The organism is Paenibacillus sp. GCM10023252 (assembly GCF_042653305.1).
Classification (GTDB): Bacteria; Bacillota; Bacilli; order Paenibacillales; family Paenibacillaceae; genus Pristimantibacillus.
Genome location: NZ_JBHSHW010000009.1, coordinates 172,393 through 230,063, shown reverse-complemented (window position 1 = coordinate 230,063; position 57,671 = coordinate 172,393). Strand labels below are relative to the sequence as shown.

Below are 57,671 nucleotides of genomic sequence, written 5' to 3'. Positions count from 1 at the left end.
CTTCGAATGATGTAGCCGCGTCCTTCATTGGAAGGCATAACACCATCGCCTACAGCGAATGCAACCGTACGAATATGGTCAGCAATCACCTTGAGAGCGATATCCTGCTCTTCATTGTGCTTGTAAGTAACCCCCGCAATGCCGCAAGTGCGGTCAATGATCGGACGGAACAGATCGGTGTCGAAGTTCGAATCTACATCTTGAATAATGGAAGTCAGGCGCTCTAGGCCTGCACCCGTATCAATGTTCTTGTTCGGAAGCGGTGTATAGCTGCCGTCCTTGTTGTGATTGAACTGAGAGAACACCAGGTTCCATACTTCCAGGAATCGTTCATTCTCCCCGCCAGGCCAGCACTCCGGATCGGACAAGTCGCCATACTTCTCACCGCGGTCGTAGAAGATCTCCGTACAAGGCCCGCAAGGCCCCTCGCCGATATCCCAGAAGTTCTCATCCAGCTTGTAGATTCGCGCCTCAGGAATGCCGATCTTGTCTCTCCAGTAGGTATAAGCTTCTTCATCCTCCGGGTAGACCGTCACGGATAACCGCTCCGGATCGAAGGCGAGCCACTGCGGTCCCGTCAGGAACTCCCATGCCCATGTAATCGTCTCTTCCTTGAAGTAATCTCCGATGGAGAAGTTGCCGAGCATCTCGAACATCGTATGATGGCGGCGCGTCTTGCCCACGTTCTCTATGTCATTCGTACGAATACACTTCTGCGAGTTCGTAATTCTAGGATTGTCCGGCTTCACGCGCCCGTCGAAGTAGGACTTCAGCGGCGCCATCCCGGCATTAATCCACAGCAGAGAAGGGTCATTATGGGGAACGAGTGAAGCGCTTGGCTCCACCTTATGCCCCTTGCTCTCGAAGAACGCGAGCCACTTGGAACGAATATCACTGGCCTTCATCATTAATTAACACCCTCCAATATCGATTCTACAGGTTAGGAAAAAAAAACAAAAATCGCCCCTGTCTGAGACAGGGACGAATGAAATCGCGGTACCACCCTGGTTATCTCCTGCGCTGTAAACCAGCATAAAAAAAGGAAATCGCCTTAAGAGGACGTTAACGGGTCCAGAGCCGGTGAAGGTCATTCACACTCCGAGATTAGCCTTCGGCATACTCTTCACCTTAAGAACTCTCTCAGCCGACGCATAGATCTATGCGAAGAAGTTCTCTCTCTAGCAAGGGGGCTGCAGCCTACTCCATCTCATCAACGATGTTACTTATTAATTCTCAGTATATAAGCAGCCCCGTCCTCTGTCAAATGGTCTTCCTTCTCACATAATAAGCGAAGATATGCTGTACGATTACCTTAAGCGCTGCGAAGATGGGAACAGCCAGTATCATCCCTACAATGCCTGCAACCTCGCTTCCAACCAGCAAGGCGAAGATGATGGACAAGGGATGCATATGCAGCGTCCTCCCGACCACCTGAGGGGAGACCACATTGCCCTCAAGGATCTGACAAGCCATATTGACTGCGATGACGAGAACAGCCAGCTTCAGCGAGATGGTCGAAGCAACGATGAGTGCCGGCGCTGCTCCGAAGAACGGACCGACATAAGGGATAATATTCGTAACGGCGACTATAGCAGCGAGCAAGAGCGCATAAGGCATCCCGATCAGCAGATAGCCGATATAGGCTAGCATGCCTACAATGATACACACCAGGAACTGTCCTCGGATGTAGCTGCCCAGTGCATGATCGATATCCTTGAACAGCCTCACCGTGCTTTTGCGATGCGACTTAGGGACATAAGTAATGACGGTTCTCTCGAACACGTCGAAGTCCTTCAATATATAGAAGGCTAGGAACGGGATGATGAAGGCAACGAACACCGCGTTCAGCATCGACCCCATATTGTTCACGAAGGAGAATAAGGACGCAGATACCCGCTTCTCCAGCTGATACAGGGAATTGTTAATGCCGGAACGGATGCTCTCAGGCAGCATGGATGTATTATTGAGATCGGTCACCAAGCTCTGGGCCCTCATAGTCAGCTCCGGCACATGTTGATTAAGCTCCTGCACTTGATTGATGAACATCGGAATGACATTCACGAGGACTACCGCAAGAGCTGCGCAGAACACCATATAGATGAGCAGCACCGCAATCGTACGAGGCACCTTCCGGTCATGCAGCAGCGTGACAATCGGATTGAGCACATATGAGATAATCATCGCAATGAGGAACGGAGCGAGGACAGCCTTCAGGAAGCCGTATATATGGATAATGATGGGCTTGATTAGAATTAGCATATATAAGGACACAAGAGCTAGGATGAAGTAGATAAGCCCGACGAACAGCCGGCTGCTTGTGAAGCGTTCCACCTGCTGCCACCTCCCTTCCCTCTTCGAACTAGAGCACCATTAGAGCGCCAGAGGACTTATACAGTATATGTACAAGCAGGAACAATCATCCCCAGGGCGTGCAGCTTGTAGGCAAAAAAAAAAAGACGCAAGTCGTATGCACGGCATACGTCTCCACGTCTTCGCTTCATTCCGCTATGGATTAGTTGGCATGAATCTGGGGCATCTCTTCTTCGAAGAACAAGTCATCGAGCGAGCTTAGGGTGCCGTCTTCTTCAACCTGATAGACAGACATCTTCTCTCCGTTGACTGTAAGTTCTATGAAGCAGCCCCAGCAGTAGAACTGATGGGAACCAATCTTGCCTATATCCTTGGAATTGCAGTTGGGACATCTCATATACATTCATTCTCCCTATTCATTCGAATTGGAAGCTGCGACGGGCTCCAATTCCGCTTCGCTGACAGCAGGAACAATAATCGCGTCTTCCCCGAGCAGTACGGCGCTTGCTTCGGCAGGCGCCCTTAACCACTTGCGCCCTTCCATCAGGTCCGAGACAAATCCGTCCGTAAGTTCATAGCCTATTATCTGTGTACCCTGATATGGGTGGAAATAAACATCGGATAAAAATCCCAGCTGTGAGCCTTGAACAGTCAGTACAGGCAAATCCTTCAGCTTAAGCAGTCCTGTAACGAAAGATCGGGTAATCCGATGCGCTTCTATCTTCACTGCGGCATCCTCGCCGGATATGAGGATGGCGTCTTCACCACAGGTCAGCACATCCTTCCAGTGTACAACGGTGACCTTCCTTACGAACCAGCCTCTAGCTTCAAGAATTAGCCCTCTTAACTGCCAATGCTCATCGAACCAAGCGTCCTTGATCTTGCCCACACACTTGCCTGAGTGAATTACGACAACGGGCAATCCGATTATATGTTGAAGTCTAATCACAGCGCAGAGGAAGCCTCCTAGGAATTATTACGAATACGCTGCACAATCGTTGCAACAATCTGCGCAGCCTCATCCAGCTGTTCCCTAGTATTCCCCAATCCGAAGCTGAATCTAATCGCCGTATTCAGATGCTCATCCGGAAGCTTCATCGCACGGAGCACGTGAGAGCGCTCCAGCGACCCTGATGTGCAAGCTGATCCGCTCGATGCTGCGATACCTGAGAGATCCAGATTCATGAGCATCGTCTCGGTATCCACTCCTAAGAAGCTGAGGTTAGCGATATGCGGCAGCCGCTCTTCCCCATGACCGTTAACCATTATAGCATCCTTGTCAAGTCTAGCAGTCAATTGCTCTATCCAGACCTCTCGAAGCACGTCCAGCTCCTGCCGCCTGCTCGATCGATTGCTCACACAGAGATCAAGTGCTCTGGCGAAGCCAGCTATACCGGCAACGTTCTCCGTACCTGCACGCCGCTTCCGCTCTTGCGAGCCGCCGAGTGCGAGCGGTTCTATTGGCGTTCCTTGCTTGATATATAGGAGACCTACACCTGCGGGACCATTGATCTTGTGCGCAGAGAAGCTTACGAGGTCCACAGGGAGATCATGAAGGTCATAGGGGAAGGAGCCAAGAGATTGAACAGCATCCACGTGGAAAGTAATACCGTGAGCACGAGCAATCTCACCTAGCTCTTGAATGGGCTGCATCGTGCCAACTTCGTTGTTGCCGTGCATAATCGTCATCAAGCCTGTTCTTGACGTGATGGCATTCCGTACATCTTCGGGACTTACTCGGCCAGTGGCGTCTACAGGAAGGACAGTCACTTCATAGCCCTGCTTAGAGAGCCATTCGCAAGTATGCAATACGGCATGGTGTTCAGCTGCCGAAGTTATGATATGGTTCTTGCCTTCGTGCCGGAGCGCTCTTGCCGCTCCGATAATAGCCAGGTTGTCACTCTCGGTTCCGCCGCTGGTGAACACGAGCTCATTAGGCCGGCAATGCAGGGCGGCCGCCATTCCATCGCGGGAACGGCTCAGCAGCTGCTTCGCCGCTCTGCCGAACGCGTGCATGCTCGAAGGATTGCCGCCTGGCCCCTGCATCACTTCCAGCATGACAGCCGCAACCTCCGGATGCATTGGGGTCGTTGCGGCATGGTCAAGATAATACATATCGGGACACACTCCTTAGATGTAGAACATGTAGCTGTCCTTATGCTCTTCATCCTGATAGTTAACTAGATCGTATAAGGTCGTTGAATCAAGCACTTCGGCAATGCCGTCTCTTATTCTCAGCCACAGGTTGCGCTTAGCCGGATCATCTTCCTCGGTGAAGTCCACTGGAGAGATTGGACCCTCAAGAATTCGGATGACATCTCCCGAAGTAATCTGCTCAGGATCCTTAGACAGAATATATCCGCCGTACGCGCCGCGAATACTTTTCACCAGACCGGCATTCCGAAGCGGAGCAACGAGCTGCTCCAGGTAATGCTCGGACAAGCTGTTGCGTTCAGCTATACTTTTCAGCGAGATCGGACCTTCTCCGAACTTCGCTGCAAGCTCCATCATAATCGTTAGCCCGTAACGGCCTTTGGTTGATATTTTCATAGGGCACCTCTTCCTTAATCGAGTGGTATGTAGGATGGAATAACGTATCGTGTACACATGAATGGTCTATTATATCATGGTATTCCCATAATAGTTCTATGTTAACATATCCCATCGGATCAGTGTGTAACAAATTCGCTTCATTCAAGGGTTAGAAGGGCTCTGTTGTGAAAAAAATTGACGTCTATGATACAATAATAAAGATTTATTCTCAACTAGAAGGCGGTGTGAACGAGCATGAGCAAATTAAAGTCAGAGACTCGCGTAGTTGTTGGCATGTCTGGCGGCGTGGATTCCTCCGTAACCGCATGGCTGCTTAAGCAGGAAGGCTACGACGTAGTAGGCATCTTCATGAAAAACTGGGATGACACGGATGAATTCGGACATTGTACGGCGGAAGAAGATGCAGAAGATGTTCGAAGAGTATGTGATCAGATCGGCATCCCTTACTATACAGTTAATTTCGAAGAGCAATATTATAACAAAGTATTCTCCTACTTCCTAGAGGAGTACAAGAGGGGACGCACCCCGAACCCCGACGTCATGTGCAACCGGGAGATTAAGTTCGGAGACTTCTTGAACAAGGCGCTGGAGCTTGGCGCTGACTATCTCGCCACTGGTCACTATGCCCAGGTGGAGCGGACGAACACTGGGGAGACGAAGCTCATGCGCGGTGTTGACCGCAACAAGGACCAGACTTACTTCCTGAGCGCCTTAAGTCAGCGCCAGCTGGAGAAGGCGATGTTCCCGATCGGCCATCTCCCTAAGCCTGAGGTTCGCCGCATCGCCGAGGAGGCTGGGCTTGCGACAGCGAAGAAGAAGGATTCTACCGGAGTATGCTTCATCGGGGAACGCGACTTCAAGTCCTTCCTCAGCAACTATCTCCCTGCCAAGTCTGGTGACATGATTGACATCCGTACAGGGGATAAGAAGGGCCGCCACGACGGACTCATGTATTATACGCTCGGTCAGCGCCAGGGACTTGGTATAGGAGGCTCGGGCACCGGTGAGCCTTGGTTCGTCGCTGAGAAGGACTTAAGCTCGAATATTCTGTATGTCGTACAAGGCGAGCAGCATCCCAGCCTCTATTCGACTGGACTTACGGCAGAAGGAGTGAACTGGATCTCTCCGGATAAGCCAGCGGGCCCTCTGCGGTGCACCGCTAAGTTCCGCTATCGCCAGCCAGATCAGGGAGTTACGGTAACCCTCCATGACGATGGCAGCGCCGATGTCGTATTCGACAAGGAGCAGAAGGCGGTCACGCCGGGTCAAGCGGTCGTGTTCTATGACGGAGAGATCTGTCTCGGCGGCGGTACGATTGATGTCGTCCATGGGGTAGATGCAGCTCTATTCGCTTCCGCACAAGCACAGAGTTAATGCGCCGTTATTACAGTAAAAAAAGGCTATCGACTTCCCGAGCATAATGCGCGGGAAGTCGATAGCCTTAAATTGTTGCGGTGCCAGTATGCAGTGCTGATCCGTTATCCAAGCTTCTGGGTTAGAGGATCAATGAGTGGTTCGTGTTCCGGATCTGATACGACATGTCCATGAGTCATGTCGAGCTTACGAACAATCAGTCTGGATATACGAAGGTGATCTGTCTCCTCCACCGTGAACTCGTATTCTCCGTTGTAATCGACCTTCTGATTATGCTTGGGAGGTATCTCTATCTTCGAGTAGATCCAGCCGCCAATCGTATCATAATCATCACTCTCAATATCGAGGCCGAAGTAGCTGTTCACTTCTTCGATGAGCACCAAGCCGCTAATGGAGTGAGAGTCATCGTCCCGCTTCTCGATATCCGCGCGCTCCTCATCGAACTCATCCTGAATCTCTCCAACGATCTCTTCCATAATATCTTCGAGAGTGACGAGGCCGGACGTTCCGCCGTACTCGTCAATGAGTATGGCGATTTGTGTTTTTTTCTTCTGCATCAGCTTAAGGAGCATGCTAATCTGCATGGATTCCGGCACGGTCGTAACCGGCCTAGTAATCTGACGAATATCCTTCAAGCTGTGCGTCGTATCCTTCAGCAGATCCTTAATATGAACGAAGCCGATGATATTGTCCTTGTCATTCTCGCAGACAGGATATCTCGTTCTCATCTCGTCAAGCGCTATCTGCTTGTTCTCCTCCAGAGAGAGTGTCGTGTTCAAGCAGATCATCTCGGTTCGCGGGATCATAATCTCACGAGCGTTCGTCTCCGCGAACTCGAATATGTTGTCAACGAGTGTTAATTCTGTATTGTCAATGAGTCCGCTCTTATGGCTTTCCTTCATTAAGACGCGAATTTCCTCTTCGGTGTGCGCGGCATCCTTCTCCGACGCAGGCTCGACTCCGAATCGCTTAAGGAGCCAGTTGGCTGTGCCGTTAAGCACCCAGATGAAGGGATACATGATTCTGTAGAAGTAGACAAGCGGCCTTGCGGTTAGCAGCGTAATCGTCTCCGACTTGCGGATAGCAATCGTCTTCGGAGCTAGTTCACCCAGCACAATATGAAGCACAGTAATGAATGTGAAGGCGATGATGAAGGAAGCAGAGTGAATGAACACTTTGTTCTCTACACCAAGCTGCAGGAACCACGGTTCGATCACACTTGCGATCGCCGGCTCTCCAATCCAGCCGAGACCAAGGGAAGCAAGTGTAATACCTAGCTGGCAGGCGGATAGATACGCATCCAGATTATTCGTCAGATGTGAGGCAACCTTCGCTCTGGCATGGCCGCCTGACGCAAGCAGATCAATTCGGCTTGCTCTGACCTTCACCATCGCGAACTCCGCTGCGACAAAGAAGCCGTTCATGAACACCAACAAAAAAATGAGTACCAGATTCACCATAATGGGTAAAGGGTCCAACGATTCCCTGTCTATCGTACGCAAAAAGCTCCATGCTGTACAACGACAGGTGCACCTCCTTCTATTCAATAAAATTAATAGTTAGACTTCAATACGTTAACATTAGACGATACCAAGCCCCGGCGTCAAACGGCCGAACTGCTCCTGAAGACGATCCTGAGGTTCTACTGATGTTTATTCGCCGTAGGGTGCGCCTTATGCATGAATTCCTTGCATTTACTTACGATTCTATAGTCATCCTGTTGTTTACCTTTGATAAATGTTCATAAAGACGTTAAGATTTACTCAGCTTCCCTTAAGCCCAGCCCGCATTCGGCTTGCTATAATGGTACACATTACTTATTCATAGAGAGGGGTTACCCATACCTTATGAGAAAAGTCGTTCTCACCCTAATGATTGCCTTGTGGATCATGCCTGGACTATCTCTGGCTCATTCCGTCGTTGAAGAGGCTGTTCCTGGCAAGGACGCTGTGTTAACTGAATCACCCGCTTCCATCGCTCTAACCTTCAATACCGATATAGAGAAGATCAGCACCTTGAAGCTGCTGCGCTCTAACGGAGAGGAAGCGAAGCTGCAGCCATCGGCGGTGAAGGATGCAACGTTAAGCGCTGAGGTCGCCGATACTCTGGACAATGGCAAGTATACGGTTAAGTACGCGATTATCGGAGCGGACGGACATACGGTAGATGGTGAGTATACCTTCACGGTCAATGCCCCAGCCGCACCGGCTAGCCCGAGCCCAAGCCCAAGTCCAAGCGCAGAACCTCAGGGCAGCATCCAGCCATCTCCGACGATTGCCCCTGAGCAGGATAATCAGCAGCCGGATTCAGAGCCTGCTGAATCGTCTACTTCGAATAAGACAGCTCTCCTCGTCATTGGCGGCCTAATCGCAGCAGCGGTAGTCGTGTTATTCATTCTGCGCGGCAGGAGGAAGAACGGATGATCTATGTAAGCGAGGCTCTGTTGTATGTATGCTTCGCCTTACTAATGGGGAACTTCGTGCTTCGGCTCGTTCCTGAAGCGAGCCGAATCGCGTATCATGTCCCTAACGGCCTGCTCATTGCTTGTGCCGTTGCGATCCCCATTCTATCCTTCGTGCCTCTGCATCAATCTGCACTCCTGTTCGCGAAGGACTTCGATGTGCCTTATCTATCCATGCTTCAGGATATGCTGCGAGATATTGATGCAGGCAAGGCCTGGCTGTGGACGCTCATCGCATCCTCCTCCCTTGCCGTATTGCTCGGCCTCAAGTCATTCCGCGAGGATAAGCATATGCCCAAGGTGGCGCTGTTCATCCTGCTGCTGCTAATTGTGTGGCTTGGGTATGCAAGCCACGCCGCCTCCCTCTACTCTTGGAAGGGAATACTGGCGCATTCCGCACACTTCCTGGCCGTCACGGTGTGGGTCGGCGTCATGCTCGTGGCCAGCTGGTTCTCGACAAGTGATGACAACTGGCTTGCATTCGTCCGCCTCTTCTCGCCAATAGCTATCGTATGCTTGCTGATTGCCATTCTAGCCGGCCTGACATTAATGAGCTTCACTACCCCGCAGTACTTGAATGCGATGATGCTGCCTTACGGCCAATTGCTGTTGATTAAGCATCTGCTGCTGCTTCCCCTCTTGCTGTTCGCCTATACGAACGGCTTCGGCTACAAGAGAAGGATGGCGCAGAACGTCTCCTTCCGCCCGCAGCCATGGCTTCGTGCAGAGAGCGTCACCGCACTGCTGCTGTTCATCGTGTCGGGCATACTAGGACAGCAGACACCGCCGCATGACGTGAAGGAGACGCTGCAGAGCAGCTCTCCCTCCCCCTTATTCACTGGATTGTATAAGGGCAGCTACTCACCGGACTTGCAGCTAACGCTCTCCCTATCAGTGGACAGTATTCTGCTTGCGGCTGCCGCTGTCGTACTGGCAGCTGGGTTCGCACGGATGGCTAAGGACGGCAGACTGTGGATGTCAGCCCTAATGGCTTGCTTGCTCGCTATCTGCAGTTACTATGCCTTCATGTTCGCTATCATCTAATTCCTCCATGAACAACGAACGGCTGCCTTGAAGGTCATATGACCTTCTAGGGCAGCCGTCTCTATTATGCAGGCATGGAATACTACTTCACTTCGTAGATCGTATGCAATTCATCTAGTACAAGGTTAGCGGCTAGAATGCCGCCGGATGTGTTCCAGATCGCATCATCGACCTGATACACCTTGCCAGCCTTCACGGCGCCAAGACCCTTCCACAGCGGATCCTTGATCCATTCCTGCTCCGTCTCGGTTCCCTTGCCGTCACCATCTTCATAGGTGAAGTAGAACAGTCTGTCCGCCTCTACCTCCGGCAGGCGTTCCTTCGTAATCTCATCGATGAACTGGTCCTTCGCATTCAAGGTCATCTCATTGCGCGTAATACCAATCTGGCTGAAAATAATGCCCGAGAACGAGTTCGTATGATACACTCTCGTCTTGCCAGCCATGAAGCGAACAACCGACACCGTCTCCTTCAGCTTATCGCCTGCCTTGCCCTTGAACTCTTCAACGCGCCCGTCGAACTTGGCGATCAGCTCTTCACCCTTGGCCGTCTGGTTCACTGCATCAGCATACAGCTTGAAGTTGTTCTTCCATTCGCCGCGAAGCGTCTCGGATACGACAGTTGGGGCAATCCCCTTCAACTGCTCAACGATCTTCTCGTGTCTCATCTTATTCGCGATGATGAGGTCCGGCTGAAGACCAGCAATCAGCTCCAGATTCGGCTGACCTTCTTCACCGAGCTCCGTTACACCTGCCATGTCGGCCTCAATATGCTTATACCATGGATTTCCTGTCCAAGACTTGACCGCACCTGCTGGCTTAATACCAAGTGCTAGCAGCGCTTCTGTGCCTTCGTTCGTCAGGACGACAATCTTTTTCGGAGTACCCTTAATGTCTGTTTCGCCCATAGCATGCTTAATTGTACGCACTTCACTTGTATTTTCTTGTACCGCACCAGCCTCGCCATTGCTTCCGCTGTCTGCTGTGTTGTTGTTAGCTGTGTCTTTATTCCCTCCGCATGCCGTTACAACGAGCATAACGGCCAGTATGCATAGGATGAAGCCCATCATTTTACTTCTGTTGCCACTTGCTGCCATTGCTTAATCCGTCCCCTCAATTGAAAATTATTCTCACTTCAAAACACTCTTCAAACACTATAAAAGACAGACCTCTCGATGTCAACAAAAAATATGAGAACGATTATCATGTTCATTGACACCTCCCTCTTGCATGGACTAAAATGCTATAGGGCATCCCTACTCTAGGGAGCATTGCTTATTAGACTGATACTAACAATGAAAGAGGCCTCTCCAGCATGCGATTGTTCGGACTTATCCTATCTATCCTTGTATTATTCACGGCTATGCTGTGCAGTGTTCTGTTCGGCGTAACAGATATAGCTCCTGCGGCTGTCTGGCAATCCTTCACTCAATATAATGGGTCAGGCGACCATCTCGTTATACGTACGGCTCGTGTCCCGCGGGCGCTCATCGCTGCAGCCGCAGGAGCTTGCCTCGCTGTCGCAGGGGCAATCATGCAGGTCATTACACGCAATCCGATTGCTTCGCCCAGCTTATTCGGCGTCAATTCAGGCGCTTCATTCTTCATCGTCATTGCATCCGGATGGCTGGGTGTAACCGGTATGCAATCGTTGACCTTAGCTGCTCTGCTAGGTGCAGCCATAAGCGGATTCATTGTATTCCTCCTAGGCAGCGTAGGACGTGACGGCATGACACCTGTTAAGATTACGCTGGCAGGTGCTTCTATCGCAGCCTTCTTCCATTCCTTGACTCAAGGCTTCATGCTGACCGATGGCAAGATGTTCGACCAAGTGCTCGTATGGCTCGTAGGTTCCGTTGCAGGTAGAGATCTGCCGATGCTAACCGCAGTTGTCCCTTATATGGCGATAGGACTGCTCCTCTCGCTACTGCTCAGCCGCCATCTGAACGTTCTCCTCATGGGAGATGACGTTGCACAGAGCTTGGGGCAGAAGACCGCTGCTGTGAAGTGGCTGTCGTCGGCTGCTGTTATTCTGCTCGCGGGCGCATCGGTTGCTGTTGCCGGACCTATTGCCTTCGTAGGCATTATTATTCCGCATCTAGTCCGTTATGCCATTAGCGGTGATTACAGATGGGTTATCCCCTATAGCGCGGTGTGGGGCGGCATACTGCTCGTTACGGCTGATATTGGCTCTCGATACATTGCAATGCCGGAGGAAGTGCCTGTAGGTGTCATGACAGCGATCATTGGCGTCCCGTTCTTCGTCTATATCGCCAGGAAGGAGAAGTTGATTCGATGAGCAGATACACTCCCGTTCGATCCGAGCGGTTCCGCTTCTCTTACCTAATCGAGAGGAGAACGATATGGCTTACCGGCCTCTTAGTCGTCCTATGTGCGCTAGTAGCCATTATTAGCACCGGAATAGGAAGCCAATCCATCTCCCCTCTTGATGTCATTCGCACCTTATTCGGGCAAGGGAATGCCACGCAGGAAGTCATTATTATGAACTTAAGGCTTCCTCGGATTGTAACGGCCATACTAGTAGGAGCTTCACTCGCTGTAGCAGGAGCAATCCTACAAGGACTTATCCGCAACCCGCTAGCTTCACCTGATGTGACTGGCATAACAGAAGGAGCCTCCCTTGGCACGGTGTTGTTCCTGTTCCTCCTGTCAGACCAGCTTCCCATCGGATGGCTGCCTGTCTCTGCCATTGCCGGGGCCTTCCTTGTTACCGGGCTCCTCTACGTGCTTGCTTGGAAGAACGGAATCACTCCGGTAAGACTCGTTCTGATAGGTATCGGGTTGTCTGCTGCCTTCAAGTCGATCTCCTATATGTTCGTCATCTCCGGATCTTACCTGCTGGCGAATAAGGCGCTCACCTTCATGACAGGAAGCATATACGGTGTCTCTTGGAACCAGGATGTGAAGAACTTGCTGCCATGGGTGGTCATCCTGCTTCCTCTTACTTGGCTGCAAGCCAGACACGTCAATGTGCTGGCGCTGGGCGATGATGTTGCGGGAAGCGCTGGCTCGAGTGTCCAGAGACATCGACTAGTTCTGCTGTTGCTCAGTGTGGCTCTCGCCGGCGCTGCTGTAGCCATTGGAGGAACCATCGCATTCATCGGGCTGATGGCACCGCATATCGCGCGTAAGCTGGTCGGTTCCTCCTTCGGTGGACTGCTGCCGGTAAGTGCTCTAATGGGCGCCTTAATTCTACTGACAGCTGACCTGGCAGCCCGTACCTTATTCTACCCATCAGACATTCCAGCAGGGGTATTCACCGCCGCGATTGGCGCTCCCTTCTTCCTATACTTGCTATACCGCTACCGCAATGTCTAATTACTCGATACAGTTAGGAGTATGAACATGAGTCTATTGATGGCTGACAAGCTTACGGTCTCTTACGGAGACAGCCCCGTCCTTCACAACCTCAGCCTCGCGATCCCTAAGGGGGAGATTACGGTGCTCATCGGGAGCAATGGCTGCGGCAAGTCTACGCTGCTTCGCTCCTTGGCTAGACTTATCAAGCCGCAGAGCGGATCCGTTCTGTTAGACGGCAGCGATATGGCGAGATTGTCTACGAAGAGTATCGCTAAGCGGCTCGCCATCCTGCCTCAAGGACCAACCGCCCCTGAAGGGCTAACGGTGCTCCAACTAGTCAAGCAGGGCCGCTATCCTTATCAGAGCTGGCTGCAGCAGTGGTCTCGCGACGATGAAGAGGCTGTGAAGAGTGCTCTTCAGGCAACAGGAATGGAGAGTCTGGCTGAGCGTTCCGTTGCTGCACTATCCGGCGGTCAGCGTCAGCGAGCTTGGATTGCCATGACCTTAGCCCAGCAGACTGAGATTATATTGCTGGATGAGCCGACTACCTATCTCGATCTTGCCCACGGAATTGATGTACTCGATCTGCTGTACGAGCTGAACAAGACGGAGCTGCGGACGATTGTCATGGTCCTTCACGATATTAATCTTGCTTGCCGTTATGCTGATCATATTATTGCGATGAAGGACGGGCAGATTGAGGCCCAAGGTCGTCCGAATGCAGTCATTACCCCAGCCATGATTGAATCGGTATTCCACCTGCCTTGCCAGGTGGTCAGTGATCCCCTGTACGGCACACCCATGATTGTTCCTCAAGGGAAGCGAAGAGTGTATAAGATTGGTTAAGCCCTGCCTTCATAGAACCGTACGAGGCCTCGTCTATGCCTTGTACGGTTCTTTTGCCTATGCAATTGTCGAATAGATAACTTGTAGTGTAAGATAGTTGTAAAACAATACCTATAATTGTCGAATATAGTCGTACTGCTCAACATAACTCATCTTAGCTCACTACGCCTGGAGGAATTAGCCGCTCATGAAGCTTCTTCGATTACAAAAACGAATCCGTCTGGTCTATCTCATCATCGCTCTCGTGTTCATGTCAACGGTTGGAACGAGTCTCATACAGACCTACATCGGTTACCGTTCGGAGATCCGATCCCTCTCCAAGCAGACATTGAATCTTAACTATGAGAACTCGAACAATATGTCTCGCACGATGACTGCAATCTTCTCATCGATGGAGAATGGACTGAAGGCTACGGCTGATTACTTCGCTAACGGGGAATTGCTTGATTCGGAGAGGCAGCAGGCACTAGACCTGTTCATACATAACGGAGGCTACTTCAACTCGGTCATCTATGTGGATGAGCAGGAAGTCATTCGTACGAGATCACCCCAGCTGTCCGGCAGCGGGCTAACCAAGATTACCTCACCTCAAGCTAAGGAGGCATTCCGTTCACAGAAGCCCTCCTTATCCGATCCTTATATATCACCGACCAACAAGCTGCTTGTCCTCGTCACCTATCCAATCTGGGATGAGGCTGGACTGTTCAGAGGCTACATTGGGGGAACCATCTACCTTCATGAGCTGAACGTGCTGAGCAAGATCTTCGGCGGGCAAGTTGCAGGAGAGACCGGCTCTTATGCGTATGTACTGGACCGTCATGGGAACATTCTGTTCCATCCGGACAGCAGCCGGTTAGGCAGCAACGATGGGCAGAATAAGATAGTGAAGCAAGTGATACTGGGCAAGCAGGGCAGCGATATCGTGACGAGCTCCGACGGCAAGATCTTCCTGGCCGGCTATACCCAAGTTATTCAGAACGGCTGGGGAATTATCGTTCAGACTCCGCAGACTGAGATAATTACATCAGCCTACACGCTCGTGAAGAGCCAGATGTTCTCGTCTCTGCCGCTCATTCTGGTGTTCCTCCTAGTCACGATGTGGGTAGCACGGAAGCTGACCAGCCCCTTCGTCGTCCTGGCAGAGACGGCACGACAGATCTCAGCCGGCCAGTCCATTCATGTGCCGTATGCTTCCCACTGGAACCATGAGGCACATCTGCTCACCCAATCGATGAGAATGGCCGTCGAAGGCCTTCAGCAGAAGGCGGAGCAATACTCGCTGCAGGCGAATACAGATGCATTGACCGGTCTATTGAACCGACGAACGATGAATCAATATACAGAGAGCTGGAAGACGAGCGGTACGCCCTTCTCCCTATTGACCCTTGATATCGACCACTTCAAGGCTGTTAACGACACCTTCGGTCATCAATCAGGCGACGAGGTGCTGCAGTATCTCGCTAGTACGATTCTAGCGGAAGCTGGACGATCCGATATATGCTGCCGATTCGGTGGAGAGGAATTCGTCGTCCTGACGTTAGCAGGGCCGCACGAAGCCTTCGCTCTAGCCGAGCGGATGCGCCGCAAGATTGAATCTTCACCAAGCCCGATAGGACCCAGCATTACGGTATCCATCGGCGTGGCAAGCTTCCCGTCTGACACTGCTGATCTGAAGGAGCTGTTCAGCTATGCCGATCAGGCTCTCTATCAAGCGAAGAACGGAGGCCGCAACCGCACCATCCGTTATCTTCCTTGATGCTTGTTCCTTCGCTGGCGCTGATTATGCTTAATCTTCTCCTCCATCCCCTGTTCCGTTGCTTGATAGATCTGTGCTCCATGGGCGGCATTCGGCATATAGGGCTGCTCGACGTAATGACCAGGATAATCATGGGGATACAAGTACCCTTCATGTCCAAGCTGAGCAGCTCCCCGGTAGTGGGTATCCTTCAAGTGCATCGGCACCTCGGCGCTTCCGATCTGCTCGATGATAGATGTTGCCTTGCCAATAGCTACAGCTGTCGCATTAGACTTAGGACTCTCGACTGCGAATAAGATCGCTTGTGCAATATTGTACTTCGCTTCGGGCCAGCCAATCTTGTGATAGGCATCCATTGCGGTTACGGCTTGTACCATCGCCTGCGGATTCGCAAGTCCAATATCTTCACTGCAGGCGACAATAAGCCTCCGAATGAACGTCATAGGGTCCATTCCCAGCTTCTCCACCGCGTATAGGAACCAGAATAGCGCCGCATCGCTAGATCCCCTCACACTCTTGTGGAAGGCGGACAGCACATCATACTGGGTGGACTCATCGGCACGAATATTCCGCTTGCGGATGGACTCCTGAGCAACCTCCATGGTGAGATGAACGGATCCATCTGGCTCGGAAGGGGTCGTAACCGCTGCCAGCTCCAGCGCATTCAGCGCTCTCCGAATATCCCCTCCCGCCATCGCGGCAATATGATCAAGCGCCTCGCTGTCCGCTCTCAGATCCATGAATCCCAGTCCTCGCTCCCGATCGTTAAGCGCGCGATTCATCGCGCTTAATGCATGCACCTTCGTCAGCGGCTCCAGCTGGAACAGGGTTGATCTGGACAGCAGCGCCCCGTTCACATGATGGAATGGGTTCTCTGTCGTTGCCCCGATGAAGATAATGATTCCTTGCTCTACAGCTGGAAGCAGCGCGTCCTGCCGGGCCGTATTGAAGCGGTGAACCTCGTCCAGGAACAGAATCGTCTTCTTCCCATACATGTTCTTGTTCACTCTAGCTCCTTCAATGACCTCTCGCACATCCTTCACCGATGCGTCAACCGCATTCAGCTTCACGAACTCCCCTTGCGTCTGCTTCGAGATGATATGGGCTAGAGTCGTCTTGCCGCATCCAGGCGGACCATAGAGCAGGATCGATGACACCTGATCTCCTTCAATTGCGCGTCTGAGCAGCTTGCCAGGTCCTATTATATGCTCCTGCCCGATATATTCTTCGAGGGTCTGCGGTCTCATTCGATCAGCCAGCAGCCGTGCCCCGGGTCTCTCTTGTTCCTGATAGGAGAATAAGTCCATTGTTCAACCTCTTCCTCTCGAGCTAGTCATACCATGAAGGTCATAATATCATATTAGTCTGAAAGTTTGCCACGATGTGCTTAATCACGCATTTGTTATAAGCATAGGTATTCAAATCATGTCGCTTAATGTCGATAAAGTAACTAGGAATAATTTACCTCTCTCCACACGGGACGGTTTCTTTTGTAGGTACAATGAACCAATTATTCTGTTTTAAATTGTTATATCGCTATATCTTTGGTAATGTGCCATTATTGAGGGGAACTAATAGACATATACAACCAATAAATTAAAGAGAGAGAGGACAAAGGGAGAGAATCATCTTGTTTAAACGTGTGGAGAATGAATGGGAATTAAGTATGTTCAATACGATCTGGACTACGGTATGGCAGGAAAAAGGGTATGAGCTCGAGTACGCCGACCACGCATTAGCAAGATTTGTCGTCATTACTACTGACGGCCAGTATGTTGGCACATCTGAGATCAAGCCCTATTCGCTGTGCAGTACGATTCATACAGCCGCTCCCTTCCATAGTCATACTAGAGTGGCTATGGACCCTGAACGCGTTGCCGAGATTGATAAAATCGCTCTTTTGCCGGAACATCGAGGCAAACACATTTCTACTCTTTTATCCTCCGCTGTACATGTGGCAGAGGAGCTTGGCCTGACTACCTTTATATCCCTGCTGGAGCCTGTCTTCTACCGTGCTCTTCGCATTACTTTCCACGTGCCTATGGAGCGTATCGGCGAGAAGGTCTTCTACAAGGGGGATTACGTCATTCCTGTGCTGTTCCATATGGATGAGATGTACCACAACAAGGATAAGTATGATTGGCTTGTCCTTCCGCAAGATCACGCGGTAGCGCTATAGACAACTAGGAGAATCAAATTATAGATCAAGAGGTTGACTGGTGATGATGAACTCTGTACTAACTGAGCTGGACAAGCGTAATCGACTGTTCGTCAAAATCTTATGGGGCATGCTAGCGCTCGGAATTGTGGCTGATCTAGGAGCCGGACTGGGCATGGAAGTCATTCTGACTCTCCTTATCGTCGGAGGCATTCTATGCGGAGCCGCCACCTTCATGACCTATAAGCGCATATTCGTATCAGCTATTATGTATATCGTTCCTTGCATTCTAACCCTGCTGACGGTGCTGCTCTTCGTGCAGGATCCGAATCCGATCTTCAGCACTTACTTCCTTGTGTATGTGAATCTAGCTCTCATGACGCTGTACGCGAACTACAAGCCGATTCTATTCACTGGCATGCTTGGCCTTGGAGTAAGCACATATCTCTTCCTTACTCCGAAGTATGAAGCCTTATTCTCGCCTAATGAATCTCTTCTGTATCTGTATCTGTACCTTATATTCGCAACCGGGGGACTGGCCTTCTCTGCCTCCTTCAGCCAGAAGCTGCAGCAGCAGGTGCTAAGCGAGCAGCAAGCTGCCCTCGCCTCTAAGATAGTAGCAGAGGAGCTTGTCGATAAGCTTAAGTCCTCCATTCTCGTGCTGAACGAGTTCAGCACAGAACAGAAGGACAATGTGCAGGCTACAGGCAACATCTCGCGTGATGTGACGAGCACCTTCACCGAGATGATGGGGTCCATCGAGAATCAGACGAGCATGGTGCTCACAGTCAGTGAATCGGTTCAGACTGTTGAAGCTTCGGTTCGTGAGCTCGCACACGGCTCGTCCAAGCTTCAGCAGTACTCCTCTGACACCGCCTCGCTAACATTGGACGGCAGCGGACAGATCTTGACCTTGGCCTCTGAGGTTGAGAGTGTGCGGACGATTATTAACGAGACCGTCAATATGATGCAGCAGCTTAGCGAGCAGAATAACCAGGTAAGTGACATCGTCACGGTCATCAGCGACATATCTGAGCAGACGAATCTCCTGGCCCTTAATGCAGCGATTGAGGCTGCACGTGCCGGGGAGCAGGGACGCGGCTTCGCCGTCGTGTCTGGTGAGGTGAGGAAGCTCGCGGACCATTCCAGGCAAGCCGCTGATGAGATAGCGGCCATCCTTGGCAACATTCGCAGGCAGATTGAAGCGGTCAGCAGCCAAGTCCACCTCGGTGAAGCTGCTGTAGCCGCCAGCTATAGCGCTTCGAAGGAAGTCGAGCAGATCATTGGCAAGATCAGTGCCAACACAGAGCTCGTGAAGCAGCAATCTGATGCAGTCGGAGGATCGGCAGATCACCTCTACGACCGTTATGCAGCCATCTCCAGTGAGATGGTCTCCATAGCCGCAACGACCGAGCAGAATATGGCTTCCGTTGAAGAAGTATGTGCCAGCATGGAGAATCAGGATGACAAGATCAAGCACATCGTCGACAGCTATACGAATCTGGACGGCTTAATCACTGAGCTGAAGCAGCTCACTGAACGGCGCGGCCTGGGCACATAATGAACTTTTAATAAAAAAGAGCTGAAGCAGGAATGAAAGCACCCTGCTTCAGCTCTTTTGGTTATAGTTGGGCATCAACCCTACTCAAGCCAATCTCTTAGCCCCGCTCGTATGGGGTCTTGTTCCCCTTAGCCAGCTTCTCGATCGTCTCAGCGACCCGACCTCTCCGAGTCTCTTCATGCTTCGCTCCTGTGACCCACACGAGGTAGGCCTGCTTGCGAGAGGCAGTCAAGCTCTCGAAGAATGCCGCAGCTTGAGGAGACTTCGCGAGCGCAGCAGCCAAGTCTTCTGGCACAGCAGAAGCCTCTTGTGAAGCCGGCTTCACGGCTTCCTGCTTACGCGGCTTGCTCTGCTTGGCTTCCTTAGCGGTGGAGCGGAATTGCATCGCTGACCAGCTGTCGCCTATTGGAACTAGGGCAACCGCTTCGAAGCCCTCATCGGTAATGGTCCTCCACCCGCGTTCACGAGTGAGATCCGTTCTGACCATCGTCGTCGCCTTCGGATAGCAGATCCAGAGCAGACCGTCCCGCTTCACCGCTTGAACGGCCTCATCCCCCTTATCCTTCAGGTCAGCAATCGACTCGGCGAACAGGATGACGAAGTCGTACGAGCCGGCCGCAGCCTCGTCATAGACCTCCGCTGCTCCTTGTATACCCAGCTCGTCCTTCAGCTCCTGGGATGGTACAGAGAGCAGCAAGGCTCTCATCTCGGAGCTGTAACGCAGCTTATTCAGTAATGATCCATTCATCCTTCTATCCCTGCCTTTGCCAGCAGCTCTCGAACGACCACACTTACCATAATCAACCCCGCAACTGGGGGGACGAAGGCGTTGCTGGACGGCGGCTGCTGAGCTTTTCGTATTTCGGGCGCATTGTCTGGTACGATGCGCTGTGTAACATCTTCACGCGGCTTCTTCGGGAGCTCGTCGGAGAATACGACAGTTACTCCCTTGCGAATACCGTCCTTGCGCAGCTTCGTTCTCACTACCCGTGCAATCGGATCCGTATGTGTCTTCGAGATATCCGCCACCTGGAATCGAGTCGGGTCCATCTTATTGGCGGCTCCCATGCTGGAGATGATAGGAATCCCCCTCTCCAAGCACTGCTTGATCAGATGAATCTTATAAGAGATCGTATCCGAAGCATCCACCACATAATCGAGCGGATAGGCGAACAGCTGCTCATAAGTCTCCTCCGTATAGAACATCCGCAGGGAGATGACGTCGCATTCCGGATTAATGAGCTTAATCCGGTCGCGCATCAGATCTGCCTTCGGCTGACCGACAGTCGTCGTCAGCGCATGAATCTGGCGGTTCACATTCGTTATATCCACGACATCCTTGTCGATGAGAATGATACGTCCAACCCCTGTGCGAGCGAGCGCCTCAGCCGCGATGGACCCGACCCCTCCGATGCCGAGCACCGCAATGGTGCTTCCTCTCATCAGGTCGAGCCCTTCAGGACCAATCGCAAGCTCCGTTCGGGAAAATTGATGCAGCATGGGCATGACTCTCCTTCATTCTGCTTGATGCAATCGAGATAGCGGCTTGTAAGCCGTACTATGCCTTCGTCTGCTCAGCCTTGGCAGCCTCTGCTGCTGCATCGGAGGCAGAGCCTTCCACAGCAGGCTTGGCTGCCTTCGGCTTCAGCACCGTACGAATATGCAGCTGCTCAAGCTGCGAGAGCTCTACTGGTGATGGAGCATCGCATAGAAGATCGGTCGCGCTTGCCGTCTTAGGGAAGGCGATCGTCTCACGCAGGTTCGTGCGGCCGGTAAGCAGCATCACGAGACGGTCGAAGCCGAATGCAATCCCGCCGTGCGGAGGCGTTCCATATTCGAAGGCATCGAGCAGGAAGCCGAACTTCTCATGTGCCTCTTCCAGGGAGAAGCCGAGCGCCTTGAACATCTGCTCCTGTACTTCACGCTTGTAGATACGCATGGAGCCGCCGCCTACTTCATAACCGTTCAGGACAAGGTCATACGCCTGAGCACGAATCTGTCCCGGATCCGTATCGAATAGATGCAGATCCTCTTCCTTCGGACGGGTGAACGGATGATGCTCTGCTACATAGCGCTTCGCATCTTCATCCCAGCCGAGCAGCGGGAAGTCAACGACCCATGCGAACTTGAACTCGGACTCGTTAATGAGCCCCAGCTCACGGCCAACCTTCAGACGAAGATTGCCTAGCACATCAGCAACGACCTTCGGCTTATCTGCGGAGAAGGTGAGCAAGTCGCCCTCTTCCACTTGAAGACGCTCTGTCAGAGCCGCAATCTCCTCCGGCTTCAGGAACTTCACGATCGGTCCGCGCCATTCGCCTTCCTTCACTGTAATCCACGCCAGACCCTTGCCGCCGTAACGCGCTGCGAACGGCTGCAGATCGTCAAGCTCCTTGCGGCTCCAGCCGCCGCAGCCCTTAGCGTTCAGCGCTCTCACGACGCCGCCGCTGGCTGCAACGCTTGCGAATACCTTCACATCGCTTGTCGATACAATATCTGTGATGTCTTCAATCTCGAGGCCGAAGCGCAGGTCCGGCTTGTCAGAGCCGTACTTGTTCATCGCATCGGCATACGTGATGCGCTGGAACGGAGTAGGCAGCTCATAGCCAACCGTCTCGCGAAGCAGCTTCGCAGTCAGCTCCTCCATCATAGCCAGCAGCTGATCCTGGGACAGGAAGGACGTCTCAATGTCGACTTGCGTGAATTCCGGCTGACGGTCTGCGCGCAGATCTTCATCGCGGAAGCAGCGTGCAATCTGATAGTAACGCTCCAGGCCGCCGACCATTAGCAGCTGCTTGAAGATCTGCGGAGACTGCGGAAGCGCGAAGAATTCGCCTTCATGCACACGGCTTGGCACCAGGTAATCCCTCGCGCCCTCTGGCGTGCTCTTCGTCAGGATCGGAGTCTCTACTTCAAGGAAGTCTGCCCCGTCCAGGTAATCACGGAACACCTTAGCTGCCTTGGAACGAAGCTTCAGCGTACGCTGCATCTCCGGACGGCGAAGATCCAGATACCGGTACTTCAAGCGAAGCGACTCATCAACCTCCACCTCATCCTCGATCGGGAATGGAGGCGTCTTGGAAGGGTTCATAATCTCTAGGCTGTTCACTTGAATCTCGATCTCGCCTGTTGCCAGGTTCGCGTTGAAGGTCTCTGGATTACGCTCGACGACGGTTCCTTGTACAGCAAGGACGAACTCGTTGCGGGCACGGTCTGCCTGCGCAAGCGCATCGCCGGAGAAGTCCGGGTTGAACACGATCTGTACAATGCCCGAGCGGTCGCGAAGATCAATGAATAGTACACCGCCAAGGTCGCGTCTGCGCTGCACCCAGCCGTTCAAGGTTACCGTCTGCCCAACATCGGACTTGGTCAAGCTTCCGCAGTTATGTGTCTTTAACATCATAGAATTCAATCTCCTTCAATCATAGTATGGATGAATCGTATGCTCATCATGAGCGGGTCTAACGGTCCAGCTGTGCCTTCAGCTCACGGGCAAGCTCATCGAGCTTGATCAGACGCTGCCCGCCGCCCGCCATGTCCTTCAGCGTTATCTCGCCTCTGGCGAGCTCATCGTCACCGAGAATAGCGGTGTATCTCACCTGCATACGGTCGGCGGACTTCATCTGCGCCTTCATCTTCCTGCCCTGATAGTCGCGCTCAGCAATAATTCCGTTCATGCGAAGGTGATAAGTCAGCTTCGTCACTTCCCGGTCAGCTTCCTCACCCAGAGCAATCAGGTAGATATCTACCGCATGAGGGTTCGCTAGAGGAGCAGCCTGATGCTCCAGCAGCATGATTGTCCGCTCCAGGCCCAGACCCAGGCCAACGCCAGGTTGATCCGGTCCGCCAATATCAGCGACCAGCCCATTGTACCGTCCTCCGCCGCCGATTGTATCAATTGCGCCAATGCCCTCTGCCTTGTACTCGAACGCGGTATGCGTATAGTAGTCCAGCCCTCTAACCAGCCTAGGGTTAATAGTATAAGGCACCCCGATATCAGTGAGATACATCTTCACCTTCTCGAAGTGGACCGAGCATTCCTCATCCAGGCTGTCCAGGATAGAGGGAGCGTCGGTGAAGCGATGCTGGTCGACCTTGCAATCCAGTACGCGAAGCGGATTGCGGTCGATGCGCGACTTGCAATCCTTGCACAGCTCTTCGCGAATCGGATTCAAGTAGGCGAGCAGCTTCTCCTTGAACGCCGCGCGAACAGCTGGCGTGCCAACCGAATTCAGCTCAACTCGGACACCCTTCAGACCGACCTCGGTGTAGAAGGTGTAGCCGAGCGCAATGACCTCAGCGTCCAGAGCAGGATCAGTCGCACCTAACGCTTCAATCCCGAACTGATGGAACTGACGGTAACGTCCGGCCTGCTGCCGCTCATAGCGGAACATAGGACCGATGTAATAGAGCTTCGTTAAGTCAGGCTCTCCATACAGCTTGTTCTCCACGAAGGCTCTTACAGCGCCAGCAGTGCCCTCTGGCCGCAGGGTGATGCTGCGCTCTCCCCGATCCGTGAAGGTATACATCTCCTTCTCCACGATATCGGTCGTCTCACCGACACCGCGCTGGAATAACTCCGTTGCTTCGAAGATCGGCGTCCGAATCTCACGGAAGTTGAATCGTCGGCATACTTCCCTTGCCTTGCCTTCTACGAATTGCCATCTCTCTACGGATGCAGGCAGAATGTCCTGCGTTCCCGGCGATCTCTGATACGCCATGTCGCTTCCCCCTTATTGTAGATACAACAAAAAAACTCCCGTCCCTGACGGCGTCATTGCCGTTCAGGGACGAGAGTATCAGCTCCCGTGGTACCACCCACATTCCAAGCGGCTCAGATTGAACCTGCTTGCTTCACACGGTTAACGCCCGCTACACGCGCTTAGCTAGTAGATGATGGAGGTACAAGCTGTGCTCTCCAATCACGTTCACTAATCGTTCTCCGGGAGGTCTGTTCGTTCACTCACTGTCAAGACGCTTGCAGCCTGGGGCGTCTCTCTCTGGGGATGTGCGGTGAAGTACTTGTTCCCATCATGGAATCTGTAGGTATAGATGAATCCTAACAACCATTATTGCCGTCAAGCCTCAATTCTAACCGGATAGGGCTATGTTGTCAAGATAATCTCAAGACAGAAAAAAACCTGCAAACCAGTTGCAGGTCCAAAGTAAAACTATATTTTAAAAAAGGGGGTCGAGGTCTATTATAGGCCAGAGATGTTAAGGGAAAATGTTAAGGAAGTTACAGTTGCGTTACAAAAAATAAAACGGTTACGAACGAGGCTCTAACCCCCAGTCCGTCCTCACGCTGAGTTAGTTCAGCTAAGAGAACCAGGACTGTTCGGCCTGCCATGCTTCACTGTTCCGGCCCACTCCTCTGCGGCTTCGATGCTGGATTCCAGATGAGCCATGACTGCAGCCTCTCTTCGGTCGAACGTAAGCATGCTTCTGCCTGCACGCTCAATCCCTTGCTCCTTGCGTGATTGATGCATCGGTCGGCGCTCCTTCCGTCAATCGGTCTAATAACCGCTCATCTCGCATTCGTACGCAGAGACATGCCTGCGCGGATAGCGATCTGCTAATTATTATGCTCCTGGAAGGGCGAGCCTAATCATGCTCAGGATGTCTTAGAGTCAAGGATTAACGTTACTGGACCATCATTAACTAGAGAGACGTCCATCATAGCACCGAACTTGCCCGTACCGACAACTAAGCCTAACTTGCGAAGCTCCTCATTGAAGAGGTGATACAGCTTCTCAGCCTCCTCCGGCCGAGCCGCCGAAGTGAAGCTTGGGCGTCTGCCGCTGCGGCAATCCCCATAGAGGGTGAACTGTGAGATCGACAGCACTTGCCCTCCAGCCTCCAAGACAGACTCATTCATCTTGCCCCCATCATCCTCGAAGATTCGAAGCCCAGCTGTCTTCGCAGCCATCCACCGCACATCGGCTTCGGTATCCTCATGAGTCAGGCCGACAAGCAAGACGAGCCCGGAAGGAATGGAGCCTACTACCTCGCCGTCTACCGTGACCTTGGCTTCCTTACTGCGTTGCAATACGACTCTCATGTCTAACCACCATGCCTTCTATTCCCTATTGCATAACTATTGCATAATCCGTTGGACGGAATATATATCTTGAATTCGCTTAATCTTCTCCACGACGGACTGCAGATGATCAATGTTGCGGATGAGCACCGTCATATGAATCATCGCCATCTTGTTCTTAACAGAGCGGCCCGTTACCGCAGAGATGTTCGTCTTGCTCTCCGATACCGCCTGCAGCACTTCATTGAGGAGCCCTCTGCGATCATGGCCTGTAATCTCAATATCCACACTGTAATTAGCCTCTACCGAATCTTCCCATGCGACTTCAATGACGCGCGCCGCCTCTTCCCCATCCGCCGCAAGCGGGATATTCTGACAATCAACTCGATGGACCGATACTCCTCGTCCACGCGTGATGTAGCCTATAATCTGATCGCCCGGCACGGGGTTGCAGCAGCGAGCGAAGCGTACGAGCACATTATCAATGCCCTTCACCGTTACACCATGCGTTGGCCTGCTCTTACGATGACCAGGAGACTTCATCTCCTTAATCTCGCTCGTCAGCTCAATCTGACTGGCCTCCTCCGCTTCCTTGCGGAGCTTCTCCGTCAGCTTCGTACAGATCTGAGCCGCTGTAATTCCGCCGAAGCCAATCGCAGACATCATATCCTCAATATCGTGAAATGCGAACTTACCCGCCGCTTCCATCAGCTTGTCGTCGCTCATCCAGGCAGAAGGCTCTAGGCCGAGACGCTTCAGTTCGCGTTCAAGCAGCTCCTTGCCCTTCGCGACGTTCTCTTCCCGCTTCTCCTTCTTGAACCATTGTCTGATCTTGCTCCGTGCATGCGAAGACTTCGCAATCTTCACCCAGTCCTGACTCGGGCCGTAGGAGTGCTTCGAAGTGAGAATCTCGACGATGTCACCGGTCTTCAGCTTGTGGTCAAGCGGCACGATTCGGCCGTTCACCTTGGCGCCGATCGTTCGGTTGCCGACTTCGGTATGAATTCGGTAAGCGAAGTCGAGCGGAACCGAGCCGTTCGGCAGCTCGATCACCTCACCGCTTGGGGTGAAGACGAAGACGAGATCGGCGAAGAAGTCCATTTTGAGCGATTCCATGAATTCTGATGCATCTCTGGCTTCATTCTGCAGCTCCAATATCTCGCGGAACCAAGACATCTTGTCCTCGAAGTTGCCGTTCGGCACAATCATGCCTTCCTTGTAAGCCCAGTGCGCCGCGATGCCGTATTCGGAAGTCCGGTGCATCTCCCACGTCCGAATCTGTACTTCCGTCGGCTCGCCAGTTGGACCAATCACGGTCGTATGAAGAGACTGGTACATATTCGTCTTCGGCATCGCCACGTAGTCCTTGAACCTGCCCGGCATCGGCTTCCACAGCGTGTGAATAATGCCAAGGGTAGCATAGCAATCCTTAATATTATCTACAATAATCCGGATAGCGAGCAGATCGTAGATCTCATTGAACTGCTTATTCTTATCCGACATCTTCTTATAGATGCTGTATATATGCTTAGGGCGTCCTGATATATCTCCATCAATGCCCATCTCTCCGAGCTTCTCCGAGATCCGTCCGATCACATCTTCAATATGCTGCTCTCTCTCGGTCCGCTTCTTCTTCATGAGATTGGCAATGCGGTAATATTGCTGAGGATTCAGGTAACGAAGAGCAATATCCTCCATCTCCCACTTGATGGCGGAGATACCGAGCCGGTGAGCAATTGGACAGAAGATCTCCAGCGTCTCATACGCGATCCGCCGCTGCGCTTCCTCGGATTGGAACTTCAAGGTTCGCATATTATGCAGCCGGTCAGCCAGCTTGATGAGTATGACCCGGATGTCCTGAGCCATGGCGACGAACATCTTCCGATAGTTCTCATTCTGCTGTTCTTCCTTCGAACGGAACCGAATCTTCTCCAGCTTCGTCAGACCGTCGACCAGCATAGCGCAAGTCTCTCCGAACTTGACACGGACCGACTCCAGGTCGACTGTAGTATCTTCTACTACGTCATGGAGGAGAGCGGCAATAATCGACAGCACATCCATCTGCATATCGACAAGGATATCTGCTACCGCAACGGGATGAAGAATATAAGGCTCGCCGGATTTGCGCACTTGACCATGATGAGCCTGTTCGGCGAATTCATAGGCTTCCGTAATGCGGACCAGATCCTGCTCTTTCATATAAGCTGATGCCTTCTCTAGTAATTGCTCAATGCCCATGAGACGTCCCTTTCCCTTAAGAGCCGCTCTTGGACTCTCTACATGCTGATTTCCGAGTTTTCTAATATTATGCCTGTAACAGCAGGCTCCGTCAACTAGTGGAGGTGACAGGATTCGCTTCGGGAGGTGTGACAAAAACCGGCAAGGAACGATTCCTTGGCGGTTGTTCCCCATATATGGAAGTCATCCCACAAATGGGCGGTCGAACTAGAGAGGTGCTCCAGCTAAGGCAAAATGGTTAAAAGACCGTTGCCTTCGGTTGAAGGTAACGGTCTTCTAAGTCAAGCACAATTAATTAATAAGTCATTAAGGAGAATACATCAATGTTGCCAAGCTTCTCTCGTCCGGTTAAGTACCCGAGCTCGATGAGGAACGCTGCTCCAATAACTTCACCGCCAAGCTGCTCGATGAGGTTAATGGAAGTAGCTATCGTACCTCCCGTTGCGAGCAGGTCGTCTGCTATGAGGACTCGCTGTCCAGGCTTGATGGCATCCTTATGCATCGCAAGACAGTCCTTGCCGTATTCTAGATCATAGCCGGCTTCAATCGTCTCGCCGGGAAGCTTGCCGCTCTTGCGGATGGGAGCGAAGCCTACGCCTAAGGAGATGGCCAGCGGAGCGCCAATGACGAAGCCGCGTGCCTCAGGGCCTGCAATAATATCAATCTTCAGATGCTGCACAGCTTGTCTCATCTCTTCAATAGCTGCACGGTAAGCTTCGCCATTCTGAAGCAGTGTCGTAATATCCTTGAATCGGATGCCGGGCTGCGGGAAGTCCGGAATTATCCGAATGTAGTCCTTGAAGTTCATCTTGATATCGTTCATTAACAGTTCAATCCTTTCGGGGTTAGAGGGAAGACACATCCGTGCCCTCCGCGTGCAGCTTAGCTGCACGATAAGTGTCGGATGTGATGAGATCTCGCTTCATCGGTGACTCCACTACGACTAGGTTGTGTTCATTCCTTGTGATCAATTCAAGCTCCTCGAACACTTGGACCATCATCATTATAATACTTGGGGACCAATTCGTCATCCCCGAGATCTTGTCAGAGAGACCGCGTATAGGGGCCTCCTTCATTCGGCGAAGCAGCTGGTACACCTCTCCGAAGTGTGCCCGCTCCGGGAACCTCTCTCTCATCGGTTCATAGCGCAGGTCATGGATATGAAGCTGCGGCTTGCGCTCGCCATTCCACTCATTAATGGACAGCTCTCCGACGAGATCGACCACCTTGCCCGATTGGAGAATTGGTGCATGCTCCCCGTAGCCGAAGCCTACCGCATCCAGGGTTCGGCCATAATTACCCAAGGATAGCTTGAGGTGCTTAGCTTCCTTGCCCATCGTTCGCTTGGACAGCAGCTTAGCCTCTTGGAAGAGCAGGCGAGGAGCCGGATTGCCAGCGCCATACGGCTCGAGCCCAGCTAGTTCCTCTATTGTCTGCAGAGTCGCTTCCTCTACCTTACAGCTGAAGTCTATCTTCGTCTTCGGAATCCAGTCTTCGTCTGTAAGCCACTCCAGCGCAAGCAGACTTAGCCTTCTCTCCAGCTCACCTAGACGCTCCTTGTGCAGGCTCATGCCTGCGGCTGCCTGATGGCCGCCATAATGGTCCAGCAGATCCTCACAGGCGGTGAGAGCAGCATGCAGGTCATAGCCTTCAATGGAGCGTGCTGAGCCCTTGCACTGGCCATTCTCATCTATTCCTAGAATGAGCACAGGCTTGTAATGCCTCTCTAGCAGCTTCGATGCAACGATGCCTATGACACCGACATTCCAGCCCTCGCCTGCCAGCACAATGACCGCAGGGGGTTCAGCGCCGCTCTTCGCTGCTTCCCGAGCCTTCTCTGCCCACCCTTGCTCCGCTTCCTTCACGATGGACTCAACGATTCGCTGCCGCTCGCGGTTGAGTCCGTCAAGCACAGCTGCAATATGGATAGCATCGTCATAGTCATCCTTCGTGAGCAGCTCTACAGCCTTCGAGGCATGGTCGAGCCTTCCAGCTGCATTGATGCGCGGAGCCATGCCGAAGGCTATCGAGGTAGACGTAACGGCAGACAGATCCATGCCTGCGACCTCGGCCAACGCCCTGAATCCTGCATGCTCTCCCATCCGCATCCTTGCCAGCCCAAGCTTGACGAGAATTCGATTCTCCCCCTGCAGGGGCATTAAGTCAGCGACGGTGCCAAGCGCAGCGATATGTGACCATTCGATGGGCGGCCGTCCAAGCAGCGCCTGAGCCAGCTTGAAGGCGACGCCTACACCAGCCAATCCTTCGAACGGGTAGCTGCAATCCTTCTGCTTCGGATTAATGACGGCATAAGCATCCGGCAGCAGCGCAGGCGGTTCATGGTGATCGGTCACGATAACGTCTATGCCTAGCTGCTTCGCGTACTTCACTTCATCGTATGCGCTAATGCCCGTATCGACCGTCACGATCAGCCCCACACCATCCTCTGCCGCCTTGTCGAGAGCGGCACAGTTCAGACCATAGCCCTCCAGTGCCCGATGTGGAATGTAATAATCATAATTGCTCTGTAGTGTACGCATAAGCGAGATAAGCAGAGAGGTGCTTGACACACCATCAGCATCATAATCGCCGTATATTCTAATCTTCTCGCCGTTCTGAACGGCAGCATGAATTCGATCTACCGCTTCCTTCATCCCCTTAAGCAGATAGGGATCATGCAGCTGCTCCTCGCCTCCGGCTAGAAAAGAACGGGCTTCATCCGCATCCGTTAGGCCGCGCTGCACAAGCAGTCTGGCTACTAACGGGGACAGATGAAGCCTATTCGCTAATTGCTCTGCCTGCCGCTGACTTGCTTCATCCCAAGGAGCAACTGCCCAACGCGTCTTCGCTCGAATCATAGGCTCTTCCTTCCCCCCATGCTTCTCGTGTTCGCTCCTCTATTGCAATAGAGTTGGCGTATGTTCTTGGTTCGGATCATGATTGGACTTATAAGGATAATTAGGACTGTAAGGCTCTACATGAATCGTTACATCCGTCACATGGAGGAATCGCTTCAGCAGCAGCTGCTTGGCACGTCTCGCAATCTCATGACCTTCAATTACCGTAATTCTAGGATTGACCGTAATAATAATATCAGCAATCACGTAATGGCCTTGTTCCTTCGCTCTTAGCATCTCTACCGTCACGACTCCGTCTACGCGCTGGATCAGCTGCATGAGTTCATCAACGTCTCTCTCAGAGCTTGCTTCCCCAGATTCCTTGAACGCCTCAGCTGCAGCCGTTCTCCAGCCGCTGTAGAGCAAGAGGCAGGCGATGACAAGCGATGCTGCGGGATCCATGTAATAGAGCTCAGGAACCTCAATCCACTTGCCTAGCGTTGCAGCTCCAGAGCCAATCACTGCAGCTAGTGACACATATAGACCCATTCGGTACGGGTGTAGATTCAGGAGCAGCTGCTGCAGCAACAGACCAATCAGCGCAGCAGCACATGCGCCCCAGTGGGGAGCTGAGCTTACTCCGTCTGCCAGATCTCGGATAGCGAACACAGCTGTCTCAATGCCAATGATGAGCAAGAGTACCGACAGCAGGATGGATGCGGCAGCTTCAGCCCTTGGAGCTGGTACGGCACGACCAGAACCGCGGAGTAACGTCCTTGCTCTTGCAGCCTTGGTAGACCTCAGTCCAGTCAGGCTGGCGAACGATTCGGCGCTGTCCGCTCCCGACCGCAAGGCATCGGCCATTAGCGCTTTGCTGCCGGTGAACCAGCCGATCACGCCTTTGCCGACTGCCAGCGCAGCCTTCCCCCACATATCCGTCCATCCAAGCGGTTTGCTAGACATGTTGACTCACCCCTAACGATTTGTGCAGGAATTACCCTTGATAAGCATAAGCTAGGGTTCTGCCGAGCAGACAAGAAGCTCCACTCTGCAAAACCCTGATTGGCTATCTATTTGGCAGCTGGCGCCTTGATTGCAGCCTTCGGCTTCTGTCTGGCCTTCATCATCAGCCATAGCGGCGATGCGATACAGATGGAGGAATAAGCTCCACTCGTTAATCCGATAATCTTCGCTAATGCGAACAGCTTAATAGGCTCTCCGCCGAAGATGAACAGACAGACCGCAATGACGAGTACCGCGAGTACGGTATAGATGTTACGTGCCATCGTCTGCCAGATGCTCGCATTGACCATCTCGGCAAGCTGCTCTTGATTCTTGAACTTGCCGAACCGCAGATTCTCGCGAATTCGGTCGAAGATAACGATCTTATCATTGATGGAGTAACCAATCGTCGTCAACACTGCCGCGATGAACGGGAGATCGACTTCCAATCGGAAGATAGAGAACAAGGCAACGACGACGAAGGCATCATACAGAATCGCTATGTTCGCCGCAACGGCGAAGCGCCATTCGAATCGAATCATCACATAGATCATAATGGCCAAGCTCGCAATAACGACGGCATAGATCGTCTTCAGGCCAAGCTCCTGCGCCATATCCGGAGATACGACGTTGACTTCGGCCGATACTTGGTCGCCGTACTTCGCCTTGAACTTATCTTGAATCTCTGTAATCTTCTTCTGATCCAGCACCTCGTCGAATCTAGCCGAGACTCGCTCATTGCCAGCTCCGCCGACGACAGGATTGACATCCTCTACGCCCGCGTCCGTAAGTAGCTGCTTCGCATCCTCTTGCTTCACAGCCTTGCCCACGGATATATCCATATTCGTCCCGGCCTTGAAGTCAACGCCGTAGTTCAAGTTGAAGAACAGTAAGGACAGCAGTCCGAGCACCGTTAAGCCGATGGAGAAGGCAAAAAACTTGTTGCGGTTCTTAATAAAATCGTAACGGATCTTCGTATTATAGTTCACGGATCTCTTCCTCCTTCACACCGAAATAACTAGGCTTCGTAAACAAGTTGCTTCGGATGAGCATTGAAATAAGAAACCGTGACAGGAATACGTTAGTAATAATACTGACTAAAATACTGAAAATCATCGTAAGAGCAAAGCCCCGAATAGCGCCGTTGCCGATATAGTACAACACGGCACTTGCAATAATATTCGTAATGTTCGCATCCATAATGGTACGGAACGAATTCTTGGAGCCGGAGCGCAGAGAGGACAACAAGCTCTTGCCGCTTCGAATCTCTTCCTTAATCCGTTCGTACATAATGATGTTCGCATCGACAGCCATCCCGATTCCGAGTGCGAACGCCGCAATACCTGGCAAGGTCAATGTCGCATTAATGAGAGTGAACACAAGCAGCAGCATCCATGTATACGTGACAACCGTAATGCCCGCGATTACGCCAGGAATACGGAACAGTGCAATCAGGAACACAAGAATAATCGCAGTGCCGATCAGCCCTGCTTCTACGGTCTTCTGAAGCGATTGCTGACCGAGCTTCGCGCCAACGCTCTGTGTATACTTCTCATTCAGCTTGAGTGGGAGAGCGCCGAGATTAATCGTATCTCTCAGATTATTAGCTTCTTCAAGAGTGAAGTCGCCGCTAATCTGTGCGGTGCCCCCGCTGATTGGATAGTTAACGATAGGATTGGACAGCATCTCTTCATCCAAGTAGATAGAGAGCGCCTTACCCGTAAGCTTCGTCGTCAGATCCTCGAACTTCTTCGCGTCCTTGAGCTTGATGGATACGATTGGCTTATTCAGCTGATCGAACTCCACTTGTGCAGCATTCTGGACGAAGTCATCTCCGCGCAGCTCTACATTCCCGTCTGGACCGCGGAAGGTTAAGTTAACCGGCTTCTTAATGATGTCTCGAACTTCATTCTCATTCTCCACGCCTGCCAGCTTCACCCGGATCCGGTTCGTTCCTTCGGTTGTAATCTCAGGCTCGGATATGCCCAGCTTGTCCGCCCTTGCTTCCAGACTCTTCGCTGTCTCCTTAAGCGATTCGGCCGTAACCTTATCCCCGCCGGTCAGCGGCTCTGCCTCGTAGAGAACCTCGAAGCCGCCCTTCAGATCCAATCCAAGCCGAACGTCCTTGACGAGCGATGGGCTTGTCCACCCAACGACACCAATCATGATGACAACGACCGCAAGGAAGGTAAGTAATCGCTTCCCGTTCATACGTTCATGTTCCCCCTTAAGATCTCAATATTCCTATTATAGCGGCGTCGCAAAAGGCAGTCAAAAAAAAGAACCCTTTCTAATCAGAAATGGGTCCCTCTATATGCGCTTAACGTCATAAAGTTCATAAACGCGGTTGCCTTCAGCGACAGAATGTCATTGACGACTTGATGAAGCCCCGGCGCCCCGGCTTTCTTATACTTATCGCTGACGCACTCCCATACGTCCAAGCCTGTGACATGCTCATAGCCAATAAGATGGAACTCTTCTGCCTTGCTGTTGCACAGCTGTGCAATGACCTCGTCCAAGTTCGCTTCGTCTTCCATCTTCATGCCCTCCTTCATAAGGAACCTGTTGTATGTATTCGATGCCATGGGGTTCCTTTCCTGCTAAATTGACTGACATGGATGAGGACATGCTGCATAAATATGAAAGTACAGGCTATCGGATGAATTGAAGAGATGAGGGTCGGGTCCATGACGAAACAAACGTTCATAAAAGGAGCTATGATTCTGCTTGCAGCCGGCATCGTCAATCGACTGCTGGGGTTCGTACCGCGGATTGCACTGCCGCGAATTATAGGTGCGGAAGGCGTAGGTCTGTACCAGCTGAGCTATCCATTCCTTGCCGTCATGCTTACATTAATTACCGGAGGCATCCCTCTTGCCATTGCGAAGTGGATTGCGGAAGCCGAATCGAAGGGAGATCACGCAAGGGTTAAGCATATTTTCCGCGCAGCGATGGGTCTAACCATCACTCTAGGTGTCATCATGACGGGTGCCCTCTTTCTGTTTGCACCTTGGATTACGACCCATTTATTGCCGGATGAACGGGTCATTAAGCCCTTCCTTATGATGGCGCCGATGCTGCTCATTATTGGCGTGTCTTCAGTTTATCGAGGTTACTTTCAAGGAAAGCAGAATATGGTGCCTACCGCAATCTCGCAAGTGACCGAGACGGTGCTGCGCATCGTTACCTCTCTGACGTTCGCGAGCATGCTGCTGCCGATGGGACTAGAGTGGGCTGCTGCTGGAGCCATGCTGGGCGGAGTAGTCGGAGAGATCGGAGGGTTGATTATACTGCTCATTCAATATCGACGAGACCGCAAGCTCAGCAATGAGATGGCCTCAGCGCTGCAAGAGAATAGCAAGCAGGAGCCGCGTACTCCTGTCCTGCGGCGTCTGCTCAGCTTGTCTATCCCGGTTACCGCCTCCCGCTTAGTCGGCTCTCTCTCCTACTTGCTGGAATCAATCTTCACCGCTCGAAGCTTGGCTTCAGCTGGCATCGCTACGGGCAAAGCTACTGCACAATACGGCGCGCTGCAAGGAATGGTCATTCCCCTGCTGCTGCTCCCTACCGCGCTCACCTACTCCCTTGCCGTCTCACTCGTCCCCTCCTTATCCGAAGCGGCCGCTAAGGGGGATCACGCCTTAATTCACAAGCGGCTTCATCAATCGATGCGGCTGTCGCTCGTTACAGGTGCGCCGTTCGTCGTCGTCATGTGGCTATTCGCTGAGCCAATATGCAGATTGCTGTACAATCATGCGGAGATTGCACCGATGCTGCAGCTGATTGCCCCAATCGGATTGTTCATCTACTTGCAGGCTCCTCTACAGGCTGCCCTTCAAGCCTTAGATAAGCCTGGTACTGCGCTGACGAACACGCTTATAGGAGCTGCCGTCAAGCTAGTCTTGATTGTAGAGCTCGCTTCTAAGCCTGAATTCGGCATCTACGGTGCCTTAATCGCCATTAATGTCAATGTCGTGCTGGTGACCGCTCTTCATTGGTTCAGCGTGCTGCGCTCAATCGGCTTCAGGATGAAGATGCTGGACTTCGTCAAGGTCGGAGCGGCTATGGTCATCATGGCAGGTGCAGCAGAGTGGACCATGAATCAGGACGTACTTGGCCGCGAATGGATTAATCTCCTGCTAGCATGCTTATCCGGGGTCATCCTCTACCTGGTGCTCATGGTATGGATGAGGATTATTAACCGGTATGACTTGTCCAGAGTATCGAAGTGGTTCCGATGATTGGTTCCGATGATTGATTCCGATGAATACTGCTCCTCCTTGGCTAGCGTTTACATTCAATCACATACGTGGCTTGCGCTTTTTGCTGCTGTCTACGTAGATTTTATCCTTGTGGTCGATGGTGCATAAGAAGACATCTTTAATATCCTGTACCCCTTCTTCTTGCAGCACATTTTTAAGCCAGAATCGTGTTTTTTCTATTTTTTCTAAGTTTTTATCCTGTACTTTTCCGTCCATAATTAGCGGAATGGGCAAGATCTCATACCGGTAATGAGACGGAATGATTGGTTCTTTCTTTGTTTGCGGAGACGGCTTAGGCTGGTTGTCGGGGGCTGATTTTTCTTTTGGCAGAATGGACAGCTTCCCGCTTGTCTCTAATATAGCGAACTCCACATCTGCGACGGAGTATACTTGGTTCTCCCGCAGCTGCAGCATAAGGTCATCCAGCGTATATCTCTGCTTGCGCATCGTATCCGGATTGAGCTTGCCCTTCGCGATAATGATGCTCGGATTACCGTCGAACAGCTGTCTAAGACTGCGACTCCTTAAGGTAATGAAGGAGATGAGCAGCTGAATCCCTAGCAAGGTTACCATCGGAATGATGCCTTCAATCATGGTACGATCTGTATCTTCGATGACGATCACGGCAATCTCGGCAATCATGAAGGAGATGACTAGGTCGAATACGGACATCTTCCCGATCTCCCGCTTGCCCATCGAGCGCATGATAACTAAGACGATAAAATAGATCATGATGGTTCGTAAGAGCAGAACCCAGAAATCCATACGGATATCGGCCTCCTTATCGCTGAACTTCCCCGGTCTTCAGGGTTACCCTGTCTGTACAGGTATTCTCACCTGAGGCTGTCTTCCCCATACTTACTCGTGTTGTACGAATATATGGCAATAGCCTGTACTAATTCATGCCTTGCCTCCATATGGATGTAATAGCGGTACTGTTCATCTTATAGGGAGAGAGGGGAATGAAGAATGAATGCAACCAATGGGATACCTAAGTCTCCGTTAATACCTTCACCGCTGCTAGCGGGTGTCGTGTTCGCCGCCATATGGCTTGCTGCTGGAGCACTGTTGTTATCCTTAATGCTTCAGTACAGCGGTATGAAGGAGAGCTCTCTTCCAACGTATGCCATGGCAGTCCATGGGTTATCAGCGCTGGCAGGCGGCTTCGTATCCGGTAAGCGTTCAGGCTATAAGGGCTGGTATTATGGCGGTATGCTTGGGGGATTGTATGGCTTGCTTATCTTGTTGATAAGTTTCCTTGCGGTGAATGCCGGCCTATCCACTAAGAGTATAATGATGTTAATTGTAGCGGTTGCCGCTGGAGCGGTGGGAGGAATGATTGGGGTTAATGCCAAGAAGTAACAGCCTTTGGACCAATGCCTCGTTTTGACGAGAAAAACCTGCTTGCACATCGGCATCTAAGCCGTAGGCAAGCAGGTTTTTTTTGAAATTTGCTATTTATTCTGCAGTTGCGCTTGGAGCGCTTGTAATCACATTATTAATAGCACTGCGTTCGAATGTAATCTTAGTCGTATCGTTTACGCGTAAGACAACCACATCGTCTGTCAGCTCCACGATTGTACCGTGCATTCCGCCGATTGTCGAGATTTTGTCGCCCTTCTTGAGTTGGCTTAACATGGAGTTGCGAGTCTTCGTCTTCTTCTGCTGCGGGCGAATCAATAGGAAGTAGAACACCGCGAACATTAAGACAAATGGCAGTACCATTGAGATAAGATTGCCTGAACCGGAAGCTGGTTCGGCTGCAAGTAACCATGACATCTGTATTCCCCCTTAATTAGAATCCCTTCTCATTATCTAACAGGCCGTAGCTTGCGAAGAAGGAATCCCGGAAGTCGCGCAGCCGGTCGTCCATAATCGCTTGTCGTACGTCCCTCATGAGCTGAAGCAAGAAGTGAAGATTGTGATACGTCGTGAGACGGATGCCGAACGTCTCATCCGCCTTCAGCAGATGCCTGATATACGCTCTAGAGTAATTCTTGCACGTATAGCAGGAGCAAGCCGGATCAAGCGGTCCGAGATCCTCTGCATACTTAGCATTGCGAATAACGAGCCGCCCAGTGCTTGTCATCGTCGTACCATTGCGGGCAATTCGTGTTGGCAGCACACAATCGAACATATCAATACCACGGATAGATCCTTCAATTAGTGCGTCCGGTGATCCAACGCCCATCAGATATCTAGGCTTGTCTGCCGGAAGTATCGGAACGGTATAATCGAGCACCTCATACATCAGATGCTTAGGCTCCCCAACGCTCAGACCACCAATAGCATAACCCGGGAAATCCATGGAAGTCAACTCTCTTGCGCTCTGCTTGCGCAGATCCTCATACATGCCACCCTGAACGATTGCGAACAGTCCTTGGTCGTGCTTGCGCTTGTGTGCGGCAAGGCAACGCTCCGCCCATCTCGACGTTCTCTCTGTCGATTGCTTCACATACTCATACTCAGCAGGGTAAGGAGGACATTCGTCGAAGGCCATCATGATGTCCGGTCCAAGTGCATTCTGAATCTCCATCGCCTTCTCCGGGGACAGGCTGAGCTTGTCTCCATTCAGATGGGAGCGGAACTCTACCCCTTCCTCCGTAATCTTGCGCATCTCCGACAGACTGAACACTTGGAAGCCGCCGCTGTCTGTCAGGATCGGACGATCCCAGTTCATGAACTTGTGAAGTCCGCCGGCGCGTTCAATTAACTCATGTCCTGGCCGGAGGAACAGATGATAGGTATTGCTCAGAATAATATGGGCATCCATCGTCTTAAGCTCTTCCGGGCTCATCGTCTTCACCGTAGCTTGGGTGCCTACTGGCATGAAGGTAGGCGTGTCGATGATGCCGTGGGGGGTATGTACTCGTCCTAGTCTTGCCCCTGTCTGCTTGCATTCCTTAATGAATTCATATCGTATAGCCACTATTCACGCTTCCTATTCCTCTAGTAAATTAACATTGCATCTCCGAAGCTGAAGAACCGGTACTTCTCCTCAATCGCTTCGTGGTAAGCTCTCATTATAGCATCCCGCCCTGCCAGAGCGCTAACGAGCATAACGAGCGTGGACTTAGGCAGATGGAAGTTGGTCAGCAGCCGGTCGACCAGCTTGAAGGTGTACCCCGGGTAGATGAAAATATCTGTCCAGCCGCTGGCGGACTCCAGCGGCGCATCACCGAATCTTGCGGCCAATGTCTCAAGCGTGCGTGACGAGGTCGTGCCAACAGCTGTAATCGCAGCTCCCCGTTCCCGAGCATCATTAATGAGCTTGGCATTCGCTTCATCCAGCTCATAATACTCCGAATGCATCACATGCTCCTCAATAGCATCAACCGACATAGGACGGAAGGTTCCGAGTCCCACATGTAGAGTAATGTAAGCCACCTGAACTCCTTGCGCCTGAAGCTGCTCGAGGAACGGGCGGGTGAAGTGCAGACCCGCGGTAGGCGCAGCCGCTGACCCTTCATTCTTCGCATAGACCGTCTGGTAACGGTCTCTATCTTCCAGCCTCTCCTTGATATAAGGAGGGAGCGGCATCTCCCCTAGGAGATCAAGCAGCTCCTGGAAGATCCCATCGTATTGGAACCTTATAATGCGTGATCCCATGTCCCCTGCCTCTTCAATGAACCCTCGCAGGAGGGGCTCGCCTTCCCCGGTATCGCCGAACCAGATCTCCGTTCCGACCTTGAGCCGCTTAGCCGGCTTCGCCAGCGTCTCCCAGCGATTATTCTCCAGCTGCTTCAGCAGCAGCAGCTCGACCTTCGCACCGGTATCAGACTTAGCACCGATGAGCCGTGCCGGAATTACTCTTGTATCATTAAGCACGAGCAGATCGCCAGACGCTAAGTAGGAGGCTAGGTCTGTGAAGCTGCGGTGAGCAACCTCACCTGTTGTCTTGCTTAGCGTCAGTAGACGAGAGGATGTGCGGTCGGCCAGAGGGGTCTGGGCAATCAATTCCTCGGGTAGGTGAAAGTCAAAGTCTTGTACTTGCATGAAGTTATATCATTCCTTATCGATGGTCACATCTGTGTAATAGTATTGCAAGATATATTGGTAATCATACCCTTGCTGTGCTAAGGATAGAGCCCCGTACTGGGACATCCCTGCTCCATGGCCGTTGCCCGTTCCGATGAATCGGAACTGCGCGTCCGCGGTTGCTTCACGGACCGCGCCTTCATCGTTCAGTATGAAGTAGGATGGGCTGTCCAGCTTCTCAGCCTCTCCGCTTCCGCTCCCGGCCCGGCTGCCACTGAGGACATAGACGGCCTGTGTATCCTGAGCCTTGTCACGGGATTGCCCGTCAGCTCCAGCAATAGTGACGCTGTTCATCGCGTCTATCGAGAAGCGTGTGCTTGGCAGTGAGCCGAGGGCGCCGCGCAGGGAATCCGGATATCTAACAGGCAGGGGCTCACCGTTCAGAGCTACTGCTGTTACTCGTCCGGAAGGGCCTGTACCTGTCACCTCAAGCTGTCTCAGCGGACCTTGCACCTTGACTCTTGATTGAATCATCGCAAGCAAGTCTGCGGCAGAGTAAGGCCCTCTTACCCAGGACATTGGATTGTTCTCTACTGCAGATTCCAATAGAGTAACCTGAGTGCCCCGACTCAAGGTTGCAATAACCGGAATCTGTTCCTCGACCTTCGGCTGCTTCCTCACCTTCACACCTTCCGTGTTCACCTGTAGAATAGGCTTGCCTGCGGGATTCGTCTTCCCCGTGCTGGTGAGCAAGTCTTCGCGAATGTAGCCGCTTCGTCCGTTCGAGAGAACGACTCTATGCCAGCGGTACAGCCCCTTCTCAGACGAGAGATCCGGACTTGGAACGCTCTTCAGATAGGCAACCGCATTGCCCCATATCTCTGCCGCGTCGGCTGACGCTCCGCCGGCGCTGGAGGAGAATAACGCTTCGATCAGCTTGCCCTTGTACAGCATCACTTCACCGGCTGTCGCGTCTACGGCTTCAATCGTCGACGGCTTCTCAGAGCGAATCCCATTATAGGCTTGGCTGAGGACAGAATCAACGACATGGGCAACCTGGAACTTCATGCCCTGGTACAGGGCATAGGTTCTAGCGGCAACTGCCTGAGACTTCAGCGCTTCCCCCGGCCAGGAAGCAACCATCTCTCCTCCAACGACGGAGTACAGGTAGTGTTCGAACGGAAGCTCATTAATGACAGCCATCTGGCCGTTGAAGCCGCTAAGCTCGAATCCACCTCGATACGTCTGGGCATTGCGTTCCGTTACTTGAATGGGAGCAGCTCCCTTGGGCGCTGCCCATCCCTTCATTCCAGCGGAGGGGAAGCTGAACAGCTTAGCGGAGGCCGAAGCCGTGCCAGTCACTGCATGATCGTTGCGAATGAGGTAATAGGGAGCGGAGCTGTCAGCAACGCGTGCATTCGCTCCGCCTGGCACCTTCGCTGCAGCAAGCTTAAGAAGCTCCAGTGAGCCTTGATCTGTTGCCGCTCCTATCATAGCTGAGTACACAAGCTTCCCATCACTTCCCTTGCGGATGGCTGGATAGGCATCCAGACCTGCTGCTCCATAGGCAGCAGCAGCGCTGATCGCTTCCGATTCGGTTGCGTAGCTGCCAACCTCGAGATGGAGTGGTCCTTGAGTCAGCGGCTTGTAGGCAGCAGTTAGTCTCTTCAGCTCACTGTCGGCTCCCCACTTCGTCCCTGCTGCTGCTGCGTCAGCGGCAGACTTGTAACTGCCTTCAAGCAGTTGATAAGTCACCTTGCTGCTCTTGGACAGGGAGACAATCGATCCGCTGCCCTTCAATGCCTGAAGCCGCTTGTAGGCAGCTAACGCCGATGCGAAGTCCGTCGTCTCCAGCACCTTCACCTTGTAATCATCGAGCCCCAGTCTAATGCTCTGATTCGCGGCTGCCTCTACCCATAGCTCAGTGCCTGCACCCTGTCTTGTCCCAATCGACATTCCCCCTGGAGAGGTTAAGGTGACCGCCGGAACGGTTAATTGATAACTTGGTGAGCTTGAACTTATGAATAAGGCCACTCGAATTCGATCCAGACCAGGAACAGCAGCCTCGGCTGACTTGCCTGGGATAGCAGGAATAATTAGCAGACAAGCGATAACGATCCATATGATTCTCTTGTTCCATGAATGACTGTTCATTGGTCAATCCTCCTTAGGTGAACTCGGCGGCAGTTGACACACTCCGTCTTCGCAGGAGTGCTCCGCCCTTCCGAACCACTTATACCTCCGTCTGGCAATATAACGGTACACGGCATCTGCAGCCGTCCGAATACCCGGTACCTGATATGCGGATGAGGCCCACTGCCACCCCTTCATTGTCCTTAGCAGCCGAATAACTCCATCAGCCCCGGCGTATATTCGCTCTTCCTCGTCGAAGACGTGCAGCTTCTCATACAGCTGTGATTCGGGTATAGCGAATACTCGCCTAGGAATAACCGTACCTGCAGCCTCCAGTTCTTGAATCGGTACATAGTGAATGTCAGCAGCTGAATGCAGCTCTCTAAGCCTGGCTACCGTTGCGAGGCATAAGTTACAATTGCCGTCATAGATGACATACAGGGACTCTCTTCGCTTCAATGTATTTGCACCTCACTCATGGAACCGCATTATTGCCTAGGAAATGGGAGGCCAAGATGCTTGTATGCCGCTTCAGTAGCAATACGCCCCCTTGGCGTTCGCTGCAGGAAGCCAATCTGCATCAGATACGGCTCATACACATCCTCTATCGTCTGGCTCTCTTCCCCGATTGTCGCTGCAATCGTATCCAGGCCGACCGGGCGGCCGCGGAAGGTCGTTATCATCGAGTGAAGCATCTTGTGGTCGATGTTGTCCAGACCCATAGGGTCGACCTGCATTAATTCCATCGCATGACGAGCAATCTCATGCGTAATGACACCGTCACCCCGCACTTGGGCGAAGTCGCGAACTCGCTTCAGCAGCCGGTTCGCAATACGCGGAGTCCCTCTGGAACGAACCGCAATCTCACCTGCGGCCTCTCCTATAATATGGACATCCAGTATCTCGGCCGCCCTCGATACGATGAAGGCTAGTTCATCTACGGTATAGAACTCAAGCCTGCTGACGACCCCGAACCGATCCCGCAGCGGAGCGGAGAGCAGCCCTGCTCTTGTCGTCGCTCCAATCAGCGTGAACGGCGGCAGATCCAGTCTAACCGATCTGGCGCTAGGCCCCTTCCCGATCATAATGTCGAGGCAGAAGTCTTCCATAGCCGGGTATAGCACCTCTTCAACCGTCCGATGCAAGCGGTGGATCTCATCGATGAAGAGAACATCGCCTTCCTGCAGATTCGTCAGGAGCGCAGCCAGATCTCCCGGCCGTTCAATTGCCGGCCCCGACGTCGTCCGGAGATTAACGCCAAGCTCGTTAGCGATAATATTCGATAAGGTTGTCTTGCCAAGTCCCGGCGGGCCATAGAGCAGTACATGATCCAGCGCTTCCTTGCGCATCTTGGCTGCCTCGATGTACACCTTCAGGTTCTCCTTGACCTTCGATTGACCAATATATTCAGCAAGATAACGGGGACGCAGGCTTAGTTCAATTGCGCCATCCTCCATCATCAAGTTGGCGGAGATTATTCGATCGTCCATGCTAGTCTTGCTCCTTCCATCATCCTCTGTACAGCTGCTGAAGCGCCTGCTTCATGAGGAGGTCAACCGTCTCATCTCCTGTAACCTGACCCTGAATCTTACTCCATGCCTCATCGAGCTCGGCTGTCGTGTAGCCTAATGCAGACAGTGCCTCACGGGCCTCCTGCCATGCAGTGCCAGACCCATCAGCGGCCGATCCAGCCGGTGCTTGCTCCAGAGTTAATCCTGCAGCGGCAGCGGCGCTGTAATCCACAACAGCTCCTGCCAGCTTGTCCTTCAAGTCCAGTACCATCCGCTGGGCCGTCTTCTTCCCTATACCCGGCAGCCTTGTCAGATACGTTAAGTTCTCTTGTTGAATCGCCGCAATGACGGCATCCGGACTCCCTCCTGCTAGGATGCCGAGCGCAACGCGAGGACCAATTCCAGACACCTCCAGCAATCTCCGGAACAGCGCTTGCTGCTCCCGTGTCTGGAAGCCATACAGCAGGGTAGCATCCTCCCGGACATGATGGTGGGTATACACCGTCACTGCTCCCTCCTGCCCTGCGAAGGCATAAGGGTTGGGGGTATAGACTTGATAGCCAATATCCCTTACATCTACAACTATGTATTCCGAATCCAGGTGGACGACATGTCCCTTCACATAATCTATCATCTGCGCGACACCTCGTTAATTTTCTGTGTGAGAACAGCCGAATGGGCATGGCAGATCGCAATAGCGAGCGCATCCGCCACGTCATCCGGCTTAGGAATCGCCGACAGCTTCAGGAATACCTTCACCATCTCTTGCACCTGGCGCTTCTCTGCCTTGCCGTAGCCGACCACCGCTTGCTTAACCTGCAGCGGTGTATATTCCGCAACAAGCAGACCTCGCTGAGCAGCTGCTAGTATAACGACACCGCGTGCTTGGCCGACAGCGAATGCGGTCGTTACATTCCGGTTGAAGAACAGCTTCTCCACTGCGACGGAATCCGGCTTGTACTTATCCATGAGCGCGCCTGCCGATTCATACACCTGCAGCAGTCTCGTCTCCTGAGGAGTTCCAGCTTCCGTCTGTATGCAGCCGTACTGTACTGGAGTAAGCTTATGTCCGTTCTTATCTACGAATCCAAATCCTACAATAGCAATACCCGGGTCAATCCCTAGAACTCGCAATCTTCCAACTCCTTAGACGCTTTGCTCTATTATAGCAAACCTAGGCAGAGATGAGAACAAGCGTTTCCCGGTCACCCTTCCGAACATGACAAAAAAGGACGCATCTCCTATACAGACACGTCCTTATCTCTTCCTAACCGGCAGCAGCAGCCTTTAATAAGCCGGCTTCATCGCCTTCTCATTCCGTTCCATCGCATAGTCGCTGAAGGTGGACAGCACACTGTTATACTCGTCCATATCCTTCACATGAATGCCCTCTACTAGCTCGTCCACCTGCCCCTTAGGCAAGCTGCTCTCCATGAACTGCACATCCAGTTGAAAAAAAGTGCGTATCACCTTCTCCTTGCGCGGTACCCCTTCGAACAGCTTGAGCATACCCTCCTGATCCATTCCGAAGTAAGCATGCGAGCGGCAAGCCTCCGACAAGTCGTTCACTTCTTCTTGCAGTAAGACAGTCTCTTCGTCCTTGTCAACCGCGGCGGTCCAACCGGGATGCTCCTGCAGCATTCCAATGATGGATTGCGGAGACAGCTGTCCTAGGAGCTTAATCTCCTCTCCGCATATGTAAGTGCGCTGAAGCTTAACCTTGAGCGGGCCTCTATGTTCCTCAAGGAGCTTAATGACACGATTATGACTCGTCGAAGGCTGGCGCAGGTAGATGGACTGAGCAGAAGCTTGGCTGCCGGCAAGCAAGAGCGAGAGCGTTATTACGGTTACGTAAGCGCCAAGCGATAATGCTCCTCCCCGAATTCTGCGCAGCTTTTTTTTCAACTGCTTCCACGCGTTTAATTGTCTCATGATGAGAACCCCTTTGTCTGTTACGTCCTGTCGCTATTGTTGCTCGATAATTAACAGAATATGCATGATGTTCATGATCCCGGCAGTCATGGCGCAGTCTATTAGCACAGCAAGCCAGCACATCAGCTGCTTGCCGTTAGGGCATTTAGCTGATGTGCTGGCTTTATTGAACCATTCCCATGTACCTTTAGCGATTAATCCAAGGAAGGCTTACTCTTTTTTTCGTTTTAGGACGAGACGTTACGGAACGCACTGCTGCTTTTTTGGCTGATTTGCGCTTCACGCCAGACTTGATGCTCTTAGGAGACGCTTCGATGACCGCCTCTTCAGACTCACTCCATTCGCTGTTGTCACGCTTATCTCCGCACCCGCAGTTGCATGGAGCCTTCTCTGCCCCTGCACCGGCAGTCTGCGGCCATGGGTAGTAGCCGTTTCCTCCATAAGCCCCATATGCTGGATGCATCGGATTCGGATAGCCTGCGTTCGCATGAGCTGGAGCAAGCATGTCATTACCAGCACCTGACTGACCTGCTGTGAAGCTTGGCGCATTGCCATAAGGATAACCGCCCATCACGCCGCCGACTTGACCCTGTCCATACAGGTAGGCATTCCCGTAATCCGGTGTTCCTGCAGGCTGCACCGATGGTGAGAGGTTAGGATTGCCTGACAAGAGCCCCTGTGCCAGAGCTTGCTCCCACGGGCCGTTCGGTCCTGGGCTCCACTGCGCATTCGGACCTTGCTCCCAAGGTGCAGCTTGGTTGCCGTAGCTGTCGATGGGAACCATTCCTGGTGGGATAGGATAAGGATCATTACCTCCGTGATGCATAGGGCTAACATTTGGCATTGCCGCATTGCCGTAGCCTTCGTACGGGCCATTGCCATAGCCGCCATATGGGCCGTTCCCATAGCCTTGCGAGACCGGAGACACCTGCGGAGGAGGATTAGGAATATCGTAGAGTGACATGACCTCTGTCGCAGGAATGCCATATTGCTGGAACAGATCCACATGAGGCTTATTCGCCTCCTGCACAGGAGCCTTATTGGCTGGCTTCTCAGCAACCGGCATCGTTTTAGGAGGATTCGGCTGTGGATTTGGCTGCGGCTTCGGGCTAGGCTTAGGCAGGACTGGCGGTGCTGTGACAACAGGCTCGGTTGGCTTCTTCTCCGGCAGCGGGGCCGGGAGTGGAGTCGGAATAGGCGATGGATTGGGGGCAATAGGTGCAGTCGGTGTTTTCCCCTCAATTGGACCGGTAGGCGGCTTGCTCGGAATCGGCGCTGTCGGCGTTTTTCCTGGCAGACCTGGAATCGGCAGCGTCGGGATTTTTTGAACGAGTCCTTGCACACCTTGGGCAATCGAAGCGGGATGCAGCGGATGATGTCCGCTTCCGATCGTACCTGCTGGTACAGTACCCAAGGTTGCTTTTGGGATGTTCACCACTTCACCGGTTAGCAGGACGTTTGGATTTTTAAGCTGCGGGTTCGCCTTGATCATATCTGCGAGCGGAACTCCCCAAGCTTTGGACAGCTTCCATAGCGTATCCCCTTGCTTCACAACGTGCTGATGCATAATATCCATCCCTGGAGCTGGTGTCGCGGACGGAATTTTCACTTTCATACCTACTTGAAGCAGATCTGGATTCGCAATGTCCGAATTCAGCTTAATTAATTCCTCGAGCGATACGTTATACTTTTGGGAGAGGCCGTATAACGTTTCTCCTTTTTTAACCATATGGATTTTCACTCGCTGTTACCCTCCTGTCACGTTCTGTTGGGATTAAGCACGGCAGTGCCCGCACCTTAAGTCTCTACATCCTATGCAGAACATGGGCTGGTGTCTCCCCCTCCGGACAAAAAAATATAAAAAAGAGAGCCCCTCCGCATAGATGGGCTCCCTCATTCGCACCTAATAGCCTATTCAAATACTTGAACACCGTCAACGCTCACAATGCTGCGGAACTCCTTAAGCAAGCGAGTAGTAATCGGCCCTGCCTGACCGCTGCCAATCTTGCGTCCATCTACTTCCCGCACGGCAATGACCTCTGCTGCTGTACCCGTGAAGAATACTTCGTCCGCAACGTAGACATCATGCAGCGTGAACGGCTCCTCCTTCAGCTTGTACCCCAGCTTGTCGCACAGCTGCATGATGGCAGCACGGGTAATGCCCTCGAGGGCGCCGACGTAGCAAGGGGGAGTGAATACGACACCATTCTTGATGATGAATATATTATCGCTGGACCCTTCAGCTACGTAGCCTTGCGAGTTCAGCATGATAGCCTCACCTACACCAGCGAGGTTAGCCTGAATCTTCACCAAAATATTGTTCAAGTAGTTCAGCGACTTGATCTTCGGATTGAGCGCATCTGGAATATTACGGCGCTGGGACACCGACACCGATACGAGACCGTCGCGGTAGGCCTCCTCCGTGTAGATAGCCAGCTGTTCCACGATAATGATGACATAAGCTGTCGGACAACGTCTTGGATCCAGTCCTAGATTGCCGGGGCCGCGCGATACAATTAACCGAATATATCCAGCGCGCATCTCATTGCGGCGAATCGTCTCTACCAGTGCAGCTTGCATCTCGTCAATGCTGAGCGGAATATCCAGCATGATGGACTTCGCAGAGTCGTAGAGACGGTCTAAGTGCTCTCTGCACTTGAAGATATTGCCGTCATAGATACGAATACCCTCGAATATACCGTCCCCGTACAAGAAGCCGTGATCGTATACCGATACCTTAGCCTCTTCCTTCGTTACGTAATCTCCATTCAAGTAAATCCATTGCTGTGTCATGACTAACAATTACACCTCCATAGATAGTAGCTTGCTATTCGGAATGGGACTAGGAATTATCCCAGCTCTTCATAAGTGAAGGTTGGATAACAGCCAAGTATGCGAACTTGGCAGCCAAGGGCTTCAATCTCTGCAAGTGCTGCAGGAAGCAGCACCGTATCCAGCGCCATCTGAATATCAATATAGAAATAATAATAGCCCAGCTTCTTCTTCGTTGGCCGAGATTCAATACGAGACAAGTTAATTCTGCGCCAAGCGAAGGCGGAGAGCACTTGATGCAGAGCTCCTGGATAATCCTCCGGCAGGGTAATGAGGATACTAGTCTTCATCACTTCGGACGCACGATGCTCGAATGGCTTCTCACCGACAAGCAGGAACCGCGTGAAGTTATTGTTGTGGTCGGTAATGTTGCGGTCGATCACATCAAGACCATGATTAGTGGCGGCAGTCAATGTTCCGATTGCGGCCCAGCCAGCTTCAGGGTTGTTCTTCACGATTCGGACCGCTTCCGCGGTAGAGCTGACATGCTCCGTCTCTGCATGTGGAATGTTCGAGCGCAGGAACTGCAGGCATTGTGCCATAGCTACCGGATGAGAGATGACCTTCTTGATTCGACTGTAATCCTTGCCAGGTCCCTCTGCGAGCTGTGCCGTCTCAACATCTGAACCCCAACCAATCAAGTTCTGTATGGAAGGATACACCCACTCCGCCTGAATCGGCAGATCCACTTCATGCACGAGCCAGTCCATATGCAGGGACACCGAGCCCTCTATCGTATTCTCAATCGGAATGATGCTGTAGTCTGTTCTGCCGTTCACCGTGGACAAGAAGACGTCGGCAATCAATCGATGGTATTCGTAGTCCGTATGCGTCCCTTGGAAAAAATGTCTAGCCGCCTCATCCGAGACAGAGCCTTGCGGCAGCAAAGATACGATCGTCATCTCTTCAAGCCTCTCCTTCTATCCAGTCCATCAGCGATATAGCCGTATCGGATGGATGTTCTTCAAGCACGGCTACCTGCGGCCCGGAAGAGCATGGAGCGAGCCATAAGGTCTCCGCCTCAATGCCTTCTGCTCGGAGGGTTCCGAGCAGGAAGCTCTCCAGCTCATCCTTGCGCGTGCTGTCCTTGTGAACGAAGGTAATCAGCGTCGGACCTGCGCCGCTCAGCGCTGCACCGAGTGCACCGTGATCAGCCGCTTCACTAAGTATAGCTGTCATGCCTGGTATAAGCGCAGCTCGATAAGGCTGATGCAGCCGATCCCGCATCGCACAGCCTATGAGGTCCAGCTGTCCGCTCGCTAGCGCAGCGACAAGCAGCGAGCTGCGACCGACATTATAGACGGCGTCAGCCATTGCAATCTGCTTCGGCAGCGCATGCCTCGCTTGCTCCGTGGCAAGCTGGAATGCCGGAACAGCCACCAGCGTCTCCAGCTGCTCATGGGGCTCGATCTTAACATAATCGGCTCGCTCTCCATCCCAAGCAGCAACGATAATCCCCCCGAACAAGGAAGCACCCACATTGTCTGGATGACCTTCTAGTGAGGTCGCAATCTGGAACAAGCGGTCCGAGCCAAGCGGGCTGCCAATTAATGCATTCGCCGCTGTCAGAGCGCCTACAATAGCAGAAGCGCTGCTTCCTAGACCTCTAGTTAACGGAATATCGCTGTACATTCCGATTCGCAGCTCCGGCACCTGAACGCCGGCTTCCTCGAATACGAGCTGGGCCACCTTGTAGAGCAAGTTCGTCTTGTCCCTAGGCAGACCATTCATCTGATCTCCGTACAACTCAATGACGGTGCTGTCGCTGACACTCATCTCAATCCAAGCGTAGAGAGACAGAGCCATGCCAAGCGAATCGAAGCCCGGTCCAAGATTAGCGGTGCTGGCTGGCACCTTCACGATGACTCTGTTGTTATGCATGAGGCTTCACCTTCAGTATCTCCATATCGATCATAGCAGTATGTTACTCCTGTATCCCTTGTATTGGAATTATACGAGCACTGAGCTTACACGAACGCTTCGCCCAGCTCTAGCCTTCAACGCGATAGACACTCTTCACCTTCCGGATGACATCTAATGATTCGAATGTGTGAAGCACCTTATTCATGGCAGCCTTGTTGGCATCATGCGTAATGACGATAATCTCAGCCTGCGGGTTGCTAGGACTAGGCTGCTGAAGGACGGATTCCAGACTAACCTCGAATTCAGCGAACACTTGAGTAATCCGTGCGAGCACACCGGCGCGGTCTTCTACATGGAGGAGCAGGAAGTACTTCGAAGAGATCTGATCGTCCGTCTTCAGCTTCTTCTCCTTATATGCGGTAACGCCTTGCTGACCGTTCACACCGAGCTTCAGATTCTTCACTACGGCAACCAGGTCGGCTACGATGGACGTCGCTGTAGGCAGCTCACCTGCACCTGCGCCGTAGAACATCGTCTCTCCTACTGCCTCTCCGAAGACGTAGACGGCATTGAACACCCCGTTAACGGAAGCGATAGGATGAGATTGCTTCACCATCGTAGGCTGCACGCTGACGCTGATCTGTCCATCCTGGCTCTCTGCAATACCAAGCAGCTTCACATTATAGCCTAGGCGACTCGCATACAGGATATCTTCCTTGCTGACCGATGAGATGCCTTGAACCGTTACATCCTCGAGCGCGACGTTCGTGCGGAAGCCGATTGAGGATAGAATGGTCATCTTGCGAGCAGCATCAAGACCTTCTACATCAGAGGTCGGATCCGCCTCCGCATAGCCAAGCTCCTGTGCTTCCTTAAGCACGTCCGCATAGGAAGCGCCTTCCCCGCTCATCTTCGTCAGAATATAGTTCGTCGTGCCATTCACGATTCCCATAATCTTCGTAATCCGGTCGGAAGAGAAGCCTTCGATCAGCGTTCTAATAATCGGAATGCCGCCTGCCACACTTGCCTCGTACATGACATCGCAGCGATGCTCCTTCGCCTTGGCAAGAATCTCAGGGCCATGCATCGCCATCAAGTCCTTGTTCGCGGTCACAACATGCTTCCCTTGGGCCAATGCCTCAAGTATGAATTCCTTCGTATGATTAATGCCGCCCATCACTTCTACGATGACATCAATAGTAGGATCATTAACAATCTCCCACGGATCTTCCGTCAGCTTGGACGCATCAATCGAGATGTTGCGGAGCTTACTCTTGTTCTGAACAAGCACCCGCTCAATGACGATTGGTGAACCAACTTGACTCTGCAGGTCATTCTGATGTCCCTCTACGAGCCGGACAACGCCTGTTCCAACCGTTCCTAATCCTAACAATCCAACCTTAACCGGCTTCATGGCTACCCCTCCAGCATCTATACATAATTAATGGTTATCCTTGACCAATGACTGACGCCTTGCGCACACCATCGAGTGCCCGCAGCGCTTCAATCAGCGATGACAATTCGCCCGTAATATGTGTAATATCGACGGATATGACGACATTGGCGAATCCCTGCAATGGAATGCTCTGATTAATAGTCAGCACATTGCCCTCCAGTCCTGCCACGAAGCTAAGTACCTTGGAGAGCACACCAGAGCGATGGTCGAGATCCATGGCAATCGTGACGATACGCTCCCGCTCAAGCTCGTTCAGCGGATAGACTCGGTCCTTGTACTTGTAGAATGCGCTTCGGCTTAAGCCTGCACGCTCCGTCGCTTCGTGAACTGTTGCCGCCTCGCCGCGCTGCAGCAGCTCCTTCACCAGTATTGTCTTCATAATCGCTTCGGGCAGAATGTCCTCCCGGACGACATAATAACGTGCTGTCACTATTCGTCCTCCCCGTGTAGACAATTGTACGCTTATAGTGGACATTATATCGAATAATGACGGAAGCGGCAATAGGCAATGTGAATGATAAGAGGACCATTCCATGCACGAAGAAAAAGCCCGCCCGCTGTGTGTACAACCTCAGTCGAGTGAGCTTCCCTTCATCTTGCTCTATTCATGAATGTAGTCGCTGCCTTCGAAGAATTCGAACGCGTAATCCCCGATTCGAACAAGGTCGCCATCCTTCGCTCCGATCTTACGAAGAGCGGCGTCCACGCCCATCTTCCGCATAATGCGCGCGAAGCGCATAACCGCATCATAGGTATTCAGGTTCGTACGCTTCATGAAGCGCTCGATTCCCGCGGATACGACGACATAGACCTCGTCTTCCTTGTGCACAGTGAAGGAGTTGTCATCGCGCTTCTCCATCTTGTACACCTTCCGCTCTGCTACATCCTTCACGTCTTCGACGAGCGGCTGATCCGGAACCGACTCCAGCACTTCCATCGCCTTGTACAGCAGCTCTTGGATGCCTTGCTTCGTTAGCGAAGAGATGGGAACGATGATGAACGTCTGCTCACTGTCCACCTCGGCAACCTGTGCCTTGAAGAGCTCGAGCTGCTCCGCTGATTCTGGCATATCCATCTTGTTCGCTGCAATAATCTGCGGACGTTCTGCCAGCTTCTCATTGTACAGCTTAAGCTCATCGTTAATCTTCGTCCAATCCTCGAACGGGTCCCGACCTTCCGATGCAGACATGTCAACGACATGAATGATGACGCGGGTCCGTTCAACGTGGCGGAGGAATTCATGGCCTAAGCCGACGCCCTCATGAGCCCCTTCGATGAGTCCAGGCAAGTCTGCCATGACGAAGCTTCGTCCGTCACCAACGTCAACCACACCCAGGTTCGGAGTGAGTGTCGTGAAGTGGTAGGCTCCAATCTTCGGCTTAGCGCCTGAGACGACAGAGAGCAGAGTCGACTTGCCGACGCTTGGGAAGCCGACAAGACCGACGTCGGCCATTACCTTCAGCTCGAGCACAATCCAGCGCTCTTCGCCTTCCTCCCCATTCTCCGCTATCTCCGGAGCCGGGTTGTTAGGCGTAGCGAACCGGCAGTTGCCTCGGCCGCCTCGACCGCCTCGAGCGACTACGACCTGCTGACCGTGTCTGGTCATATCGGCAATAATCTCTTGGGTATCATCATTAATAATGATAGTTCCTGGAGGGATGCGAACGATCATGCTCTCGGCATTGGCGCCGTGCATGCTCTTCACCTTGCCCTTCTCCCCGCGGGTCGCCTTGAAGTGCTTCTGGTAGCGGAAGTCCATCAGCGTGCGCAGACCTTCATCCACTCGGAATATAATATCTCCGCCCTTGCCGCCGTCACCACCGGCAGGACCACCTTCCGGTACATATTTCTCTCGGCGGAAGGAGACGATTCCATCGCCTCCGTCGCCGCCTTTTACGAATATCTTAGCCTTATCTACGAACATGCTGTACCCCCGTTCAAGCGCTCAGATCTGCTCTGAGCAGCAGCTGCTCATGCGGCTTGTCCATGCGGACAGGCTGCAGCGGCGCGCCTATTAACCGCCGTTGTAAATTAATGCTCCATTGCTCCTGTTGCCCGCTGAGCTCGCCTTGATAATAAAATGCCGCAAGCAGCTCCTTATCATCCATCTTCATATGCAAGGTTAATACAGCCGCTTCGCCGCCGCTTGGCTTCACTGCGAAGCGGTAAGCATTAATAACCTCTATTAGAGTATCCGCTGTTCGTTCACTGTCAATGGGCAGCTCAGCAAGTGCGATATCATCATCAATAATAACGTCAAGCTGAAGCGAACTGGTGAGCGTCCGGAACGATTGTATATAGGAGATAAGGGAAGGAACACCAAGCCTTGCAATCTTGCTCTCGGCAGCCATTCGATCTCTTATCTTCTCCACATAATCAACCGTTCGGTCAAGCTTGCCCATTCGGATATACCCGTATAACACTTGCAAGTCATTCATCCAATCATGTCGATGGTGGTTCAGCGTTCGTATGGAGGACGTCTGGCTGGCCGTAATCAACTTGGCCATTCGGGCCTCATGTTCCTTCCGCTCAATGACGATCCACCATGCTGCTGCTGCAGCTACCCATATGATTAATCCAGCATGAAGCCATAACCATGAAGGCTTGATTACAATCGCTGCAACAGGCAGCAGGACGGAGGCAGCCCCGTAATATTTAGCAGCCCTGAAGGAATTCATCTCCTCGAACCTACTTTCTATTCTTGTGCTAACTAGCCATATTGGCTAACAATCCCAAGTATACCATGCCGCACCTTCACAGGTCATCCTTACGCTGTTCCGAACGAATCCACATTCCAATTTGTGTAACACAAGCTGTATAACAAGCAAAAAACCCGGCCTAATCCTCCAGGCCGGGTCGCATGATGCGATTAAACTTGAGCTGCAGCAGCTACAGGAGCTACCTCTACTGGATATACGCTCGCCTTCTTGCGGTCGCGTCCCCAACGCTCGAACTTGAGTACGCCTTCTACTAGTGCGAACAGCGTATCATCCTTGCCGATGCCGACGTTGTTGCCCGGGTGGATCTTAGTACCGCGCTGGCGAACCAAGATGCTTCCAGCCGTAACGACTTGACCGTCCGCACGCTTAGCGCCTAGACGCTTCGATTGGCTGTCACGTCCGTTCTTCGTGGAACCTACACCCTTCTTCGAAGCGAATAGCTGAAGATTCAATTTCAACATGGTGGTTACCTCCTTCATTAGAGAAGTTGTTCATGAATGACGACATGCTTGTCGTAAGATTGTGCAATCGTATCTAGCATGACAGCCATTGATTCGAGCAGCAGCTGCATTCGAGCATCCGCTTCCTGGTTGTCCAGCTGAGGAATATCCGAGGATAGCCAGCCGTTGTTCATGGAAGCCGGAAGCTCAGTGCCGGCTAGTGCTTCAATGGAATTGACGGTGCCTACCGAGATGGCAGATACGCCGGCGCAGACGATGTCCTTGCCTGGCTTCGCGTACTTCGCATGTCCTTCGACTGCGAAGGATACGATCCTTCTGTCAGAGGCTCTCCGTACGAAGGTTACTTGAATCATAGGGAATCCCTCTTAAGCCTGGATCTTTCCGATTGTAACTTTCGTGTATGGTTGACGATGACCTTGTTTGCGACGGTAGTTCTTTTTGGCTTTGTACTTGTATACGATGATCTTCTGTCCTCTGCCCTGCTTCTCAACGGTAGCTGTTACGCTAGCGCCGGCAACAGTTGGAGCTCCAGTTACAAGACCTTCACCGTTAGATACTGCCAATACACGGTCAAACGTTACGTTCTCGCCTGCAGTTACGTCCAGCTTCTCGATGTATAATACATCGCCTTCCTGAACCTTGTATTGCTTGCCGCCTGTCTCAATAATTGCGTACATAGATGGTGCACCTCCTTAGTTATGAAGACTCGCCTAATCATAGGTGGCTTGGGCTCGGGGAGCCTTCGCGCTTGCTTACCCGATCGGAGCGGTACCGGTGTTATATGCTGCAGCCGCTAGGACCCAGCAGATAGACACCAGAACATTGTAGCATACTAGGCAGTCCCATGCAATAACAATATAGACATAGCAAGAACACAGCTTAACCCCTGCTAGCTTGCATGTCTGTCGCCTTGTCTATAGTCACTTCCTGTCCTATAGTCGCTTCCTTCCGCTGCCCCCGCATTCCGTGCAGCGCTCTGTGAGCTGCCTGACGACATTCTCTCTCGCCTTCTTGCGAGTCATCTCCAGCAGGCCGAGCCTCGTCCAGCCTACTACCGTGCACTTCGTCCGATCCTGCTTGACGAGCTCCTCCAGCTGCAGGCGGATCCGGTCTTGATTATGTTCATGCTCCATATCAATGAAGTCAATAATAATGATGCCGCCAACATCGCGCAGCCGAAGCAGTCTCGCAATCTCCTCCGCTGCTTCCTTATTCGTCCGGTACACGGTGTCTTCCAAGTCGCTGGTTCCGGTGTACTTGCCCGTATTCACATCGATGACCGTGAGCGCCTCCGTCTCATCCCAGATCAAGTATCCCCCGCTGGCCAGCTCAATCCGGGACCCGAACACATGATCCACCTGCTTCGTAATGCCGAACGCTTCGAACAGCTTGCTGCCCTTACGTCCATCATACAGCCGGAGACGGCTCTCCAGCAGCGGGGTCATCTCCTTGACAAGCGCTGCCGCTTCCTTGTACCTGGAAGCATCATCAATCCACACTTCATCTATATCTGCTGCTGCGGTATCACGGATAACTCGCCGGAGCAGCCCCGCTTCACGATGGAGCTGTGCTGGAGCCTTGGCCGCATGGCTCCTCTGTACAACCGCTTCCCAGAGGCTCCTCAGCTGCATCACATCGCTGCGAAGGGACTCCAAGCTCTCGAAGGCTGCAGCGGTTCGCATAATGATGCCTTCCTCCCCCACCCGGAGCTGTTCTCCGGCCGCGCGCAAGCGGGTCCGCTCGCTCTCGGAGGGGACCTTCTTGGACACGCCTATATAATCAGCTTCGGGCATGTAGACAAGCCATCTTCCCGGAAGCGAGTAATGAGTCGTTACCCGGGCCCCCTTGCTCCCGATCGGTTCCTTCATCACCTGCACGACAAGCTCTTGCCCGGGACGGACAAGCTCATGAATCGCGGGCTTGACCTCGGGCTGCCGTTCCAGATGAGGATGAAGCAGATCATCGATGTACAGGAATGCATTCTTGCCAAGTCCAATATCGACGAACGCCGCCTGCATACCTGGAAGCACATTAACAACCCGTCCTTTGTATACGTTACCGACCAAGCCGCTGCCTTCTGAGCGCTCCATAGAGAACTCGACAAGCTTGCCTTCTTGGAGCATAGCGGTCTGCAGCATTTCACCGTCCCCATGCATGAATAGTTGTTTCACGGAATCGATCACCTGCCCGTGGCTTTTTGTCCTATTTTACCTGAAAAGCTCGAAAACTGCACGATTAGGATTCCCGCCCTGCAAATAATCGTCCACAAGCTCCTCTTCGGGCAGGACATGCATGATGCCTCCGTTATCCCCCCTGACATAGATGAGGTGATATCTCTCTCGCCAGAACAGACGGGTGACTGAGCTGAGGGACTGCCTTCGGTGAACGACAATCGGCTGCGCTGCTGCTCCTCGCCCCGAATGCCGGACAGCCGCCTCTGCCCGGGACATCAAGAATCGGAAGAATACGTAGGGGATGTTGCGATAGTAAGTCCAATTGCTAATCAGAAGAAAAAAACCGACCATGCACAGGTTCGCTTGGGGACCGCGTCCTTCAAGCAGCAACGGCATCATGGCATATATAATCATGCCGAGGCTGAGCAGCATGCTCACTCTGGCCGTCCATACCATCATGGAGTAATAATTCAGACTGTAGCTAAGAGCAGCTTGCAAGAGCCTGCCCCCGTCGAGCGGGTGGATGGGAAGCAGATTGAACAAGCCTATCATCAGGTTTGCCTGCCACACATATGCCGCCCAAGACGCATCCCACCATCCTAATTTTCCCAGGAGGAGGGCGAGCAGGCCCATCCAGACATTCTGCAGAGGGCCCATAATCGCTACACAAGCTTCCTGCTTCGCAGACACCCCTGCCCCATTCTCAACCTCTGCAACTCCGCCGAACGGAAGCAGCCTCACTACCCGGAACTTCCAGCCGAAGGCTTGCCCAGCGGCTACATGGCCCAGCTCATGAACGAATACGATAAGGAACAGTGTAATGAGCTCACCGAAGTATCCTGTTAACAC

At 52.5% G+C, this 57,671-nt stretch carries 56 protein-coding genes (2 of these 56 only partly in view); 11 read left to right on the top strand and 45 right to left on the bottom strand.

Features of this window, described 5'->3' with window-relative positions:
- The 6 genes from alaS to cymR all read right to left on the bottom strand — a co-directional run.
- Nucleotides 1–905, bottom strand: partial view of an alanine--tRNA ligase gene (gene alaS, locus ACFO9Q_RS07015; protein WP_379180615.1) — the beginning only. It extends 1,729 nt beyond the left edge of the window; only the first 905 of its 2,634 coding nucleotides appear in the window; it begins with the start codon at nucleotides 903–905; the stop codon falls past the left edge of the window.
- Nucleotides 906–1,260: 355 nt separating this feature from the next.
- Nucleotides 1,261–2,331 carry an AI-2E family transporter gene (locus ACFO9Q_RS07010; RefSeq protein ID WP_379180121.1) on the bottom strand — a complete coding sequence of 357 codons (1,071 nt, stop codon included), beginning with the start codon at nucleotides 2,329–2,331 and terminating at the stop codon, nucleotides 1,261–1,263.
- 181 nt (nucleotides 2,332–2,512) lie between these two features.
- Nucleotides 2,513–2,707, bottom strand: coding sequence for a hypothetical protein (locus ACFO9Q_RS07005; RefSeq protein ID WP_379180119.1), 195 nt, complete (start codon nucleotides 2,705–2,707; stop codon nucleotides 2,513–2,515).
- A 15-nt stretch (nucleotides 2,708–2,722) separates the two neighbouring features.
- On the bottom strand, nucleotides 2,723–3,259 hold the full coding sequence (locus tag ACFO9Q_RS07000; RefSeq protein WP_379180117.1) for a PRC-barrel domain-containing protein: 537 nt from the start codon (nucleotides 3,257–3,259) through the stop codon (nucleotides 2,723–2,725).
- A gap of 17 nt (nucleotides 3,260–3,276) precedes the next feature.
- Nucleotides 3,277–4,425 carry a cysteine desulfurase family protein gene (locus ACFO9Q_RS06995; RefSeq protein ID WP_379180115.1) on the bottom strand — a complete coding sequence of 383 codons (1,149 nt, stop codon included), beginning with the start codon at nucleotides 4,423–4,425 and terminating at the stop codon, nucleotides 3,277–3,279.
- Nucleotides 4,426–4,440: 15 nt separating this feature from the next.
- Entirely contained in the window at nucleotides 4,441–4,860 is a 420-nt protein-coding gene (gene cymR, locus ACFO9Q_RS06990; protein ID WP_379180113.1) for a cysteine metabolism transcriptional regulator CymR, read from the bottom strand.
- Between the two features lie 237 nt (nucleotides 4,861–5,097).
- Here cymR and mnmA point away from each other — a divergent pair, with 237 nt between their 5' ends.
- Entirely contained in the window at nucleotides 5,098–6,237 is a 1,140-nt protein-coding gene (gene mnmA / locus ACFO9Q_RS06985) for a tRNA 2-thiouridine(34) synthase MnmA (RefSeq protein ID WP_379180111.1), read from the top strand.
- A gap of 104 nt (nucleotides 6,238–6,341) precedes the next feature.
- Here the strand turns inward: mnmA and ACFO9Q_RS06980 are convergent, their stop codons facing one another.
- Nucleotides 6,342–7,697, bottom strand: coding sequence for a hemolysin family protein (locus ACFO9Q_RS06980; protein WP_379180109.1), 1,356 nt, complete (start codon nucleotides 7,695–7,697; stop codon nucleotides 6,342–6,344).
- Between the two features lie 387 nt (nucleotides 7,698–8,084).
- On the opposite strand from ACFO9Q_RS06980, the gene ACFO9Q_RS06975 reads away from it, so the two are divergent.
- The gene (locus tag ACFO9Q_RS06975) at nucleotides 8,085–8,660 is read left to right on the top strand and encodes a copper resistance CopC family protein (protein WP_379180107.1); all 576 of its coding nucleotides are present in this window, start codon (nucleotides 8,085–8,087) and stop codon (nucleotides 8,658–8,660) included.
- On the top strand, nucleotides 8,657–9,742 hold the full coding sequence (locus ACFO9Q_RS06970) for a copper resistance D family protein (RefSeq protein WP_379180105.1): 1,086 nt from the start codon (nucleotides 8,657–8,659) through the stop codon (nucleotides 9,740–9,742). The genes ACFO9Q_RS06975 and ACFO9Q_RS06970 overlap by 4 nt, the downstream gene beginning before the upstream one ends.
- 82 nt (nucleotides 9,743–9,824) lie before the next feature.
- Here ACFO9Q_RS06970 and ACFO9Q_RS06965 read toward each other — a convergent pair whose 3' ends face one another.
- The gene (locus ACFO9Q_RS06965) at nucleotides 9,825–10,838 is read right to left on the bottom strand and encodes an ABC transporter substrate-binding protein (protein ID WP_379180103.1); all 1,014 of its coding nucleotides are present in this window, start codon (nucleotides 10,836–10,838) and stop codon (nucleotides 9,825–9,827) included.
- Between the two features lie 218 nt (nucleotides 10,839–11,056).
- Here ACFO9Q_RS06965 and ACFO9Q_RS06960 point away from each other — a divergent pair, with 218 nt between their 5' ends.
- From ACFO9Q_RS06960 to ACFO9Q_RS06945, 4 genes are all read left to right on the top strand, one after another.
- A complete protein-coding gene (locus ACFO9Q_RS06960) occupies nucleotides 11,057–12,040 on the top strand; it encodes a FecCD family ABC transporter permease (RefSeq protein ID WP_379180101.1) in 984 nt (327 codons plus the stop codon).
- The gene (locus ACFO9Q_RS06955) at nucleotides 12,037–13,080 is read left to right on the top strand and encodes a FecCD family ABC transporter permease (RefSeq protein ID WP_379180099.1); all 1,044 of its coding nucleotides are present in this window, start codon (nucleotides 12,037–12,039) and stop codon (nucleotides 13,078–13,080) included. The genes ACFO9Q_RS06960 and ACFO9Q_RS06955 overlap by 4 nt, the downstream gene beginning before the upstream one ends.
- Before the next feature lie 27 nt (nucleotides 13,081–13,107).
- On the top strand, nucleotides 13,108–13,908 hold the full coding sequence (locus tag ACFO9Q_RS06950; protein ID WP_379180096.1) for an ABC transporter ATP-binding protein: 801 nt from the start codon (nucleotides 13,108–13,110) through the stop codon (nucleotides 13,906–13,908).
- Nucleotides 13,909–14,095: 187 nt separating this feature from the next.
- Entirely contained in the window at nucleotides 14,096–15,664 is a 1,569-nt protein-coding gene (locus ACFO9Q_RS06945; protein WP_379180093.1) for a sensor domain-containing diguanylate cyclase, read from the top strand.
- On the opposite strand, the gene ACFO9Q_RS06940 is transcribed toward ACFO9Q_RS06945, so the two are convergent.
- Nucleotides 15,652–16,971 (bottom strand): replication-associated recombination protein A, encoded by a 1,320-nt coding sequence (locus tag ACFO9Q_RS06940; protein ID WP_379180091.1) that lies wholly within the window; start codon nucleotides 16,969–16,971, stop codon nucleotides 15,652–15,654. The genes ACFO9Q_RS06945 and ACFO9Q_RS06940 overlap by 13 nt on opposite strands.
- Nucleotides 16,972–17,294: 323 nt before the next feature.
- On the opposite strand from ACFO9Q_RS06940, the gene ACFO9Q_RS06935 reads away from it, so the two are divergent.
- On the top strand, nucleotides 17,295–17,843 hold the full coding sequence (locus ACFO9Q_RS06935; RefSeq protein ID WP_379180089.1) for a GNAT family N-acetyltransferase: 549 nt from the start codon (nucleotides 17,295–17,297) through the stop codon (nucleotides 17,841–17,843).
- Nucleotides 17,844–17,886: 43 nt separating this feature from the next.
- A complete protein-coding gene (locus tag ACFO9Q_RS06930) occupies nucleotides 17,887–19,383 on the top strand; it encodes a methyl-accepting chemotaxis protein (RefSeq protein ID WP_379180087.1) in 1,497 nt (498 codons plus the stop codon).
- 97 nt (nucleotides 19,384–19,480) lie between these two features.
- Here ACFO9Q_RS06930 and ACFO9Q_RS06925 read toward each other — a convergent pair whose 3' ends face one another.
- The 13 genes from ACFO9Q_RS06925 to ACFO9Q_RS06865 form a co-directional block, all read right to left on the bottom strand.
- Nucleotides 19,481–20,131 (bottom strand): YdeI/OmpD-associated family protein, encoded by a 651-nt coding sequence (locus ACFO9Q_RS06925; RefSeq protein ID WP_379180085.1) that lies wholly within the window; start codon nucleotides 20,129–20,131, stop codon nucleotides 19,481–19,483.
- The gene (locus tag ACFO9Q_RS06920; RefSeq protein ID WP_379180083.1) at nucleotides 20,128–20,883 is read right to left on the bottom strand and encodes a tRNA threonylcarbamoyladenosine dehydratase; all 756 of its coding nucleotides are present in this window, start codon (nucleotides 20,881–20,883) and stop codon (nucleotides 20,128–20,130) included. Before ACFO9Q_RS06920 ends, ACFO9Q_RS06925 begins: the two co-directional genes overlap by 4 nt.
- Nucleotides 20,884–20,941: 58 nt before the next feature.
- Entirely contained in the window at nucleotides 20,942–22,786 is a 1,845-nt protein-coding gene (gene aspS / locus ACFO9Q_RS06915; protein ID WP_379180081.1) for an aspartate--tRNA ligase, read from the bottom strand.
- A 58-nt stretch (nucleotides 22,787–22,844) separates the two neighbouring features.
- Nucleotides 22,845–24,104 carry a histidine--tRNA ligase gene (gene hisS / locus ACFO9Q_RS06910; protein WP_379180079.1) on the bottom strand — a complete coding sequence of 420 codons (1,260 nt, stop codon included), beginning with the start codon at nucleotides 24,102–24,104 and terminating at the stop codon, nucleotides 22,845–22,847.
- A 594-nt stretch (nucleotides 24,105–24,698) separates the two neighbouring features.
- Nucleotides 24,699–24,872, bottom strand: a complete 174-nt coding sequence (locus ACFO9Q_RS06905; RefSeq protein ID WP_379180077.1) for a hypothetical protein — start codon at nucleotides 24,870–24,872, stop codon at nucleotides 24,699–24,701.
- 125 nt (nucleotides 24,873–24,997) lie between these two features.
- Nucleotides 24,998–25,444, bottom strand: coding sequence for a D-aminoacyl-tRNA deacylase (gene dtd / locus ACFO9Q_RS06900; protein WP_379180075.1), 447 nt, complete (start codon nucleotides 25,442–25,444; stop codon nucleotides 24,998–25,000).
- A gap of 36 nt (nucleotides 25,445–25,480) precedes the next feature.
- Nucleotides 25,481–27,661: a RelA/SpoT family protein gene (locus ACFO9Q_RS06895; protein ID WP_379180073.1), complete on the bottom strand. Its 2,181-nt coding sequence runs from the start codon at nucleotides 27,659–27,661 to the stop codon at nucleotides 25,481–25,483.
- Between the two features lie 295 nt (nucleotides 27,662–27,956).
- Nucleotides 27,957–28,469 carry an adenine phosphoribosyltransferase gene (locus ACFO9Q_RS06890; protein ID WP_379180613.1) on the bottom strand — a complete coding sequence of 171 codons (513 nt, stop codon included), beginning with the start codon at nucleotides 28,467–28,469 and terminating at the stop codon, nucleotides 27,957–27,959.
- A 37-nt stretch (nucleotides 28,470–28,506) separates the two neighbouring features.
- A complete protein-coding gene (gene recJ, locus ACFO9Q_RS06885; protein WP_379180071.1) occupies nucleotides 28,507–30,519 on the bottom strand; it encodes a single-stranded-DNA-specific exonuclease RecJ in 2,013 nt (670 codons plus the stop codon).
- A gap of 39 nt (nucleotides 30,520–30,558) precedes the next feature.
- Nucleotides 30,559–31,461 carry a cation diffusion facilitator family transporter gene (locus ACFO9Q_RS06880; protein ID WP_379180069.1) on the bottom strand — a complete coding sequence of 301 codons (903 nt, stop codon included), beginning with the start codon at nucleotides 31,459–31,461 and terminating at the stop codon, nucleotides 30,559–30,561.
- 107 nt (nucleotides 31,462–31,568) lie between these two features.
- The gene (secF, locus tag ACFO9Q_RS06875) at nucleotides 31,569–32,489 is read right to left on the bottom strand and encodes a protein translocase subunit SecF (protein WP_379180067.1); all 921 of its coding nucleotides are present in this window, start codon (nucleotides 32,487–32,489) and stop codon (nucleotides 31,569–31,571) included.
- Complete coding sequence (gene secD / locus ACFO9Q_RS06870) at nucleotides 32,479–33,711, bottom strand: protein translocase subunit SecD (protein ID WP_379180065.1); 1,233 nt, start codon at nucleotides 33,709–33,711, stop codon at nucleotides 32,479–32,481. The genes secF and secD overlap by 11 nt, the downstream gene beginning before the upstream one ends.
- An 83-nt stretch (nucleotides 33,712–33,794) precedes the next feature.
- Nucleotides 33,795–34,037, bottom strand: a complete 243-nt coding sequence (locus tag ACFO9Q_RS06865) for a post-transcriptional regulator (protein ID WP_379180063.1) — start codon at nucleotides 34,035–34,037, stop codon at nucleotides 33,795–33,797.
- A gap of 150 nt (nucleotides 34,038–34,187) precedes the next feature.
- Between ACFO9Q_RS06865 and spoVB the strand changes: the two genes are divergently transcribed.
- Nucleotides 34,188–35,741 carry a stage V sporulation protein B gene (spoVB, locus tag ACFO9Q_RS06860; RefSeq protein WP_379180061.1) on the top strand — a complete coding sequence of 518 codons (1,554 nt, stop codon included), beginning with the start codon at nucleotides 34,188–34,190 and terminating at the stop codon, nucleotides 35,739–35,741.
- A 60-nt stretch (nucleotides 35,742–35,801) separates the two neighbouring features.
- Here the strand turns inward: spoVB and ACFO9Q_RS06855 are convergent, their stop codons facing one another.
- A complete protein-coding gene (locus ACFO9Q_RS06855; RefSeq protein WP_379180059.1) occupies nucleotides 35,802–36,527 on the bottom strand; it encodes a DUF421 domain-containing protein in 726 nt (241 codons plus the stop codon).
- Nucleotides 36,528–36,731: 204 nt separating this feature from the next.
- Between ACFO9Q_RS06855 and ACFO9Q_RS06850 the strand changes: the two genes are divergently transcribed.
- Nucleotides 36,732–37,124: a TIGR04086 family membrane protein gene (locus tag ACFO9Q_RS06850; protein ID WP_379180057.1), complete on the top strand. Its 393-nt coding sequence runs from the start codon at nucleotides 36,732–36,734 to the stop codon at nucleotides 37,122–37,124.
- 96 nt (nucleotides 37,125–37,220) lie between these two features.
- On the opposite strand, the gene yajC is transcribed toward ACFO9Q_RS06850, so the two are convergent.
- The 22 genes from yajC to ACFO9Q_RS06740 all read right to left on the bottom strand — a co-directional run.
- Nucleotides 37,221–37,541: a preprotein translocase subunit YajC gene (gene yajC / locus ACFO9Q_RS06845; protein WP_379180055.1), complete on the bottom strand. Its 321-nt coding sequence runs from the start codon at nucleotides 37,539–37,541 to the stop codon at nucleotides 37,221–37,223.
- 16 nt (nucleotides 37,542–37,557) lie between these two features.
- Nucleotides 37,558–38,694, bottom strand: coding sequence for a tRNA guanosine(34) transglycosylase Tgt (gene tgt, locus ACFO9Q_RS06840; RefSeq protein WP_379180611.1), 1,137 nt, complete (start codon nucleotides 38,692–38,694; stop codon nucleotides 37,558–37,560).
- 17 nt (nucleotides 38,695–38,711) lie between these two features.
- A complete protein-coding gene (gene queA / locus ACFO9Q_RS06835) occupies nucleotides 38,712–39,758 on the bottom strand; it encodes a tRNA preQ1(34) S-adenosylmethionine ribosyltransferase-isomerase QueA (protein WP_379180053.1) in 1,047 nt (348 codons plus the stop codon).
- Between the two features lie 9 nt (nucleotides 39,759–39,767).
- Nucleotides 39,768–41,894 carry a SpoIID/LytB domain-containing protein gene (locus ACFO9Q_RS06830; protein WP_379180051.1) on the bottom strand — a complete coding sequence of 709 codons (2,127 nt, stop codon included), beginning with the start codon at nucleotides 41,892–41,894 and terminating at the stop codon, nucleotides 39,768–39,770.
- Between the two features lie 3 nt (nucleotides 41,895–41,897).
- The gene (locus tag ACFO9Q_RS06825; protein WP_379180049.1) at nucleotides 41,898–42,332 is read right to left on the bottom strand and encodes a thiol-disulfide oxidoreductase DCC family protein; all 435 of its coding nucleotides are present in this window, start codon (nucleotides 42,330–42,332) and stop codon (nucleotides 41,898–41,900) included.
- A gap of 29 nt (nucleotides 42,333–42,361) precedes the next feature.
- On the bottom strand, nucleotides 42,362–43,363 hold the full coding sequence (gene ruvB, locus ACFO9Q_RS06820) for a Holliday junction branch migration DNA helicase RuvB (protein WP_379180047.1): 1,002 nt from the start codon (nucleotides 43,361–43,363) through the stop codon (nucleotides 42,362–42,364).
- Between the two features lie 19 nt (nucleotides 43,364–43,382).
- Entirely contained in the window at nucleotides 43,383–44,018 is a 636-nt protein-coding gene (gene ruvA, locus ACFO9Q_RS06815; RefSeq protein ID WP_379180045.1) for a Holliday junction branch migration protein RuvA, read from the bottom strand.
- The gene (gene ruvC / locus ACFO9Q_RS06810) at nucleotides 44,015–44,518 is read right to left on the bottom strand and encodes a crossover junction endodeoxyribonuclease RuvC (RefSeq protein WP_379180043.1); all 504 of its coding nucleotides are present in this window, start codon (nucleotides 44,516–44,518) and stop codon (nucleotides 44,015–44,017) included. Before ruvC ends, ruvA begins: the two co-directional genes overlap by 4 nt.
- Nucleotides 44,519–44,671: 153 nt before the next feature.
- Complete coding sequence (locus tag ACFO9Q_RS06805; protein WP_379180041.1) at nucleotides 44,672–45,316, bottom strand: BofC C-terminal domain-containing protein; 645 nt, start codon at nucleotides 45,314–45,316, stop codon at nucleotides 44,672–44,674.
- 187 nt (nucleotides 45,317–45,503) lie between these two features.
- Nucleotides 45,504–47,057: a LysM peptidoglycan-binding domain-containing protein gene (locus tag ACFO9Q_RS06800; RefSeq protein WP_379180039.1), complete on the bottom strand. Its 1,554-nt coding sequence runs from the start codon at nucleotides 47,055–47,057 to the stop codon at nucleotides 45,504–45,506.
- Between the two features lie 170 nt (nucleotides 47,058–47,227).
- Entirely contained in the window at nucleotides 47,228–48,109 is an 882-nt protein-coding gene (gene ilvE / locus ACFO9Q_RS06795) for a branched-chain-amino-acid transaminase (RefSeq protein ID WP_379180037.1), read from the bottom strand.
- 56 nt (nucleotides 48,110–48,165) lie between these two features.
- Nucleotides 48,166–49,050 carry a prephenate dehydratase gene (gene pheA / locus ACFO9Q_RS06790; protein WP_379180035.1) on the bottom strand — a complete coding sequence of 295 codons (885 nt, stop codon included), beginning with the start codon at nucleotides 49,048–49,050 and terminating at the stop codon, nucleotides 48,166–48,168.
- A gap of 4 nt (nucleotides 49,051–49,054) precedes the next feature.
- Entirely contained in the window at nucleotides 49,055–50,029 is a 975-nt protein-coding gene (gene thrB / locus ACFO9Q_RS06785) for a homoserine kinase (protein ID WP_379180033.1), read from the bottom strand.
- Nucleotides 50,030–50,138: 109 nt separating this feature from the next.
- Entirely contained in the window at nucleotides 50,139–51,425 is a 1,287-nt protein-coding gene (locus ACFO9Q_RS06780; protein ID WP_379180031.1) for a homoserine dehydrogenase, read from the bottom strand.
- 34 nt (nucleotides 51,426–51,459) lie between these two features.
- The gene (locus tag ACFO9Q_RS06775; protein WP_379180029.1) at nucleotides 51,460–51,897 is read right to left on the bottom strand and encodes an ACT domain-containing protein; all 438 of its coding nucleotides are present in this window, start codon (nucleotides 51,895–51,897) and stop codon (nucleotides 51,460–51,462) included.
- Between the two features lie 171 nt (nucleotides 51,898–52,068).
- Nucleotides 52,069–53,391 carry a GTPase ObgE gene (obgE, locus tag ACFO9Q_RS06770; protein ID WP_379180027.1) on the bottom strand — a complete coding sequence of 441 codons (1,323 nt, stop codon included), beginning with the start codon at nucleotides 53,389–53,391 and terminating at the stop codon, nucleotides 52,069–52,071.
- 13 nt (nucleotides 53,392–53,404) lie between these two features.
- Nucleotides 53,405–54,145, bottom strand: a complete 741-nt coding sequence (locus ACFO9Q_RS06765) for a Spo0B domain-containing protein (protein WP_379180025.1) — start codon at nucleotides 54,143–54,145, stop codon at nucleotides 53,405–53,407.
- A 191-nt stretch (nucleotides 54,146–54,336) separates the two neighbouring features.
- Nucleotides 54,337–54,648 (bottom strand): 50S ribosomal protein L27, encoded by a 312-nt coding sequence (rpmA, locus tag ACFO9Q_RS06760; RefSeq protein ID WP_379180023.1) that lies wholly within the window; start codon nucleotides 54,646–54,648, stop codon nucleotides 54,337–54,339.
- 17 nt (nucleotides 54,649–54,665) lie between these two features.
- Nucleotides 54,666–55,001, bottom strand: coding sequence for a ribosomal-processing cysteine protease Prp (locus ACFO9Q_RS06755; RefSeq protein WP_379180021.1), 336 nt, complete (start codon nucleotides 54,999–55,001; stop codon nucleotides 54,666–54,668).
- A gap of 12 nt (nucleotides 55,002–55,013) precedes the next feature.
- A complete protein-coding gene (gene rplU, locus ACFO9Q_RS06750; RefSeq protein WP_379180019.1) occupies nucleotides 55,014–55,325 on the bottom strand; it encodes a 50S ribosomal protein L21 in 312 nt (103 codons plus the stop codon).
- A gap of 255 nt (nucleotides 55,326–55,580) precedes the next feature.
- Complete coding sequence (locus ACFO9Q_RS06745) at nucleotides 55,581–56,819, bottom strand: Rne/Rng family ribonuclease (RefSeq protein ID WP_379180017.1); 1,239 nt, start codon at nucleotides 56,817–56,819, stop codon at nucleotides 55,581–55,583.
- Nucleotides 56,820–56,855: 36 nt separating this feature from the next.
- Nucleotides 56,856–57,671, bottom strand: the 3' portion of a protein-coding gene (locus ACFO9Q_RS06740) for a M50 family metallopeptidase (RefSeq protein ID WP_379180015.1). The gene runs 66 nt beyond the window's last position; only the last 816 of its 882 coding nucleotides appear in the window; its start codon lies off the right edge, out of view; it ends in the stop codon at nucleotides 56,856–56,858.

Coding starts and splice junctions, on each gene's coding strand:
- ACFO9Q_RS07005 (WP_379180119.1), bottom strand. CDS start 2,707: ATGAGATGTCCCAACTGCAATTCCAAGGATATAGGCAAGATTGGTTCC.
- ACFO9Q_RS06995 (WP_379180115.1), bottom strand. CDS start 4,425: ATGTATTATCTTGACCATGCCGCAACGACCCCAATGCATCCGGAGGTT.
- cymR (WP_379180113.1), bottom strand. CDS start 4,860: ATGAAAATATCAACCAAAGGCCGTTACGGGCTAACGATTATGATGGAG.
- mnmA (WP_379180111.1), top strand. CDS start 5,098: ATGAGCAAATTAAAGTCAGAGACTCGCGTAGTTGTTGGCATGTCTGGC.
- ACFO9Q_RS06980 (WP_379180109.1), bottom strand. CDS start 7,697: ATGGTGAATCTGGTACTCATTTTTTTGTTGGTGTTCATGAACGGCTTC.
- ACFO9Q_RS06975 (WP_379180107.1), top strand. CDS start 8,085: ATGAGAAAAGTCGTTCTCACCCTAATGATTGCCTTGTGGATCATGCCT.
- ACFO9Q_RS06970 (WP_379180105.1), top strand. CDS start 8,657: ATGATCTATGTAAGCGAGGCTCTGTTGTATGTATGCTTCGCCTTACTA.
- ACFO9Q_RS06965 (WP_379180103.1), bottom strand. CDS start 10,838: ATGGCAGCAAGTGGCAACAGAAGTAAAATGATGGGCTTCATCCTATGC.
- ACFO9Q_RS06960 (WP_379180101.1), top strand. CDS start 11,057: ATGCGATTGTTCGGACTTATCCTATCTATCCTTGTATTATTCACGGCT.
- ACFO9Q_RS06955 (WP_379180099.1), top strand. CDS start 12,037: ATGAGCAGATACACTCCCGTTCGATCCGAGCGGTTCCGCTTCTCTTAC.
- ACFO9Q_RS06950 (WP_379180096.1), top strand. CDS start 13,108: ATGAGTCTATTGATGGCTGACAAGCTTACGGTCTCTTACGGAGACAGC.
- ACFO9Q_RS06945 (WP_379180093.1), top strand. CDS start 14,096: ATGAAGCTTCTTCGATTACAAAAACGAATCCGTCTGGTCTATCTCATC.
- ACFO9Q_RS06940 (WP_379180091.1), bottom strand. CDS start 16,971: ATGGACTTATTCTCCTATCAGGAACAAGAGAGACCCGGGGCACGGCTG.
- ACFO9Q_RS06930 (WP_379180087.1), top strand. CDS start 17,887: ATGATGAACTCTGTACTAACTGAGCTGGACAAGCGTAATCGACTGTTC.
- ACFO9Q_RS06925 (WP_379180085.1), bottom strand. CDS start 20,131: ATGAATGGATCATTACTGAATAAGCTGCGTTACAGCTCCGAGATGAGA.
- ACFO9Q_RS06920 (WP_379180083.1), bottom strand. CDS start 20,883: ATGCTGCATCAATTTTCCCGAACGGAGCTTGCGATTGGTCCTGAAGGG.
- aspS (WP_379180081.1), bottom strand. CDS start 22,786: ATGATGTTAAAGACACATAACTGCGGAAGCTTGACCAAGTCCGATGTT.
- hisS (WP_379180079.1), bottom strand. CDS start 24,104: ATGGCGTATCAGAGATCGCCGGGAACGCAGGACATTCTGCCTGCATCC.
- ACFO9Q_RS06905 (WP_379180077.1), bottom strand. CDS start 24,872: ATGCATCAATCACGCAAGGAGCAAGGGATTGAGCGTGCAGGCAGAAGC.
- dtd (WP_379180075.1), bottom strand. CDS start 25,444: ATGAGAGTCGTATTGCAACGCAGTAAGGAAGCCAAGGTCACGGTAGAC.
- ACFO9Q_RS06895 (WP_379180073.1), bottom strand. CDS start 27,661: ATGGGCATTGAGCAATTACTAGAGAAGGCATCAGCTTATATGAAAGAG.
- ACFO9Q_RS06890 (WP_379180613.1), bottom strand. CDS start 28,469: ATGAACTTCAAGGACTACATTCGGATAATTCCGGACTTCCCGCAGCCC.
- recJ (WP_379180071.1), bottom strand. CDS start 30,519: ATGATTCGAGCGAAGACGCGTTGGGCAGTTGCTCCTTGGGATGAAGCA.
- ACFO9Q_RS06880 (WP_379180069.1), bottom strand. CDS start 31,461: ATGTCTAGCAAACCGCTTGGATGGACGGATATGTGGGGGAAGGCTGCG.
- secD (WP_379180065.1), bottom strand. CDS start 33,711: ATGAACGGGAAGCGATTACTTACCTTCCTTGCGGTCGTTGTCATCATG.
- ACFO9Q_RS06865 (WP_379180063.1), bottom strand. CDS start 34,037: ATGGAAGACGAAGCGAACTTGGACGAGGTCATTGCACAGCTGTGCAAC.
- spoVB (WP_379180061.1), top strand. CDS start 34,188: ATGACGAAACAAACGTTCATAAAAGGAGCTATGATTCTGCTTGCAGCC.
- ACFO9Q_RS06855 (WP_379180059.1), bottom strand. CDS start 36,527: ATGGATTTCTGGGTTCTGCTCTTACGAACCATCATGATCTATTTTATC.
- ACFO9Q_RS06850 (WP_379180057.1), top strand. CDS start 36,732: ATGAATGCAACCAATGGGATACCTAAGTCTCCGTTAATACCTTCACCG.
- yajC (WP_379180055.1), bottom strand. CDS start 37,541: ATGTCATGGTTACTTGCAGCCGAACCAGCTTCCGGTTCAGGCAATCTT.
- queA (WP_379180053.1), bottom strand. CDS start 39,758: ATGCAAGTACAAGACTTTGACTTTCACCTACCCGAGGAATTGATTGCC.
- ACFO9Q_RS06830 (WP_379180051.1), bottom strand. CDS start 41,894: ATGAACAGTCATTCATGGAACAAGAGAATCATATGGATCGTTATCGCT.
- ruvB (WP_379180047.1), bottom strand. CDS start 43,363: ATGGACGATCGAATAATCTCCGCCAACTTGATGATGGAGGATGGCGCA.
- ruvA (WP_379180045.1), bottom strand. CDS start 44,018: ATGATAGATTATGTGAAGGGACATGTCGTCCACCTGGATTCGGAATAC.
- ACFO9Q_RS06805 (WP_379180041.1), bottom strand. CDS start 45,316: ATGAGACAATTAAACGCGTGGAAGCAGTTGAAAAAAAAGCTGCGCAGA.
- ilvE (WP_379180037.1), bottom strand. CDS start 48,109: ATGACACAGCAATGGATTTACTTGAATGGAGATTACGTAACGAAGGAA.
- pheA (WP_379180035.1), bottom strand. CDS start 49,050: ATGACGATCGTATCTTTGCTGCCGCAAGGCTCTGTCTCGGATGAGGCG.
- thrB (WP_379180033.1), bottom strand. CDS start 50,029: ATGCATAACAACAGAGTCATCGTGAAGGTGCCAGCCAGCACCGCTAAT.
- ACFO9Q_RS06780 (WP_379180031.1), bottom strand. CDS start 51,425: ATGAAGCCGGTTAAGGTTGGATTGTTAGGATTAGGAACGGTTGGAACA.
- obgE (WP_379180027.1), bottom strand. CDS start 53,391: ATGTTCGTAGATAAGGCTAAGATATTCGTAAAAGGCGGCGACGGAGGC.
- ACFO9Q_RS06765 (WP_379180025.1), bottom strand. CDS start 54,145: ATGAATTCCTTCAGGGCTGCTAAATATTACGGGGCTGCCTCCGTCCTG.
- rpmA (WP_379180023.1), bottom strand. CDS start 54,648: ATGTTGAAATTGAATCTTCAGCTATTCGCTTCGAAGAAGGGTGTAGGT.
- ACFO9Q_RS06755 (WP_379180021.1), bottom strand. CDS start 55,001: ATGATTCAAGTAACCTTCGTACGGAGAGCCTCTGACAGAAGGATCGTA.
- rplU (WP_379180019.1), bottom strand. CDS start 55,325: ATGTACGCAATTATTGAGACAGGCGGCAAGCAATACAAGGTTCAGGAA.